The sequence below is a fragment of the Marinobacter sp. W-8 genome, assembly GCF_044342215.1.
Classification (GTDB): Bacteria; Pseudomonadota; Gammaproteobacteria; order Pseudomonadales; family Oleiphilaceae; genus Marinobacter; species Marinobacter nauticus.
In genome coordinates this window covers 1321778-1379448 of sequence record NZ_CP172297.1, presented here as the reverse complement: position 1 = coordinate 1379448, position 57671 = coordinate 1321778, and the positions used below count along the sequence as shown (strand labels likewise).

The 57671-nt window shown below is 57.4% G+C and carries 51 protein-coding genes (2 of these 51 running past the window's edge); 15 read left to right on the top strand and 36 right to left on the bottom strand.

The annotated features are described in order from the left end of the window. Positions 1 to 207, bottom strand: the 5' end (the start) of a protein-coding gene (locus ACF8YQ_RS06305; RefSeq protein ID WP_396622910.1) for an AEC family transporter. 708 nt of this gene lie to the left of the window's left edge; 207 of the gene's 915 nt are visible here — the first part of the coding sequence; the start codon lies at positions 205 to 207; its stop codon lies off the left edge, out of view. Between the two features lie 307 nt (positions 208 to 514). Between ACF8YQ_RS06305 and rnk the strand changes: the two genes are divergently transcribed. After that, positions 515 to 901, top strand: coding sequence for a nucleoside diphosphate kinase regulator (gene rnk, locus ACF8YQ_RS06300; RefSeq protein WP_224848978.1), 387 nt, complete (start codon positions 515 to 517; stop codon positions 899 to 901). Between the two features lie 102 nt (positions 902 to 1003). Next, on the top strand, positions 1004 to 2158 hold the full coding sequence (locus tag ACF8YQ_RS06295) for a cytochrome P450 (RefSeq protein WP_396622909.1): 1155 nt from the start codon (positions 1004 to 1006) through the stop codon (positions 2156 to 2158). Between the two features lie 67 nt (positions 2159 to 2225). On the opposite strand, the gene selD is transcribed toward ACF8YQ_RS06295, so the two are convergent. Further along, positions 2226 to 3263, bottom strand: a complete 1038-nt coding sequence (selD, locus tag ACF8YQ_RS06290) for a selenide, water dikinase SelD (RefSeq protein WP_224848984.1) — start codon at positions 3261 to 3263, stop codon at positions 2226 to 2228. Between the two features lie 101 nt (positions 3264 to 3364). On the opposite strand from selD, the gene ACF8YQ_RS06285 reads away from it, so the two are divergent. After that, positions 3365 to 4525 carry a trans-sulfuration enzyme family protein gene (locus ACF8YQ_RS06285; RefSeq protein ID WP_396622908.1) on the top strand — a complete coding sequence of 387 codons (1161 nt, stop codon included), beginning with the start codon at positions 3365 to 3367 and terminating at the stop codon, positions 4523 to 4525. 18 nt (positions 4526 to 4543) lie between these two features. On the opposite strand, the gene pelG is transcribed toward ACF8YQ_RS06285, so the two are convergent. The 8 genes from pelG to ACF8YQ_RS06245 form a co-directional block, all read right to left on the bottom strand. Continuing rightward, positions 4544 to 5920 carry an exopolysaccharide Pel transporter PelG gene (pelG, locus tag ACF8YQ_RS06280; RefSeq protein ID WP_011785372.1) on the bottom strand — a complete coding sequence of 459 codons (1377 nt, stop codon included), beginning with the start codon at positions 5918 to 5920 and terminating at the stop codon, positions 4544 to 4546. After that, on the bottom strand, positions 5920 to 7458 hold the full coding sequence (gene pelF, locus ACF8YQ_RS06275; RefSeq protein WP_011785373.1) for a GT4 family glycosyltransferase PelF: 1539 nt from the start codon (positions 7456 to 7458) through the stop codon (positions 5920 to 5922). The genes pelG and pelF overlap by 1 nt, the downstream gene beginning before the upstream one ends. After that, the gene (locus ACF8YQ_RS06270) at positions 7455 to 8453 is read right to left on the bottom strand and encodes a lipopolysaccharide assembly protein LapB (protein WP_228223393.1); all 999 of its coding nucleotides are present in this window, start codon (positions 8451 to 8453) and stop codon (positions 7455 to 7457) included. The genes pelF and ACF8YQ_RS06270 overlap by 4 nt, the downstream gene beginning before the upstream one ends. Further along, on the bottom strand, positions 8437 to 9768 hold the full coding sequence (locus ACF8YQ_RS06265; protein WP_396622907.1) for a PelD GGDEF domain-containing protein: 1332 nt from the start codon (positions 9766 to 9768) through the stop codon (positions 8437 to 8439). The genes ACF8YQ_RS06270 and ACF8YQ_RS06265 overlap by 17 nt, the downstream gene beginning before the upstream one ends. 5 nt (positions 9769 to 9773) lie before the next feature. After that, complete coding sequence (locus ACF8YQ_RS06260) at positions 9774 to 10307, bottom strand: hypothetical protein (protein WP_023009908.1); 534 nt, start codon at positions 10305 to 10307, stop codon at positions 9774 to 9776. After that, positions 10304 to 13492, bottom strand: coding sequence for a tetratricopeptide repeat protein (locus tag ACF8YQ_RS06255; RefSeq protein ID WP_396622906.1), 3189 nt, complete (start codon positions 13490 to 13492; stop codon positions 10304 to 10306). Before ACF8YQ_RS06255 ends, ACF8YQ_RS06260 begins: the two co-directional genes overlap by 4 nt. After that, on the bottom strand, positions 13493 to 16246 hold the full coding sequence (locus ACF8YQ_RS06250) for a bifunctional glycoside hydrolase 114/ polysaccharide deacetylase family protein (protein WP_396622905.1): 2754 nt from the start codon (positions 16244 to 16246) through the stop codon (positions 13493 to 13495). 118 nt (positions 16247 to 16364) lie between these two features. Next, on the bottom strand, positions 16365 to 17180 hold the full coding sequence (locus ACF8YQ_RS06245; protein ID WP_396622904.1) for an SDR family oxidoreductase: 816 nt from the start codon (positions 17178 to 17180) through the stop codon (positions 16365 to 16367). Between the two features lie 207 nt (positions 17181 to 17387). On the opposite strand from ACF8YQ_RS06245, the gene ACF8YQ_RS06240 reads away from it, so the two are divergent. The 3 genes from ACF8YQ_RS06240 to ACF8YQ_RS06230 all read left to right on the top strand — a co-directional run bounded on the left by ACF8YQ_RS06240 (position 17388) and on the right by ACF8YQ_RS06230 (position 19735). Beyond that, the gene (locus ACF8YQ_RS06240; protein WP_014421098.1) at positions 17388 to 17828 is read left to right on the top strand and encodes a methylglyoxal synthase; all 441 of its coding nucleotides are present in this window, start codon (positions 17388 to 17390) and stop codon (positions 17826 to 17828) included. Between the two features lie 76 nt (positions 17829 to 17904). Continuing rightward, a complete protein-coding gene (locus tag ACF8YQ_RS06235) occupies positions 17905 to 18648 on the top strand; it encodes a hypothetical protein (RefSeq protein WP_226597782.1) in 744 nt (247 codons plus the stop codon). A gap of 34 nt (positions 18649 to 18682) precedes the next feature. Beyond that, the gene (locus tag ACF8YQ_RS06230; protein WP_396622903.1) at positions 18683 to 19735 is read left to right on the top strand and encodes an NAD(P)H-dependent flavin oxidoreductase; all 1053 of its coding nucleotides are present in this window, start codon (positions 18683 to 18685) and stop codon (positions 19733 to 19735) included. 24 nt (positions 19736 to 19759) lie between these two features. On the opposite strand, the gene ACF8YQ_RS06225 is transcribed toward ACF8YQ_RS06230, so the two are convergent. The 3 genes from ACF8YQ_RS06225 to ACF8YQ_RS06215 all read right to left on the bottom strand — a co-directional run bounded on the left by ACF8YQ_RS06225 (position 19760) and on the right by ACF8YQ_RS06215 (position 25638). Continuing rightward, positions 19760 to 21442 (bottom strand): methyltransferase domain-containing protein, encoded by a 1683-nt coding sequence (locus ACF8YQ_RS06225; RefSeq protein ID WP_396622902.1) that lies wholly within the window; start codon positions 21440 to 21442, stop codon positions 19760 to 19762. Then, entirely contained in the window at positions 21439 to 24570 is a 3132-nt protein-coding gene (locus tag ACF8YQ_RS06220) for a DUF3427 domain-containing protein (protein WP_396622901.1), read from the bottom strand. Before ACF8YQ_RS06220 ends, ACF8YQ_RS06225 begins: the two co-directional genes overlap by 4 nt. 156 nt (positions 24571 to 24726) lie before the next feature. Continuing rightward, entirely contained in the window at positions 24727 to 25638 is a 912-nt protein-coding gene (locus ACF8YQ_RS06215; protein ID WP_396622900.1) for an ROK family protein, read from the bottom strand. Positions 25639 to 25848: 210 nt separating this feature from the next. On the opposite strand from ACF8YQ_RS06215, the gene ACF8YQ_RS06210 reads away from it, so the two are divergent. Beyond that, complete coding sequence (locus ACF8YQ_RS06210; protein ID WP_114433333.1) at positions 25849 to 26481, top strand: HPP family protein; 633 nt, start codon at positions 25849 to 25851, stop codon at positions 26479 to 26481. A gap of 3 nt (positions 26482 to 26484) precedes the next feature. On the opposite strand, the gene ACF8YQ_RS06205 is transcribed toward ACF8YQ_RS06210, so the two are convergent. From ACF8YQ_RS06205 to ACF8YQ_RS06195, 3 genes are read right to left on the bottom strand one after another with little or no spacing between them, the layout of a single operon-like run. Beyond that, positions 26485 to 26829, bottom strand: a complete 345-nt coding sequence (locus tag ACF8YQ_RS06205) for a YdbL family protein (protein ID WP_041656354.1) — start codon at positions 26827 to 26829, stop codon at positions 26485 to 26487. Between the two features lie 41 nt (positions 26830 to 26870). Continuing rightward, positions 26871 to 27086: a YnbE family lipoprotein gene (locus ACF8YQ_RS06200; protein WP_011785390.1), complete on the bottom strand. Its 216-nt coding sequence runs from the start codon at positions 27084 to 27086 to the stop codon at positions 26871 to 26873. Beyond that, positions 27083 to 28615 (bottom strand): YdbH domain-containing protein, encoded by a 1533-nt coding sequence (locus ACF8YQ_RS06195; protein ID WP_396622899.1) that lies wholly within the window; start codon positions 28613 to 28615, stop codon positions 27083 to 27085. Before ACF8YQ_RS06195 ends, ACF8YQ_RS06200 begins: the two co-directional genes overlap by 4 nt. 127 nt (positions 28616 to 28742) lie before the next feature. Between ACF8YQ_RS06195 and dusA the strand changes: the two genes are divergently transcribed. The 5 genes from dusA to ACF8YQ_RS06170 all read left to right on the top strand — a co-directional run bounded on the left by dusA (position 28743) and on the right by ACF8YQ_RS06170 (position 33227). Beyond that, positions 28743 to 29756: a tRNA dihydrouridine(20/20a) synthase DusA gene (gene dusA / locus ACF8YQ_RS06190; RefSeq protein ID WP_396622898.1), complete on the top strand. Its 1014-nt coding sequence runs from the start codon at positions 28743 to 28745 to the stop codon at positions 29754 to 29756. A 117-nt stretch (positions 29757 to 29873) separates the two neighbouring features. Continuing rightward, on the top strand, positions 29874 to 30839 hold the full coding sequence (gene tal, locus ACF8YQ_RS06185) for a transaldolase (RefSeq protein ID WP_396622897.1): 966 nt from the start codon (positions 29874 to 29876) through the stop codon (positions 30837 to 30839). A gap of 26 nt (positions 30840 to 30865) precedes the next feature. Then, on the top strand, positions 30866 to 31315 hold the full coding sequence (locus ACF8YQ_RS06180) for a TerB family tellurite resistance protein (RefSeq protein ID WP_153740423.1): 450 nt from the start codon (positions 30866 to 30868) through the stop codon (positions 31313 to 31315). A gap of 14 nt (positions 31316 to 31329) precedes the next feature. Then, the gene (locus tag ACF8YQ_RS06175; protein ID WP_014421087.1) at positions 31330 to 32457 is read left to right on the top strand and encodes a 3-deoxy-7-phosphoheptulonate synthase; all 1128 of its coding nucleotides are present in this window, start codon (positions 31330 to 31332) and stop codon (positions 32455 to 32457) included. Continuing rightward, positions 32454 to 33227, top strand: a complete 774-nt coding sequence (locus tag ACF8YQ_RS06170; protein WP_396622896.1) for a glycerophosphodiester phosphodiesterase — start codon at positions 32454 to 32456, stop codon at positions 33225 to 33227. The genes ACF8YQ_RS06175 and ACF8YQ_RS06170 overlap by 4 nt, the downstream gene beginning before the upstream one ends. A 28-nt stretch (positions 33228 to 33255) precedes the next feature. On the opposite strand, the gene sthA is transcribed toward ACF8YQ_RS06170, so the two are convergent. The 10 genes from sthA to ACF8YQ_RS06120 all read right to left on the bottom strand — a co-directional run bounded on the left by sthA (position 33256) and on the right by ACF8YQ_RS06120 (position 43656). Further along, positions 33256 to 34647 carry a Si-specific NAD(P)(+) transhydrogenase gene (gene sthA, locus ACF8YQ_RS06165; RefSeq protein ID WP_396622895.1) on the bottom strand — a complete coding sequence of 464 codons (1392 nt, stop codon included), beginning with the start codon at positions 34645 to 34647 and terminating at the stop codon, positions 33256 to 33258. Between the two features lie 72 nt (positions 34648 to 34719). After that, positions 34720 to 34962, bottom strand: coding sequence for a (Na+)-NQR maturation NqrM (gene nqrM, locus ACF8YQ_RS06160; protein WP_011785398.1), 243 nt, complete (start codon positions 34960 to 34962; stop codon positions 34720 to 34722). Positions 34963 to 34974: 12 nt separating this feature from the next. Beyond that, positions 34975 to 36024, bottom strand: coding sequence for an FAD:protein FMN transferase (locus ACF8YQ_RS06155; protein ID WP_396622894.1), 1050 nt, complete (start codon positions 36022 to 36024; stop codon positions 34975 to 34977). Positions 36025 to 36033: 9 nt separating this feature from the next. Continuing rightward, positions 36034 to 37260 carry an NADH:ubiquinone reductase (Na(+)-transporting) subunit F gene (gene nqrF, locus ACF8YQ_RS06150; protein WP_014421084.1) on the bottom strand — a complete coding sequence of 409 codons (1227 nt, stop codon included), beginning with the start codon at positions 37258 to 37260 and terminating at the stop codon, positions 36034 to 36036. Between the two features lie 37 nt (positions 37261 to 37297). Then, a complete protein-coding gene (gene nqrE, locus ACF8YQ_RS06145; protein ID WP_396622893.1) occupies positions 37298 to 37906 on the bottom strand; it encodes an NADH:ubiquinone reductase (Na(+)-transporting) subunit E in 609 nt (202 codons plus the stop codon). Beyond that, a complete protein-coding gene (locus ACF8YQ_RS06140) occupies positions 37906 to 38571 on the bottom strand; it encodes an NADH:ubiquinone reductase (Na(+)-transporting) subunit D (protein ID WP_014421083.1) in 666 nt (221 codons plus the stop codon). The genes nqrE and ACF8YQ_RS06140 overlap by 1 nt, the downstream gene beginning before the upstream one ends. Positions 38572 to 38573: 2 nt before the next feature. After that, complete coding sequence (locus ACF8YQ_RS06135; protein ID WP_022991580.1) at positions 38574 to 39377, bottom strand: Na(+)-translocating NADH-quinone reductase subunit C; 804 nt, start codon at positions 39375 to 39377, stop codon at positions 38574 to 38576. Beyond that, positions 39370 to 40578 carry an NADH:ubiquinone reductase (Na(+)-transporting) subunit B gene (locus ACF8YQ_RS06130; RefSeq protein ID WP_396622892.1) on the bottom strand — a complete coding sequence of 403 codons (1209 nt, stop codon included), beginning with the start codon at positions 40576 to 40578 and terminating at the stop codon, positions 39370 to 39372. The genes ACF8YQ_RS06135 and ACF8YQ_RS06130 overlap by 8 nt, the downstream gene beginning before the upstream one ends. Positions 40579 to 40582: 4 nt before the next feature. Continuing rightward, positions 40583 to 41929, bottom strand: coding sequence for a Na(+)-translocating NADH-quinone reductase subunit A (locus tag ACF8YQ_RS06125; RefSeq protein ID WP_014421081.1), 1347 nt, complete (start codon positions 41927 to 41929; stop codon positions 40583 to 40585). A 323-nt stretch (positions 41930 to 42252) separates the two neighbouring features. Further along, positions 42253 to 43656 carry a glyceraldehyde-3-phosphate dehydrogenase gene (locus ACF8YQ_RS06120; RefSeq protein ID WP_396623279.1) on the bottom strand — a complete coding sequence of 468 codons (1404 nt, stop codon included), beginning with the start codon at positions 43654 to 43656 and terminating at the stop codon, positions 42253 to 42255. Between the two features lie 237 nt (positions 43657 to 43893). Here ACF8YQ_RS06120 and mfd point away from each other — a divergent pair, with 237 nt between their 5' ends. Both mfd and ACF8YQ_RS06110 read left to right on the top strand, forming a co-directional pair. Beyond that, complete coding sequence (gene mfd, locus ACF8YQ_RS06115) at positions 43894 to 47415, top strand: transcription-repair coupling factor (RefSeq protein ID WP_396622891.1); 3522 nt, start codon at positions 43894 to 43896, stop codon at positions 47413 to 47415. 29 nt (positions 47416 to 47444) lie between these two features. Next, entirely contained in the window at positions 47445 to 48239 is a 795-nt protein-coding gene (locus ACF8YQ_RS06110) for a CsiV family protein (RefSeq protein WP_396622890.1), read from the top strand. Here ACF8YQ_RS06110 and ACF8YQ_RS06105 read toward each other — a convergent pair. The 5 genes from ACF8YQ_RS06105 to ACF8YQ_RS06085 are packed head-to-tail and all read right to left on the bottom strand — an operon-like array spanning position 48220 to position 52460. Continuing rightward, positions 48220 to 49008 carry an S-methyl-5'-thioinosine phosphorylase gene (locus ACF8YQ_RS06105; protein ID WP_224849053.1) on the bottom strand — a complete coding sequence of 263 codons (789 nt, stop codon included), beginning with the start codon at positions 49006 to 49008 and terminating at the stop codon, positions 48220 to 48222. The two genes, ACF8YQ_RS06110 and ACF8YQ_RS06105, sit on opposite strands and share 20 nt — an antisense overlap. Then, positions 49005 to 50246 carry a mechanosensitive ion channel family protein gene (locus ACF8YQ_RS06100; protein ID WP_396622889.1) on the bottom strand — a complete coding sequence of 414 codons (1242 nt, stop codon included), beginning with the start codon at positions 50244 to 50246 and terminating at the stop codon, positions 49005 to 49007. The genes ACF8YQ_RS06105 and ACF8YQ_RS06100 overlap by 4 nt, the downstream gene beginning before the upstream one ends. A gap of 23 nt (positions 50247 to 50269) precedes the next feature. Further along, positions 50270 to 50770 carry a L,D-transpeptidase family protein gene (locus ACF8YQ_RS06095; protein ID WP_396622888.1) on the bottom strand — a complete coding sequence of 167 codons (501 nt, stop codon included), beginning with the start codon at positions 50768 to 50770 and terminating at the stop codon, positions 50270 to 50272. A gap of 58 nt (positions 50771 to 50828) precedes the next feature. Then, positions 50829 to 51506 carry a TetR/AcrR family transcriptional regulator gene (locus ACF8YQ_RS06090; RefSeq protein ID WP_396622887.1) on the bottom strand — a complete coding sequence of 226 codons (678 nt, stop codon included), beginning with the start codon at positions 51504 to 51506 and terminating at the stop codon, positions 50829 to 50831. Positions 51507 to 51566: 60 nt separating this feature from the next. Continuing rightward, positions 51567 to 52460: a hypothetical protein gene (locus ACF8YQ_RS06085; RefSeq protein ID WP_396622886.1), complete on the bottom strand. Its 894-nt coding sequence runs from the start codon at positions 52458 to 52460 to the stop codon at positions 51567 to 51569. Positions 52461 to 52617: 157 nt separating this feature from the next. Here ACF8YQ_RS06085 and ACF8YQ_RS06080 point away from each other — a divergent pair, with 157 nt between their 5' ends. Beyond that, positions 52618 to 53235: a riboflavin synthase subunit alpha gene (locus tag ACF8YQ_RS06080; protein WP_396622885.1), complete on the top strand. Its 618-nt coding sequence runs from the start codon at positions 52618 to 52620 to the stop codon at positions 53233 to 53235. A gap of 3 nt (positions 53236 to 53238) precedes the next feature. Here ACF8YQ_RS06080 and ACF8YQ_RS06075 read toward each other — a convergent pair whose 3' ends face one another. The 5 genes from ACF8YQ_RS06075 to ACF8YQ_RS06055 all read right to left on the bottom strand — a co-directional run. Beyond that, positions 53239 to 54378 (bottom strand): class I SAM-dependent methyltransferase, encoded by a 1140-nt coding sequence (locus ACF8YQ_RS06075; protein WP_396622884.1) that lies wholly within the window; start codon positions 54376 to 54378, stop codon positions 53239 to 53241. 195 nt (positions 54379 to 54573) lie between these two features. Beyond that, positions 54574 to 55629 carry a methyltransferase gene (locus ACF8YQ_RS06070; protein ID WP_396622883.1) on the bottom strand — a complete coding sequence of 352 codons (1056 nt, stop codon included), beginning with the start codon at positions 55627 to 55629 and terminating at the stop codon, positions 54574 to 54576. A 133-nt stretch (positions 55630 to 55762) separates the two neighbouring features. Further along, positions 55763 to 55936: a hypothetical protein gene (locus ACF8YQ_RS06065; protein ID WP_014421070.1), complete on the bottom strand. Its 174-nt coding sequence runs from the start codon at positions 55934 to 55936 to the stop codon at positions 55763 to 55765. 126 nt (positions 55937 to 56062) lie between these two features. Then, on the bottom strand, positions 56063 to 56740 hold the full coding sequence (gene can / locus ACF8YQ_RS06060; protein WP_226597049.1) for a carbonate dehydratase: 678 nt from the start codon (positions 56738 to 56740) through the stop codon (positions 56063 to 56065). 68 nt (positions 56741 to 56808) lie between these two features. Further along, positions 56809 to 57671: the final stretch of an NAD-glutamate dehydrogenase gene (locus ACF8YQ_RS06055; protein WP_396622882.1), read on the bottom strand. 4018 nt of this gene lie beyond the right edge of the window; only the last 863 of its 4881 coding nucleotides appear in the window; the start codon falls outside the window, past its right edge; its stop codon occupies positions 56809 to 56811.

Genomic DNA, 57671 nt, shown 5'->3' with positions numbered 1-57671 from the left:
AATCAGCATCGCCGTATCACCGTAGGCGGAAGGAGGCAGCCGGGCCTGCCCAAGCTTGAACACCAGCATGGCAGGAAACAGCACGTAATAGGTGAAGCGCTCCGCACGGGGCCAGAAATCACCTCCGGGAAAGTCCACGCGGCGCAAGCCATGGCCCAGCATGATCAGCACGAAGACAGGAATCAAAGCCTGAACCACCATTGGCATCACCACCTCCCGACAACCAGACACCAGCCCGTTCACAGGTGCAAGACACTAGCACAGATCTTCGGCAAGTTCGCAGTTGCCATTTCCCTCACCCGGGGGTAGATTCAGAGTTTCTTCAACTCTAAAGGCGAAGTGCAATTCCCGTGAACACTCTGCGTTCAGGCAATTACACGATTTCTCTGGCACTGCGGTCCTCCTTCGGGAACACCGGCAGGGCTGCCATCCGCCTCTGATTTCGCTGAATCCTCCTCTTCCCCATCCGGATTCAGCGCCTAACCAACAATCGATTGTTTACCTGGAGATTCCTATGGCTGAATTGCCACCTATCACTGTTTCAGAAGAAGATTACAACCGCCTCAGCACCTTGCTTGAGCGGGTCGCCGGCCAGTCTGACGTGGCCGACGGGCTGGAAGACGAACTCAGCCGTGCCGACATGAAACCGCTGGCCGACATGCCGGAGGGCGTGGTGACCATGAACTCCCGAGTGCGTTTTCTGAACGAAGACACCGGCGAGGAGCACGAAGTGGCGTTGGTATACCCCCATGAGGTAGGCGACGCCGATCACAAAGTCTCGATACTGGCACCGGCCGGTGCCGCCATGCTGGGGCTGAGCATTGGCAGCAGCATCGAATGGCCCATGAAAGGCCGCAAGCCCATCCACCTGAAAGTGATCGGTGTTACCCGAAACCCATAAGTACTTTCCTTTACAAATATCAGGACTTGATATTTCTCCAAAGGCAGAACGGCCTCCGGTGGTAGCATTTCATCAATGCTAACCGACAGACCAGGAGGCCGTATGGCAGAGCAGCACCACGAAGACTGGGACCCCAGATCAGCCGAGGTTCAGACGGACCAGATCCGCGCCTACGATGCCATGCGCAAGGAATGCCCGGTAGCCTGGAGTGATTACCAGCAGTGGACGTTGTTTCGCCATGCCGATGTCATGCGGGCACTGGAGGATCATCACACCTTCAGTAACGCCGTCTCCGCGCACCTGTCCGTACCGAATGGCATGGACCCGCCCGAACACACCCCTTACCGCAAGGCCATCGAACCCTATTTTGCCCCCGAGCCCATGGCACGCTTTGAACCGGTATGCCGGGATGTTGCCCGGGCGCTGGTGCAATCCCTGAACAAAAACAAGCCGCTGGATGTGGTCAACACTCTAAGCCGCCCCTTTGCACTACAGATTCAGTGCGCGTTTATGGGCTGGCCGGATAGCCTGCATCAACCGCTAGCCGAGTGGGTGATGAAAAATCACCGGGCAACCCTCGCCCGCGACCGTGCCGCCATGGCCGACGTTGCTAAAGAGTTTGACGGGTACATCCGCGACCTTCTGAACTCACGGCGCCGGACCCAGGAGCCCGCACCAGATGATGTCACCACCCAATTAATGCGTGAGCAAATCGATGGCCAACCCATGACCGACGAAGAGCTGGTCAGCCTCCTGCGCAACTGGACAGTCGGCGAACTCGCGACCATTTCTGCGAGCATCTCGATACTGACCAACTATCTGGCCCACCACCACGAGTTGCTGAACAACCTTAAGGCCGCGCCAGAGCAGCTCCCCGAAGCCATTGACGAAATCCTGCGCATGGACGCCCCACTCATTTCCAACCGCCGTGTGACCACCCGAGAGGTCGAGATAGGTGGCAGAACCATTCCCGCCGGCGAGAAAATCACCCTTCTCTGGGCATCTGCCAACCGGGACGAAGATACTTTCGGCAACCCGGACCAGTTCTGCCCGCACCAGAACGCCGCGAAGAACCTGCTCTACGGCGCTGGCATTCATATCTGCCCGGGCGCACCGCTGGCGCGAATGGAACTGAGAGTTTTCATGGAAGAGTTGTTGAAGCAGATCGACACTATCGAACCAGTGGCAGGCGAACCGCCTGAGCGGGCGATGTTCCCTACGGGCGGATTCAACGCTCTGCCGCTGGTATTCCGGTAAATGCCACACTGAAAAACAGAAAAGCCGCAGCGGAGTAACTCCGGTGCGGCTTTAAAGTACGCTGGGATCAGTCTTCGATAAACACCAGGCTTTCATCGGAGCCCGCGGCTTCCAGGCGCCCCAGAGGCTGCAGATCCAGCCCATGCTCTCGGGCGATGGCTTCAAAGGCTTCCCTGCTGTTTTCAGCTACGCTGACCATCAAGCCACCGCTTGTTTGCGGGTCGCAGAACAGCAGCTTGTCGGCGTCTGTCATGCCGGAAACAGCCTTACCGAACGCCGCAGCGTTGCGGTGGGTGCCGCCCGGAATGCAGTCGGCATCAATGTACGGCTGCAGGTTTGGCAGCACCGGCACGGCCTTGCGGCTAACCGTGGCCTTCAGCCCGCTACCCCGGCAGATTTCCAACAGATGCCCGGCAAGACCAAAACCAGTGACATCAGTCATGGCATTGACACCATCCACCTCGGCAAACGCTTCGCCAACCTTATTGAGGGTTGCCATGCTCTCCACCGCCACGGCCAGGTCTTCAGGAGTAACCTTACCTTTCTTGGAAGCACTGGTGAGAATGCCAACGCCCAGTGGCTTGGTGAGATACAGCAAATCGCCCGCCTGAGCAGTGTCGTTGCGGATAATACGGTCAACAGCTACCTGGCCAGTCACCGCCAGCCCGAAAATCGGCTCCGGTGAGTCGATGCTGTGGCCACCAGCCAGGGCAATACCCGCCTCGGCACACACTGCGCGCCCACCATCGATCACCTTGGCGGCAATTTCCGGTTCCAGCTCATTGACCGGCCAGCCCAGAATCGCGATGGCCATCACCGGCTTTCCGCCCATGGCATAGACATCGCTGATGGCGTTGGTGGCAGCAATGCGGCCGAAATCGAACGGGTCGTCCACCACCGGCATAAAGAAATCGGTGGTACTGATAATGCCAAGGCCGTTACCCACATCGGCAACCGCAGCATCGTCTCGGCTGCTGTTGCCCACCAGCAGTCGCGGATCATGAAATTCGGGAGCGTCAGTGTGAAGGATGCGGTCCAGAACGTCCGGAGCAATCTTGCAGCCACATCCGGCACCGTGGCTGAACTGGGTCAATTTGATGGACAAAGCGTCTTCCTTCTTTCGGTTGAGCAAGTCGGTTATCGTCAGGATACGCAACAGTCTACAATGCAGCTCACTCTCCGGCCACCAAATGCGTAGGAACCACCATGACCACCCCGAACAACCAAGGCCCCGCGACTCGCATCATCCACAATCGCCGCCATAAGGATGCCTTCGGCAGCCCCTACTCGCCGGTTTACAACACCACCACCTACCGGTTTGAGAATACGGCAGCCCTACTGGATGTGATTGAGGGGCGAAGCGACGGTAACCTGTACACTCGCTGGGGCACCAACCCGAGCATTCAGGAACTGGAGCAGGGACTGGCCGGGCTGGAAAACGCAGAAGTAGCCCTGGGGTTTGCCTCCGGTATGGCGGCAATTTCGGCCACTCTTCTGGCCCATGGCCGTAACGGAATTGTGTGCGTGGGCGATCTGTATGGCGGCACCCAGGAACTGCTGAAGAATCACTGCCAGGCGCTGGGGATTCCAGTGACTTTCCTGTTCCGTGAAGAGCAGAACCAACTGGCGGAAACACTGAACGAACCGGGCAAGCTGGTCTATTTCGAAACCCCGGCCAACCCGAACATGGCGATCCTGGACATTCGCGCCATCGCTGAAACGGCCCATCAGTGCGGCGCGCTGGTGGCGGTGGACAATACGTTCGCCAGCCCCATCAACCAGAAACCGCTGGAACTGGGCGCAGACCTCGTCTTGCACAGCGCCACAAAATACCTGGGTGGCCACAGCGACCTGACCGCCGGTGCCCTGATGACCTCTGCAAGCCTGGCAAAACCCGTGGTCGCCTGGCGCAAGAACCTGGGCCAGCTGATTGCCCCGGAAACCGCCGCCCTGCTCTCCCGCAGCTTGCGCACGCTGCCATTACGAGTGCGCCAACACAACGAGAACGCCATGGCAATCGCTCAAGCGATGGAACAACATCCGAGAATCACCAAAGTACACTACCCGGGCCTGCCTTCCTTCGAAGGCTACGACCTGGCCAAACAGCAGATGACCGGCTTCGGCGGCATGCTCAGTATTGAAGTGGACGGTGGCCAGCAGGCAGCCGAAAAAGTGGCGGACTCCCTGAAAGTCTTCCTGCTCGCCACCAGCCTGGGCGGCGTAGAAAGCCTGGTGAGCCAACCGAGCGCCACCAGCCATCACGGCCTGAGCCGGGAAGAGCGCCTCAAACGGGGCATTGGCGATGGCATGCTGCGTCTGTCAGTCGGGCTCGAGGATGCAGCCGATCTGGATACAGGACCTGAATGATGCCCTTACACAAGGGTGTTAACGCCCCTGTAGCATGAAGGTTTCGTACTCAAGTTCATCGAACTTGCGGGACAGCAGCGCCAGTCCAACCAGAGCTGAGACCAGGGTAGCCGCCGCATAGCCGTATCCGTAAAAGGCGGCGCCCAACTCAATGGTGATCAGTGTGAATACGATATTGGTACCGAGGAACAGGGCGCAAAGAATCAGGTTTATCCCCCGGGCATCGAGATAAAACAGTACATTCTGTATCGCAAGAAGAATCAACTGCATGGCCACCGCAATCAGGAAAATGTGGAACAGTGGAAGGTACAGTGTGGAGATACCCAGGGCAGAGAGAATTTCCTCCCCCCACAGGAACAGAATGATCACCGTCATTCCCTGCACTTTGATGATCTCATAAATGCCGTTTCTGGCGACCAGAACCATGTCATCCCGAAACCGGTTGATTCGCTCCAGGGTATCGCCCTCACGAACGGCGTTATAAAACCGGTCGTATGCTTCGGAAAAATCGGTTTCCATTCGCACCAGAAAAACCGCCATACCGGGGATGATCGAAAGGTAGGCAAGAAAAATGGGAATGTCATAGATAATCGACGCTCTCAAAAGCCCGATAATCGGCTCTGAGGTTTCCGGCACAAACCAGAAGATCAGCTTGTCGGCCCATACCGCAGCATTGAAGAGCAGCCCGGTAAAGATCAGGGTGGGAAAGATCTGGGCACGCCTGGTGAAGTCAAACCGGATGAGCGTGGTACCCGGATACTGGCGGATGATGGTGTAAAAGAAACTGAAAAACAAAAGGCTGTGGCCCAGCAGCAACCCCAGCAAAAACCCTTCAATGCCGAAATCACGCAACTGCACCGAGGCAACGATAGCAACCAGATACCCAAGCGCGAAGACAACAACAATACGACGATAGGACTTCATGCTGGAGAGAAAAATGGTAACCGGCCAGAGGTTACACAGCACCACAAAATTCGCCAGCATCAGGAGCCGGTATAGATAACTGGTGCCCGGCATAAACCAGATAGCAGCAACAACGCCGAGCATGAAAGACGCGGCGGTTGAAACCCAGATAACCCCCATGAGGTTGGGCAGTATCAGGTTACGCTTGGACTCGTAGAGCCTGTCTGCGACCCAGCGCGTGAAAACGTGCTGAAACACCCCGGAGAGAATCAGCGAGAACGCCATCAGATAGGTGACCGACACCAGAAACTGGACCACGAATCCCTGATTTGCCTCGAGCGCAAAACTCAGGACCCCGATGATCATAACCCCGAGTACCGACAGCACCCAGGGCCCCGAGCTGATGATGCCCGCCAGACCATAGGCACCCAGGAGGTTCACAAAGCTTTCCCGCCGGAGTATTCGCCTCAGCTCAAAACCGATACCCGCCACTAACGCTCTCCCCCACTCGCCGGATTCAACGACGCCTCATAGAGGAGGCGGTATTGATCGAACATACTGTCCAAAGTGTAATAGCGTGACACCCGCTCCAACCCCGCGGCCTGGGCTGCCCGCCAGGCCTCACTATCCGTCAGCAGATGAATCGCTTCCCTGGCTGTCGCTTCAGGGTCGGCGATCGGAACGACAGCGCCCGAGGCACCCAAAGCCCGATCCTCATCACTCATTCCCTCAATGAGTTCACGGCAGGCGCCGACATCCGTGGCAAGGCACGGCAGCCCCGCGGCATTGGCCTCAAGTATGACCAACGGCAACGCCTCGGAGATCGAGGTAAGCACCATCAAACCCAGTTGGGGCAAAATCTCGCTGACATTCTGAAAACCCAGGAATTTAACGCGGCCTTCCAATCCCAGGCTGGTCACAAGATTGCGACACTCAGCGACATAGGCGGGGTCTTCATCCTCCGGCCCGACGATCCACCCTTCAGCCTCGGGCACTTGCTCCGAGACGCTTCTCATCGCCCGGATGAAGGTTTTAATGTCCTTGATCGGGACGACGCGGCCAACCAGCCCAAGCACCTTGGGAATGGCCTCCGACCGCTGCTCCCGTGGTTCCCGGAAACGCTCAGGATCGATCCCGTTCGGGATAATGCAGGTTTTTTCCGGCGAAGCCCCGTCCTGGTGCTGGCGAGCCTGGTTACCGGAATACAGCGAGACAATGCTGTCGGCCTTCTGGTAAGCCAGCCTTCCCACCACCTCGAAGAAGCGTATCCAGAGACGCCGGATATAGCCCAACTGGTCGTTAAGTGCCGCACTCACCTGGTCCTCCGGATCGTCAATCCATTGTGCCTGGGATAGATCGATCTTTCGTTCTTTGGTGTAAATGCCATGCTCACTGATCAGGTAAGGTATACGGTATCGGTCGCTCACCATTGCACCGAGGAGACCGGCATACCCGGTTGAGATAGAGTGCACCATCTTTACCCTGGGCATGTTCTTCGCAATCTCTGCCAGCGTAAACAGCGGCGCGTGCATCGTTCGGATAGTCCAGAAATAGTCAACAAAAGAGGGTTCGGTGCAGTAGGCACGGAAACTGTCTTCAATGACCTGCCAGCTCTCCCGGCTGTACAAAAAATCCTTGCGGGTAATCCCCCCGGTCTCACCCAGGTCTCTGAATACCTGCGTGAGCACCTCCTCGGGCACCGCCTCATTGGCCTTGAAACTCTCGTGCAGCCGCCGCTGACTCTGGAAGGCCCGCTTGTTTCCGTCCCTCGGCCTCGGCTTTTCCCGAACCTGGGTGTCCATCAGGTAGTGGCACTCCAGATGGGTGACATTATCCGGCAGGGTGTATTGCTGCTTTCCGTAATGGCTGGGATCGCCCCCCAGAAAAACCAGGGCAAACCGGTATTCCGGAAGTCCCGAGATCATCTGGTGTACCCAGGAAGACACGCCTCCCCGTATAAACGGATAGGTGCCTTCTAACAGCAATGCGATGTCCGCGATATACGGCTGCTTTCGTTTGAACAAACTCATAACCAGGCTTCGAGAAGAGGAGTGATCGCCGGATGATTGTGACCATGGGCGCACCGGGCCAGATAGAACCTGACCCGCTGGTAGTCCTTGGCCAGAAACGCGATTTCAGCAAGATAAGGCAGGATGTGTTCCTGACGGGCGCCATTATCAATAGCGAATTCGAAGGCATCACGTGCTTCTTCGGGCCGCCCCAACGCCAGTTCCACCCGCCCCAGGAGCTGCCAGTCCGAGGGCTCGTCATAGGTGGCAACCAGTTTCACCAGGAGGTCCCGCGACTTTTCCAGGTAGTACTGCCTGAGACTGCCCTGAGCCAATCCAAGATAGGCGGTTTCCCACCAGGTTTGTGCCAGACGGCGATTCATGCGCTCGAGCGCTTTCGGGTCAGCGGCTTCCGTCACCTGGCTCTGCAGGCGCTCAGCCTCCTGCACCAGTGCCTTTTCCTTCTGCTCCAGCATGGAATACGCCAGCAGCCGGACATCATCAACCGGATCCTTGAGTGCCTCCCGGAGAATATCAACTCCCTCCCGGCCTTCCATCTGTCGGCTGGCCAACAAAGCTTTCAGGCGTTTACCCGGATCACTCGCCTCTCTCAGAACCTGGCGCAAACCACCCTCGGTATAGACAACCTGACTGCCCATATCGGTAGGCCGGAAAGGCAACTCAGGGATGGGCACCTGCTGCCACGGGAGTTCCCGGTTCGAGCGCGGGAGATACAGCGCGAGCAGAATACCGACAAACACGCCAAGACTGCCCACCAGGGGAATCGCAAACTGCAGCGAAAACAGAAAGACTGCGGGCCGCCAGCGCTGTTTTCGGTAACGTTGAGGCATGAGGACCAGCAGAGCAAGCGTAAACACCACGCAAGACAAAGCATGGGCAACGACATAACCACCCACTGCCCGAACCGAATCCTCACCGGTAAACAGTGCAACCGCACCACCCAGTTCTGAGACCAGTCCAAACGGTAACAACCAGTAGCTAGTCAATCGCGCCACCCTCACGAGACAGCCACTCTGCGACCTGAGCTTCCGTCTTTACCACCAGTGACTGCTGACTGGCAAAATCCCACAGTGAACGGCCCGCATTTTCCCGGATATCCAGTTCCAGTCGATGCAGATACCCGGCAAGCCCCAATTCATCGGTCAGTGGCATCAACAGGACCACGCTGGGGCTCTCGTTCGCTCGGTTAACGGCAATCACATCAAGCCCCCGCAGCAAGCCGGTCATCCTGTCCGCGAGGGTTGCCAGATCCTGCTCGTTCACCTGCAGCTTAAGCAGCACTGAAGGCAAGCCAAAGGCCTCTGCATCTCTGGCTGCGCGACGCGCCTGGGAACACAGGCTCTGCCATTCATGAGAACCTGCCATCGTCTGATCCCGTTGGCACAGCATATCCGCCATATGCCCGGCAAGAATCGCCATCAAACGAAGCGTCCGGTTCTGGAAACTGAAGAATGGAATGGACTCCACCACACAGAGCGCCACCAGGTCATCGGTAGAACTAATGAGAGGGATCACAACCAGCAGATCGGTATCCAGTTTTTTCAGGTGTTTGCGGAACTCTGTCTGCACCGACACCAGTGTTCTTTCCTGCATGGCATATCGAATCAGCGGATCGGACTCCGAAACCGCCTCATAGTCACCAACCGTTGCCAGCGCCTTCGGTTGAATGTTTCGGTTTCCTTCCACTGCCAGTATGGCGGCCGTCTGGAGCTGGCCGTATCGAGCCAGAACCCGCAGCATCAGGGCCGCGCTTTCTTCATTCAAACCCTCAGAGCGGGTCTGGGACAGTTCGCCATACAGTCGTCTCAGTGCTTCCCGCAGGCTGCCGGAGCTCCCGGCTAACTGTTGCTCGAGACGATCATGGGACACCTTCATCAGGTAGAAGTTGCGAGTAAATTCTTCCAGGCGCTGGAGACTGTATTCATTAACTGCGTTGGCCCGGCGCAACTGGCGTTCCCAGTAGTCCCGAAACTCCCCGGCCAGCAGCCCACATGCCAGCATGCCGGCGGCCCATCCCCATGGGTAGGCCGTGGCAGCGGCCTTGTCATAGTGCCACCCGGCCACAAGCAGCACCAACAGACTCGACATCAACGCCGGGAAAAAGCCGTAGCGCAGGCCGATCAACAAGGGCGCCAGAACCGGCCACGCAAACGTATTGCCAACGTGGAGCGGGTCGTCAGGTCGCAGCCAGAAGCCTGCCGCGAGAAACAGGCCTGTGACCAGAACGACTTCCAGCCATTTCAGCCAGCCATGCACCTCGGTGGCGTGCCCCGGTTGTGCCACTGTCGTAGTTGCCCGGGTGTCCTGCATCAGTATCAGTCTTCGCCGCGAACCAAAGGCATGGCATCAATGAGATCCTGAAGCACCTCACGCCCAACCGTTCCGAGACTCTCCCGCCCCCATCCCGTGCGAGCTGCTGTTCCGGACCAGACGATAGCGTTACTGCCAGAGCGTCTGACAATCATTGTCACGCCAACCGCCGGTTCGCTGTCGAACCCCGCCTTATAACGCCATTCTTCCACCGTTCCCGTGACGATCAGATCAGCCCCGTCCCGATCCGCCATGTCCATCGCTTCAGCCTGACGAGCCTGACTCTCATACATCAGTGGGTTCTGGTCTTCGGGCAAGTACAGCTCTACCCGGCCAGCCCCCTCCGCGCGCAGAATGGCAACCGCGATACTGGCGGCCCGATCACCAGCCTGAGGGGTCTCCGAGAGATTCACAAAAGGCACAACCGCCACTTGCTCCGCCAGGCTGACAGGCGTGTCGCCCGATTCAGTGATCAGGGTAGAACAACCGCTCAGGGCGACAAACAGTAGCCCCAGCAGCAGAGGTCGAAAAAGAATCATCGGTTTTCTCCCGCAGTTTTGAAAAACAAGGTATAGGTAACACGTGCGTCCAGCGAGCTGGCTCCACTCAGACTATCCGACGCATAGCCGGCAGATAGTGCGATCTCGTCATCCCCGAATAGCGACCAGCTTACACCGCCGCCAAGCCCGTACTCGACGGTATCGGTGGAAAGAACATAGCCGGTGTTCACATCCAGGAACCAGCCCGGCTGAGCCTGTTGCTCGAGCAATGAGTGAGGTGAATGCTCTTGCCACCGCATACCGACAGACAGGCGCTCGTAGTGTTCGGTGAGCAATTCACCGGTCTGGAGCGGTCGTTCAAACAGCGATTGCACTGAGCCTTCCAGGCGTTCTAGTCGATTCAGATCCTGCAGCACATACTCCGCGCGCACACTCCAATCCGGATAACGGCGAGCCAAGAGATGACTACCGAATACCTCAAGCCGCTGCCCCTCCGCCACGCTACTTTGCGAACCGACATCAAATGACAGTGATTCTAACCGCGCCCCAACGGTCGTTCGACTGTCTGGCTGGTAAAGGCCCTCAAACGAAGCGCGATCCCTGGAAACCAGCCACCAGGCTTCTGCCGAATCGGTCGAACGCTCCCCCGAATGATACCCCACTGCCATCTGCCACCGGCCCAGTGGTTGGAACCGGGCCTCAAACTTTGTACGCAATTCATCGCCGTCAAGACGCCCCACGTGCCCAAGCCCAGCCGTAAACAGCCAATCTGTGGCGTTATTCTGAAGTTCGATCATGGCCTCCCTGGACGGTTCGGGAGCCTTCCTGAATCTCGTGTCGTCGCTGGCATCAACGCGGGCCGCTCGCCCGGTCAGCCGATAGCGTTCCGAACTGTAGTCCCAAGCGCCGAACCAATGATTCACAGCCATGTCGCTGATGCGCTCCTGCTGCCAGCCCAACTGGGCAGCCCGGTTCTCGGAACCAAACACCGGTTGCACCCTGTATCCGGAGGAAAGCTCATCAGGGCTTCTTTGCCGTGACGGGGTTCTTGGCTCGACGCGTCGAGGAACCTGTCGAGCGGCAAGACGTCTGAGATGAAAAGCACTCGCCTGATCGCCAAGACTCTGGGCGAGACCCGCCTGCTCCTCAAGGGCGCGGGGCTCAACGGCATTCTCCGTTCGCCACTTCTGTAACCAGTACCTGGACCGCTTATCCTGACCAAGTGCCGAGTATCCATACGCAAGCAACGCATACTGTCTCTGCCCGGATTGCGATGACAGTTCTGTCAGAATGGCATTCAGCTTATCGCTCTCGCGCTGAGGTTCTGCCACCAGCAGCCAGCCCCACGCGCTGAGGATGTCCTCGCTTCCAGGATTCAGACGCAGCGCCTGTCGATAGGCCTTCTCTGCGTCATCAGCCTTGCCCCGCTGCTCAAACAGTCGCCCCCGGAATGTCCAGTAAAGGCCATCCTGACGGTGGGCCGGGTCTGACCGCCACTGTGCCAGCGTACGCTCCAACGCCTCCCACTGCCCCGTATTCGCCTGTGCATCGGCAAGAATGGGAATGTAACGGGCATTCCCGGTACGTTGAAACCGGTAACGGGCGAGTTCCGCAACACGCTCATAATCCCCGAACTGCGCGGCCAGGCCGATCAGCCGATCCGCCACACCAGGTCCATGCTGCCGCCAGGAACCAGCCATCAATTGCGAATACTCAGCCCGAATCTTGTCGACATCCCCCAGCATAGTCAGAAGATCCAGCCGCATCAGCTCTGCCTCTGCAGCGAAATCCGGATTCTGGAACGATACCGACAGGGTTTCGAACGCCCGCTCTACGCGCCGGGTTCGCCAATACAGATTGGCCAGAACCAATCGATCTCCCTCACTGAGCACATCCTGCCGCTCAAACAGGGCAATGGCGTCGAGATAACGATTGTTGTTAACGTACAACTGATACAGGCGGTCCTTGAACCCAGCGACGGAGGGATACTTTCGCTGTGCTTCCTCAAGAACCGCAACCGCCTTGTCCAGTTCCACCGCTCTGGTATAGGCATCACCAAGCACAAGGTAACCATCGGCCCCAAGCTCACCTCTTGCCCTCGCCGTCTCGAGAATTTTCACCAGTTCAGGCCAACGAAACAGTTCCTGAGCAAGCGCTGTTGCGCGCTGCATTGCCTCGGGGTGACCGGCAGAAAGATAAAGCGACTGCCAGCGGGCCAGGGCTTTCTCCGGCTGCCCTCGCCACTCCCACACCCTTGCGGCCCAGATTCGATCCTCAACCACGGCCGCCGGCATCCCGGCAACGCGCTCAGCCGTCATTGCCCCCTGGGCCAGATATCCCTGGCCCAACTGCAGGGCTCGCAAACGACGGAGTTCGGTGATATCGGCCGTATACTGTCGCATCAACGACTCTAGCCATTGTCGTTCGAGACCGTCTTTGCCCGCCAATCGGGCCAACTGAATGGCCTCTTGCAGTCCCTCGGCTCCGGGAGACATCAGATTCCGAGCCTGAAAGGTATCCAGCGCGCGGACGGGTTGACCTGAGGCAAGGTATAGTCGCACCAGTTCCCTGGCCGCTTTGTCCTGCTCCTCAGCGGGTAGCTGGTCGATAATCCCGGCAAGGGTTTCCGCAGCGTCTGCCGGGTCCCCGGCAGCGACCTGAGCATGTCCTAGCGACATCACTAACCACAACCGGTCTTGCCCCTCCGATGATGAGATCAACGTCGGCAGCAAACTCAATTGCTCATCCGGCGTGAGCCAGCCTAGCACCGTCTCGACGCTCCTGTGTACGCGGGGATGGGCACCTGCGCCCCCAAGCAGCCGCTCAACCAGAACCAGCAGGTCAGCCTTTCGCTCAGCGCGGGTAGGCTCATCAGTCGCAGCCGCCAGTTTCTGAATGGCCAACGTCAAGGCCAGCTCCACGGCTTTCGGCGACACTGTCGGCTCATGGAGCAAGGGGCTCAACGTTGCCATGGCCTGTTCGGATTCACCAACATCCGATTGCATCTGGGCAAGCCGATAGCGCAACTCTTTATTATCAGAATCAGAATTCAGCAACACGGTGAGGTAAGCCAGGGAGAGCGCATCCGGCTTTTCAAGGCTGCCGATCTGGTCAAAAAACGCCTCCCGCGGGTGTACTACGTACAGCAACGCAATGGCCAGCACGCCCATCACCGCCAACGCCTGAACCCCGAACAGATTGGGACGGGAAGAGCTTCGCCTCACTCAGCTACACTCCACCACAACGTTCGACACCACTTTACCGGACAACCTGAAAGCCACCGGGCTCAGGCGGGTGGCAGGGTGCTCACTTACCACTCGACAGGATTCAGCACCACCAAAACGGAACTCCACCGGCACATGACCATTTGCCGACACAGTAACGCGCGAAGTCGCCCCGGAAGCCTGATCGCGCTCCCAACGGGTCAACCTGGCATTGGCAGACTCCAGATATACACCCTGAGGGGCGACTTCACTCACCGCCAGCGCTGCGCCGGGGCCTGTGAGGTGAACGTAATGCCGCTGACCATGCCTGATGAAGCCGGCAACACCGGTGCTTTTTTTCATATCCGGATACAGAGAATCGGGCAGTGTTACGGTCGTTGGCGTGTACACCCCTTTCCAGCGGTATACGCCATCGTCATCCCTGGTCGTAACGCTGTAATAGCGGGCCTGGACCCGCGTGGCGTATTCGCTCAGGTATAGCGGCGAATTTGGCTTGTCCAGCGCATGCTGATAGACCTCATGAAGCGCCTTGATCGATTCCGGGTAGGTGCCGGAGTAAAAGTGATAATAGATCCCGCTGGGTTTCAACCGGTATGGGGCATCCAGCAGGTCGAAGCTCTCCCGGGCGTTACGATAACCATAGAACGGGCCTGTCCATAGATCAGTGTAGACATTTTCGTTCAGCACGGGCGCATGAACCTGTAGCTCATCCCCCACCAGGCGGGCATCCGGCCAGACCGCCGCGAGGGTAGAATCATATTTCAACGGCCGGGTATTACCACCGTTGACGTTGACCAGCCCCAACTCCCTCACCATTCGCAACGCCGTTTTACCGGGCCGGGCATCACCACTCCACAGAAAGACACGAACCGCTTTATCGGCAGGCGTCAGCTCGTTAACAAAGGCCACCGAACCCGGGATTTCACTTTTTAGATCCGGTTCGTAGCCCGGCACTTCCATGGCATATCCGTAGGCGGCCTGTTCGGCCGTCGGCGCTTCCCCACCTTCCATCATGCGCCAGAAAAACGGGTGACTGAACGTATGAGAAGCCACCTCGACATTCGGCTCCCGGAAGATCTGCCGCGTAGTCTCCAACGCCTCCCGACTCTCTGCCGGATAGACCCCGCGCTCCGAGACTTCCGCTTCGATGACGGAAACCGTATGGGGAATGGGATAGTGGCGGATGATCTTGTCCAGGATCACCTTGATGGCTTGCGGGGTTCCAGGCAGGTTAGCCCGGGAAACCGCTCCATCGCCGTCGATGTGGGCCGTGACGATGCGTCGACCGGCTTCCGTCGTTGCATCCACGCCAGGGTGAATCTCCGGCTTCAATGCATTGGCCATAAACCGTACCGGGTCAAACAGCCAATACGCCGCATTGTCTGGCCCTGGCTCAAACAAAAACGGACTCAGCGCAACGCCCCCTTCCGGGCGAATAAATACCGGGGAGTAGGATCGCGCGTTCTTGTCCTCAATCAGAATCCATGGTTCATAGGTATCCATGGCGGGCGGCATTGCCAGAGGAACCCGCGCCGGCAGACGATTACCTTCAAACCTGCCAACCGTCTCCTGAAGTGCAGAAACCTGCAGCATCCCCTCCGGGACCCGCATGCGCTGGCCAGAAACGAGTCGCTGACAGGCAGGAGCTGCGGGCATTAACCCCATTAAAACCAATGGCAACTGGTCTTGAACACTATTTCCCAGCCACTGGCACAGGCGGCTATGAGCCGTGCCCGCTTCCCACCAGACAACCACGCCGTGATACCGGTCGAGCACGGGTTCGGATAAAGGAGGTTCCAGAGCAGAGCGGTATACCGGTACAAACCCGAGGTATTCCAGAACAACGCCCAAACGGCTGTGGGCCTGACTCTGATCCGCTTGCAGCGGCGGCAGGTCATGCAACACCAGCACTTGTCGGCGTATCGTCTCTGGCGACGTCGGGCCTAATCGATCCAGCGCCTGGTTACTGACCACCGGCAAAAGGCCCCGGTCACGGAGACGATGGGCCGTTTCTTCAGCCAACTGTGGCGTCGCTGTGTAATCAATGGCAATAACGGGCTTTTCGGGATATCGCGCCGACCATTCGGCAATACGAGCATCCAGCCATTCCCGATGCTCCTCAGGAACCGGGCGATAGCGACCCGACTCTGGATCAAAGCCCTCGAAGTAGGACTCGAACGCCAGCGCATCCACCTGATCAAGCGCCCGGGCTGGCAGATGAAAGCCACGGTTAATAACCATGACAGCTTCAGGGTACCTATTTCGGATATCGGCGATCAGATCAGCCTGCGCTTGCGCGAAGCTCAATGCGTCTACCTTGCCGGCCTCCACCATCAGGTGACTATCGAGCGTGTCGAGAAAAACCCCTTCAAAGCCTCGCATCAACGCCGGCACAACGCGCTTATCCACGAGAAACCGCCGGACTTCGGGTTTGCGGATATCCAGAATCACGCTCCCCCAGGCCTTATTGCGACCAACGATCCAGGCTGGATCTACTTGCGGGAAAAGCGCGTGAGATTTGGCAATCTCGTCAACCGCAACGTACGCCAGGGGCGCAGTGCCGCCCCGGGAAAGCAAAGACAGCCGGGCATCTGTGGCCTGATCCGGTTGCAACACCAGCCAGTCGTAGGCAAACAGTGGCCCTATCGGTGACTCGTGGCCATAGTAAAAGCCAACATTTCTCGGGCTCTCGGCGGATAAAACCGGCACATGGAAAAGGAGTGAAAGAACCGTCAGAACTCTGAAAAACGTCATGGAGGCAGCGCAACCAACAAACCAAACAGGCAGCAAAGAAAGAAGGTGCCTAGGGTACCATGGGCTTGACAAAGGTCATACATCAAACGGCCAAAAAATGATCACCCGCATCAACAACCTACGAATGCGACGACCTGCTGACAAGATAGTCGGCCAGCGTTCGCGTCCAGTACCCCGGGAGCAGCTTGTTGGTAAACCAAAGCCCCCTGGCCCGCCAACCCGGAATGATCATAAACCGACGGCGATCGATACCTTTGCGGATCTGCGCCACGGCAACATTCAAAGGCAAGGTGCCGGCCATCAACTTCAGCGCTTCGGTTTGCCTGGGGCGATTCAAGCGCTCCGCCTCTACCATCGGCGTTTCCACTTCCGGAGGGCACACCACAGAGACATCAATGCTCCGCGTTGCCAGCTCGATGCGCAACACCTCAGCTAACCCCACCACTCCGTATTTGGAAGCACAATAAGCCGCGTACCCGTAACAGCCCACCAAGCCGGCCATGGAAGCAACCATCACCAGGTGCGCCCCCGCTTTCATATGGGGCAGCACGCCAGCCACCACATTGCGTGAGCCCACCAGGTTGATGTTGATCACCCGGGCATAGGCATCGTCGTCTATGGCTTCGAAATCGGCCGCAATGGCAATACCCGCGCAATGAATAACCAGGTCTGGCGGTGAAGACTCCGCCGCGGATGCAAAGGCCTCTCTCACTCCACCCGGTTTGGTTACGTCCATGGCGAACGACCGAACGGATGCCGGCTTGGCTATGGCCGCCAAAGCCTGCACTGCGGATTCCGTGGGCTGAATATCAAACAGGGTAACCGCCGTTCCTGAACGCAGGTAAGTCCGCGCCAGTTCCAGGCCGATACCACTGGCACCACCGGTGATGTATACCTGCTTCTCAGAATGCTTGTGTGCCTTACCACCTGTCATACCGCACGCTCCGCAAATCGTTATTATCCCGCCAGCCTACTCCCGGCCACTACAATCCTCCATGCCTTCAATGCCGGCCAATGCCCCGAGTTTGGCTATTGACGCAACGGGGGCCGGTGTGATGCCGCCATCGTCCTATTTCCCGGGCCACGCGTTTATGAAACACTCTACCCCTTTCACGGACTCTCACAGAACAAAGGACGCAACATGGCTGTAAAATCCGTTGCCCTGGTGGCGCACGACAACAAGAAAAAGGAACTGGTGGACTGGGCAAACGAAAACCGCACCCGGCTTGCCCCGCTGCGCTTATATGCCACCGGTACCACCGGCCGGCTACTGAGTGAAAGCCTCGGGCGAACAGACCTCAACTGCCTGCTGAGCGGACCTTTGGGCGGCGACCAACAAATCGGCGCCAAGATTGCCGAGGGCGAAATCGACCTGCTGGTGTTTTTCTGGGACCCTCTCGAGCCTCAGCCCCACGACCCGGACATCAAGGCCCTGCTGCGCATAGCCGCCCTCTGGAACATCCCCGTAGCCTGCAACCGGGCCACCGCAGAGTTCGTGCTGACCTCTGCCTATATGACCGACGACCAGCACCAGCCACAGAAGCCGGACTTCTCGGAATACACCGGTCGCAAAGTTCAGTAACCGAAAAAAACAAGCATCGACAAGAATAGGAACTAGTATGTCGATAGGCCCTTCAATGGAGCAGAGGGGAAATAGCGTGCACCTTAAAAACCTGTTTTGCGCAGGGATTCTGGCCGGACTCAGCCAATTACCCGCTGCGCTCACCGCGAGCGAGCGACCAGACGAAGTGCGCATTGCCGTTATAGACGACGTGCCCAGCACCACCGCCGCGGTCCAGATACTGGAAACCGCTTACCTGCGGCTGGAAATGAACATGACGACCCTGGTCGCCCCTTCTCGCCGGGCGTTGCTGATGGCGGATAGCGGCAAACTGGACGGCGACCTGTTCCGCATAGAAACCGTAGCCGACGGCTATCCGAACCTCGTCAGAGTGGATTTTCCACTACTCAAGGGCAAGCTTCACGTGGTGGTGCGTAACCGGGAAATTCAAGAACTGCCCGAATCCCACGCAGACGACCCACTGAAAGTAGCCGTGCGCCGGGGCATAATAATCGCCGAAAATACCGCCAAAGCGTTGGGCATGGAACCCATTCACGCAGAAAGCTATGAACAGGTGCGAACACTGCTCGAAATGCGACGGGTTGACTTGGCCTTCGTAGCCAGCATCGAAGGCATTACACCCTTGGTAAACTCTGAATGGCATCACCTGCACATATTGCCAGAGCCAGTAGCCAGCTTTACCCTCCACCACTACCTCAATCGTCACCATGTCGAACTTGCCGAAGAACTTGCCGAGGTATTGGCACAACTGGAGCAAGAGGGAGTTAGAGACCAGATACTCAGAACCGTTCGGGGCCAACAAAAGGACGAGGAGTGGTGAGGGGCCTTCACACGAGTTTTGGAGAATACAAAGAATGACATCATCAAATCGCCATTCATTACTGGCAGCACTGGATATCGAAAAACCCATCATCCAGGCCCCCATGGCCGGCGTTCAGGATTATCGCCTGGCAGCGGCAGTTACCAACGCCGGCGGCCTCGGCTCTCTGCCCTGCGCCATGCTCGGCCCCGATGCACTGAAAAAAGAACTTCAGGCACTGAATGAAGCCACCCAGGGTGGCCCCTATAACCTCAATTTTTTCGCCCATACACCGCCCACCCCGAATGACCCGCAGGAGGCCGGATGGAGGCAGGCACTGGCGCCCTATTACCAAGAATTCGAGATAGATCCAGCCACCATCAGCAACGGCCCCGGCCGCATGCCTTTCAACGAAGAATCCGCAGCTATTGTGGAAGCCTCCCGCCCGGCAGTGGTGAGCTTCCATTTCGGGCTACCAGAACCGGCATTGCTGGATAGAGTCCGGCAAGCCGGGGCAAAGATATTCTCTACCGCCACGACTGTGGAGGAAGCCATCTGGCTGGAACAACACGGCGCAGACGCAATTATCGCCCAAGGGCTGGAAGCGGGCGGTCATCGAGGGATTTTTCTTACGAAGGACATGACTACACAAATGGGCACCTTCGCCCTGTTGCCTCAGATTGTGGACGCCGTGAACATTCCCGTTATCGCGGCCGGTGGCATTGCAACTGCAGAGGGAGTACAGGCCGCGTTGAAGCTTGGCGCAGCGGCAGCGCAGATTGGCACGGCGTTTATGCTGTGTCCCGAGGCAACCACCCGCCCCCTGCACCGGCAGGCACTCAAAAGCCCGCAGGCCAGGCACACCGCCCTGACAAACCTGTTTTCCGGCGGCCCCGCCCGGGGCATTGTGAACCGGATAATGCGAGAACTCGGGCCAATATCAGATCTCGCACCGGCATTTCCACTGGCAACCAACGCCATCGCGCCGCTCAGGGCAGCGGCTGAAGCTGCAGGCTCTGGCGATTTTTCTCCATTGTGGAGTGGGCAGAATGCGAGTGGGTGCAGGGAGGTTTCGGCTGGGGAGTTGGTGGAAGCGCTGGCACCATAAGCCAGCCTTGAAGCGCCACAGCAATCACATACCCAACCACTCTGCCAGTTGAAGATTGGTCTTAAGGCGCAAACGTTGCTGCAACATCCCCTCAAACACGCTATCGATCGTGCGGCTCGCCCCGAGAAGTGGCAGTGACGCCTCTGCTTCCGAGAAAAACTGCGGCTCGCGCTCGGTGCCGATGATAACGTGCTCCCACCATTCAATTACTCTGGGGCGGGCCTGTTTCAGTAATGAATCAGCCGGTAGTTTTTCTGACTTTGCCGCATTGGCAGTATGAGAGGCCGGCAACAGGTTCCAGAGATCATTATTGTTCCAGCGAGACCAGGGAAAACAGTGGTCGATATCGTATCGAATATGGGAAAGATTCCTGGCTGTCCACACGCACTCCACCGGTCTAGCAGAAAGCTGTTGCTCTACCAGTTTGCGCACCACAGACGTGTCACGCCGCCCTTCTACCCACTGCAAAGCCTGATGATAGGTCTCCGTTGTATACCTGGCTTCCCAGCTACCCATCAGATTGATCCATTCATTTACGATGGCCGGTTCCACCCAGCAGGCATAGCGGCTAAAGGTATCCCAAAGCGTGGCCGGCACGCGAAAACGCCCGAACCGGGCCAGGGTCTCCTTATCCAGACGGACAGCCTCATTGCGAATCGTCAGCCGGCTGGTTCCACCCTCAAAGATCTGACGGTTGGTGCCCGGCCAGGTGGTGAAGTGGGCGGGATTCTTGAGAATGTTCGAAGCTGCCAGTTTGATTGCCCGCATAACCACGGGAGCAACCTGCGCAGACAGAGACAAGCCGACTCGAAAATCCAACGGCGACAGTTTACCCAGCTCGTAGAAATCGTCGCCGGCAAAACCCAGCCCCCGCGAACCCGGCGCCTGCCGCAAGTGATGCTTTAGCACCAACGGGTGATAAAGCATGATCCAGAACAGCCCCACTGCCCCAAGTGGCAGCTCTACCCAGTCATCCGAGCGGTTAAGCACCAGCCCCGGCGCACTGTCTGCCATGCGCACCAGGGTTCGCAGCAAGCCCAATTTGTACGTGGAGGATTTGTTGTCGTTGATGATGATATGCCGCAGCGTGGGCAATGCTCCCGTACCATCATCCGGCAGACGGTATACCGCGGTTTCCCACCACACATCTTCGCGTTTCAGCTGATCCACACGCGGCATATCCGGCAAAGGCACCGGCATAACCGCCCGGTGGCGGGCAAAACTGTCCAGCTCGGCCTTCGAGACTTCGTAGAACTGGCGCTCACCATCACCAGGCCCATGGCGCAGCGTGATAACCAACATACCGGACGGTGCCAGCAGCTCCGTTAAAATCCGGAACGCCCTCTCCCTGGAAGTTGGAGGAAGATGCATCCACACCGCCGACACCAGAACCAGATCAAAGCGGTAACTGAGTTTGCGGATCTCGCTCAGATCAGGCAGAGCATCATCCACCCACTGGATGCTCCGGTGAGCTGTTGCGGTTTCACCCAGGCGACGCAACTCCGCCGCCGGTTCCACTGCCACCACATCCCAGCCACGTTCGGCCAGGGCAAGTGCATCCCGGCCGCTTCCGGCACCTACGTCCAGCGCCAGGCCGGTTTTCTTGTCCAACTGGGGGAGCCAGTGGCTATGGACCTGTTCGAAGGTCAGGGACTGGTATTGGGTGAAGAATTTTTGGGCGTTCTTGTTGTAGGGACCGTAACTCATGCCACCGCCAGCTTGGCCGCCTGTTGCCACATAAAGTTTGGCATCGGCGTTCGTAGCTTCCAGGTAATACTCATGGGTTGCGAACCGGTATGAGACACGTAATCCACCTCTCCGTAATTCACAAACCCCATGGTGCGGCCAAATTCGTCTTTCGCCTGCTCTCTTACAAACATGAACAAACGCTTGTTGATGGCTTGGTGTTGAATATAGTCCTTCCCTTTGCCACGGTCAGGCCGGGAGCTGTTTTGCGACTGCCAGTGGAATAACTGCTCATTGATGGCGTAGTCGTGGTACATGGTGGTTGGGGAGAACTGCTTTTCGTTTTTGTCCAAGGTGACAAACAGCAGCTCAACATTTTGATCCTGAATGACATATACACCTTCCCTCGATGGTGGCTGGTGCTCGAAGGTCATGGCGCCAAAGCCAACCAGAATCTGCTCTCGGGAATAGCGGGCGTGCAATCGTAACGGTACTTCCTGTAACTCCGGCATGGCCGGCTGTTCGTGCTTGGTTTTCGACAGTTTCCAGTCGAGCACGTCCGCCAGCTCCTGCTCCAGCCCCAGCTTGCTGAGTGCTGCCAGGCTTTGTGCCAGCGAATCAAACTCCAGCTCCGGCCCGGCTTTCTGCCAGAAGTCGTAATGGCACATCAGGGCTTGGCGATTGCAGGCGTCGTCCCAGTTAAACCCGGCCAGGCATAGCTTCTTGAGGAACAGCAGATACTGGTGATCGTCGCAAATCAAAATCCGGTTATAGATGGCCTTCCTGGCTAGTTTGAACGGCGAGTCATCGGCTACGTCTTCGTCTTTCGCTTTACTCACCAGTTCGGCCCAGCTGCCCCGTTTGTAGAGCTCGTTCAAGTCGATATGGGGATGATGGGTTAAAAAGTTCTTCAGTGTGAGTGGCTGAGTGGAGTGCTGTCGGAACTGCCGAACAAGAGATACCAGCCGCTTCATGGTCAGCGTGGCTTGCCGGATGTTGCTCAGCACCATTTCCTGGGTTTTCTTGGTGAGCTCAATTCGGCAACCCAGTGGTGCATGGGGAAAGCCCTGCTTCAGTTCCTCTGTAATTGAGCGTTCTGACTTACCCACCAGTGCTCGGAATTTATTGGCAAAATCATACTCAGGCCGGGAGTTGCCCACGAAATCCAGAACCGTGCAGCAGTCTTTGTCGTCTGCCAAACGCAGTCCACGGCCGAGTTGCTGCAGGAAGATGGTCAGGCTCTCGGTGGGGCGCAGGAACAACAAGGTGTCCACTTCCGGAATATCGACGCCTTCGTTGAAGATGTCGACCACACACAGCACGTTGATTTGCCCGGAACGAATGGCTTGCTGCTTTTGTTGGCGTTCGTGGCTGTTGTCACTGGTGAGCACATCGGCCCTGATGCCGTGAAGCAGAAGTTGCTCCACCATGAAGGTCGCGTGTTCACGGCTTACACAGAAAGCGAGGGCTTTCATGCTGGTAATGTCGGTGACGATTTCCCGCAGGCTGCGCAGGATCTTGTCTACCCGGCTCTGGTTGTGGGTGTAGAGATTGGTTAGCTGAACCACATCGTAACGGCCACGATTCCAAGGAATGGCGCGCAGGTCGGTATCGTCATCTATGCCGAAGTATTGGAAGGGGCAAAGGTGGCGGCGGTTGATGGCTTCCGGCAGCCGGAGTTCGGCGGCAATCACGCCGCCAAAATCACTGAGAATATCGCCACCGTCGTGCCGCTCCGGAGTCGCGGTCAGGCCCAGCAGTATCTCAGGGGAGAAGTGCTCCAGCACCGCCCGGTAACTGGATGCGGCGATGTGGTGCACTTCGTCGATCACGATGTAATCGTAATAGTCTTCGGTCAGTTTCAGCTGGTCCAACTGGTTATTCAGGGTCTGAATCGACACGAACAACTGGCGGTAGTGCTCAGGCAACTGGCCGCCCACCCAAAGTTCACCAAAGGCATTGTTTCTCAGAACGCCACGGTAGGCTTCGCGGGCTTGGCGCAGAATTTCTTCCCGGTGCGCCACAAATAGAAAATGAGCGTTTGGTTTTGCTTTCAGGAAGCGCTGAAAATCAAAAGCCGAGATCAGCGTCTTGCCAGTGCCGGTGGCGGCCACCACAAGGTTACGGAAACGCTGGTGCACGTCCCTTTCCACGTACAGCTGCTCCAGAATGTCTTTCTGGTGGGCGAACGGCGTGATTTCGAAATAGTGGGAGATGCCTGGAGCATCCAAGCCTTTTTGCTGCTTCAGGGCTCTATTGAGTTTTTCGGTACTCTCAGCCTGACCATCGAACCTCTCAAAGTCTTCCGAAGCCCAATAGGTTTCAAAGGTGCTGAGAGATTTGTTGATGATGTGGGGAATTTCCTGAGAGGTGATTTTCAGGTTCCACTCAAGGCCGTTGGTCAGCGCCGATCGGGATAGGTTTGATGAACCAATGTAACCGGTGTGAAAGCCGGTATTCCGGAGAAACAAATAGCTTTTGGCGTGCAGCCTTTCACGCTCTGTGTTGTAGCTCAGCTTCACTTCCGTATTTGGCAGGCTCGCCAGATACTCAACGGCTTTGGCATCCGTTGCCCCCATGTAGGAGGTGGTGATGATTTTCAGCTCTCGGCCACTCGTGGTGAAGGCTTCCAGCTCTTTCCGGAAAATGCGGATGCCGGCCCATTTGATGAACGACACCAGCCAGTAAATCTTGTCTGCCGACAGAATTTCGCGTTTGAGTTCCGATTCCAGCGACAGGCCAGCATTGCTGCCGGAGAACAGCTCGCTTTGGGTTAGACCGGTAAGCGGGAAGATGTCTTCAACGTACTGTTTGAGGTTGGCTGCAACCGGGTTTTCCAACTCGTACAGAGCCGTCAGGATCTTTCCCTGGCTATTGAGCAGGTTCTCTTCCAGAAAGCCTTCGTCTGAAATCTGGCTCTTGAGCCACATCAGTAGCTGGTTGGAGAGTTCGATTTGTTCCTGAAGCCGATCCTCTCCCGACGGCACGGCTTCAATGGCAAATTCCATAATGTTGGAGAGGAATCGTGACAGCCACACCGAGGCTTCGGCGCTGTTGAGCTGGCGTTCACCAACGTAGAACTTGTCTCTATCCAGTCGGCTTTCAATGAGTTTGGTGATTAGCTGCTCGTAGATTCCGGTTTGTTGCATCAGGTACTGTCCATGTTGATGACGCCGATCAGTTCGACACTAAGACCGCCATCATTACTTGGTTGCTAACGAATTCTTGAAGAAACCTTAGCCTCAGGCGTTCCGATATCCAAGGACTTCCGAAAATTTGATTAAATACAACGCCATTACGATCAATCAGACGTTAGCCAACCAAGCCGCCCCTCTAACCCCACTGGAATCCCCATGGAGAGCTCTGGCCACAGGCGTATCACATTCACCACCAAACACATAGCTGGACAGCCTTCCGGGCAGTTCCCGATAGATCTGTTCAGCATTACTCATGCCGCCACCCAGCACGATGATGTCCGGGTCCAGCACGTTGATAACGGCGGCCAGGCCCCGGGCCAGGTGCTCCAGGTATTGCTGCAGGGTGTCGGTGGCTTGCGAGTCGCCATTTCGTGCGTTTTCAACAATGGTGTGAGCGGGCAGTTGCTGTCCGGTGCGCAGTTTGTGGGTGAGTGACAACCCGGTTCCGGAAAGAAAGGTTTCGATGCAGCCATACCGGCCACAAAAGCAGGGGCGCTGTTGCAGTTCAGTTTCCGGTGTCCAGGGTAGCTGGTTATGGCCCCATTCGCCGGCTACACCGTTGGGGCCGGTCAGCAGCTGGCCGTTCACGCTGATGCCGGCGCCGCACCCAGTGCCCAGTATGGCGGCGAATACCGTGTGGTGGTTGCGCCCGGCTCCGTCTGTGGCTTCCGAAAGCGCCAGGCAGTTAGCATCGTTGGTCAGGGTTACCGGCCGTTGCAGGAGTTCACGCAGATGTTGCTGCATGGGCTGGCCGTTCAGCCAGGTGGAGTTGGCGTTTTTAATGCGGCCGGTTTTGCCCGAAACGCTGCCAGGTATGCCTATGCCCACACGTATTCCGCTGGTGCCGGCGTGGGCTTCAGCCTTTTGTACCAGGGCGTGGATGGTTTGCAGGGTGGCTTGATAGTTGCCGACGCTGGTTGGTACCCGTTGGCGGTAATGCTCCTGGCTTTGCCGGTCCATCAGGATGACTTCGGTTTTGGTGCCACCCAGATCAATGCCTATCAGCCAATTGCTTCCCATGCCGCACTCTTTGGTCAACGGTTTCCCAGAAAATACGGTGTTATGAGCGGAAAGGGAACCCGGTATTTTTATGCGCTTTCTTTCTGACAAAAGCTCAGGTTATTCATAAAGCTCTTAACCATTATCGAAAATCCCTGTTTGCTTTGATATTCGTCAGTGCTTATCATCCCGCACCCTTTAACGCACCAATTCAGGGCATGAACAGGCAGTATGGGACGCAGGAACGAACAACTCCGCTGGCAGCTGGCCAAAGGCCTGGTTCAGGCGCTGCACCTGGAGCGCCTGGCGAGCAAGTACAGCCGTACCACGGTGATGGCGGTGTTCAACCTGGTTAATGGCGGGTTCAGTATTGCTTTGGTGTCGTTTGTGGCGCTGGTTACGCAGGAGGCTTTCATTTTCCCCTCCCTCGGTGCCACCGCTTTTATTCTGTTCTATGTGCCCATGGCGCAACCGGCGTCTCCCAGAAATACACTCTGCGGGCACCTGATTGGCGCACTGATGGGCTTGCTGGCTCTGTACATTTTCGGGCTGCAGGGGCAGGCTTCGGCATTCATGACCGGTGTTGATCTGCCCAGGGTGGGTGCGGCGGCGTTGTCGCTGGGGCTTACCAGCTGCCTGATGGTGGTGTTTCGGGTGGCTCACCCTCCGGCCGGTGCCACGGCACTGATCGTTTCCCTGGGCCTGATGCCCAACCCGGCGCAGTTGCCAGTGCTCATGGCGGGGGTGGCGTTGCTGTTGGCCCATGCCTTTGTGATGAACCGGCTGGCAGGTATTCCCTATCCGCTCTGGTCGGCCAGCACGGGTTCCGCTCCCATTCGGCAGCAGGCCCCAGCGGCCGATTGAGACTTACTTCTTCACCCATTTGCCGTTGATCAACACAAACTGGCCTGAGGGCGTTTTTTCAATGGCTTTCTGACCGGCCACGGTTTCAACCTGTGTCACCGGAATGTCGTGTTTTTCAGCAATGCGGGTGTATTCATCCCGGCGGGCCTGGTTAATGGCTTTCACCACAGCCTGGGCATCGCCTTCTGCACGCACTACGTCCAGGTAGCCAGTTGGCGTTTCCCCCACCAGACCCTGCTGTTTAGCCGTGTCCAGTTTCTGTTTCGCTTCTTCCAGTCCCATGGCCAGCGCCGGTATTGCTATGGCGAGCGCCAACACAAAGGCGCCCAGTTGTATCAATCGTTTCATATTCAACCCCTTGGTCAGCCGTTGGCATTGTCCGGCGCTGCTCAGAACAGCCCCTGTTCGCTGAACAGTTCGTCTACTTCTTTGTCCACCTTTACGTAGATCTCGTGCTGAATCTTTACGTTCAGGTTGACGGTAATCGGTTCTTTTGGTGCCGCCATCTGCACAGTGGGTGTGCACGCAAATAGCGCCAGCGGCAACATTAAAACCAGGAATGTTCTGGCCGCCAGTGGCCGGCACCAACGCCATAGGTTTGTCATGGCACTGCCTCCTGCCCGGATTGTTGTAACCGTTCCCGAACCCTTTCGGTCACGGCTTCGTTCACTCTGCCACTCAGCTGAAGGCTGGTTAACAGGGCGGGGATATCCTCTTCAAGATTGATGTTGAGCACAACAGGCTGCCCGCCACGGAGATCCGGATTCTCGCCTTCCAGCCTCAGGCCGAGTGCTAACCTGCCCTCTTCATCGTAGTCTATCGTGCTCTCCAGCACCGAATAGTGAAAGTTTTGCAAAGCTTGCACTACCAGCTCCATGGCATCGCTGCTGCCCAACATGGTCTGCAGTCGCTCGGCCGGCATGATGAGCTTGCCGCCTGGAGATATCGCTTCCAATGCGCCCTGGTCTACTCTCACACCGGCGTCGGTCACCGCGACCGGAATCCTGCCCGTTAACCTGCCGGTGCCGGAGAAGCCCTCTGCCGGATACACCTGCAGCAGTCGCTCCAGCGAAAGATCATAGACATCAATGGGAACATGCCAGGGCCGATTCGAGAGATCCACAGTGCGCGGCGCTACGCGAAGCCGGCCACCCAGAAACTCGGCTGTCGCCTGCTGAACGGCAAGCTGCCCCCTGAGCGGCGCAGCCAGGTTGGCTTCGTAATCCGCCAGGAGCTGAATCGGCCCAATACCGATTCCGGAATCGACTTCGCCTATCCGGATGTCTCGTAGGGCGGCGGTCAATGTGTCCGCTTCCAGGGCAAACATCAGGCGTCCGTTCAGGTTGGTGACCGCCGTGCGGTCTATTACCCCGGAAACGTCAGCAAGGTCTAGCCAGGCATCCACCGCCAGCGGTTCATTGGACTCCACCCCGAGATTTGCCTGAAGTGTTAGTTCACCGCTGTCCAGGGAGAGCAATTCCGGCCAGTTCAAGAGGGTGGCCGCAAGCGCCTCTCCTGCGTTCTGCGCAGCCATGGCCGCGCGGATGTCGGCTGTAAAGTTGCTCTCCGACCCGCTACGCAAGACGAGATTGGCTGTCAGGCCAGAGTTGGCATTCAGCGTCCCTTCAAGCTCCAGATCTGCCAGCGTTCCGCTCGCCTTGCCCTGAAACCACCAGCGTTGGGGCTTCAGGCTCGGGTGGCGGATTTCCGCTACGTCGATGCGCACATTTCCGGAGATGCGGGTGCGTTCCGGCATAGCACCCGGGGCGCCAAGATCAACGGTTACTTCGGTATCCGCGAGATCCAGTTGGACATCAATTAACTCTACGGCGGTGTTTCCGGATTGCCGGGCAATGCGGGCTATTGTCAGCCGGGAACCCGGGCGGAAGGTAACGTCAACCTGCTCATTACTTGCCTCAACGGAATTGACGATATCTGCGTGAATGCCAGTCGCTTTCCAGCCTGCTATTTCGTAATCGGGCAGGGCCAGGTCCATCCGGCCTTGCTGGAGCGAGAACGCCCATGGCGTGGCGTTTGCCTGAGAGAGTGTCAGGGCACCCGCCACCACAGCAACCAAACAGAACCAGAGGGCCCGAAAGAAGCTGGCTGGGGATCTTGGCGAGCGCGGCATCATCCAGTCGTTCCGATAAATTGGATTGCTCCATGCAGGTATAGAGAACCGGACTTAGGATACTACGGAGGCAGGGCTGATCATATTTCGTGTTAGACTCCACTCCGAATTTTTCTGTATCCGGAATACGATGACTTCTGAGCAAGCCACCACAAAGGCCCTGTCCCGTCGCTTCTGCGTCGCCCCCATGATGGACTGGACCACCCCGCACTTTCGTTACCTGGCCCGCATCCTCAGCAAGCGGGCGCTGCTTTATACGGAAATGGTCACCACAGGTGCGCTCATCCATGGCGATACCGAGCGCTTTCTGCGCCACGATGTTTCAGAGTATCCGCTGGCGCTTCAGCTCGGCGGCAGCGACGCTAACGAGTTGGCCCATTGCGCGCGGCTGGCGCAACAGTTCGGATTCAGCGAGGTTAACCTGAACGTGGGTTGCCCCAGCGACCGGGTGCAGAACAACATGATCGGCGCCTGCCTGATGGGTCATCCAGACAAGGTAGCAGAGGGCGTGGCCGCAATGATTGAAGCCACCGACCTTCCGGTTACGGTAAAGCACCGCATTGGTATTAACGGCCGGGAATCCTGGGAGGAGCTGTGCGAGTTTATTGAAACCGTGTCAGCAGCCGGCTGCAAAACGTTCATTGTGCATGCCCGCATCGCCGTTCTTGAAGGCTTGAGCCCGAAGGAGAACCGCGATATTCCACCCCTCAAATACGACTGGGTGTATCGTCTGAAACAGGCCTATCCAGACCTGGAGATTATCATCAATGGCGGCATCAAGACCTTCGAGGACTGCCATGAGCATCTGGCCCACACCGATGGCGTGATGCTGGGGCGAGAGGCCTACCACAATCCCTGGTTGCTGGCCGAGGTAGACACTGAACTATTTGGTGAGCCACCGGCCGTTACCAGCCGCCATGAGGCCCTCCGGGCCATGTTCCCGTTCATTCAGCAGGAACTGGACCGGGGCGTGTACCTCACCCACATTACCCGCCATATCATGGGCCTGTTCCTCGGGCAGCCGGGGGGACGGCAGTTCCGCCGTCACCTGAGTGAGAATGCCAACAAACCCGGCTCCGGGCTGGAAGTGGTCGAACAGGCGCTGGCGAAAGTCAGAGAACCGGAACCCAGTTTGGAAACCTGATTGCCACCATACCTTTTGTTGTCTTGTTACTGTCGTAAGCTGCCGTTATTGTAGGAGTTAAAAGGGCATTGTGGATGAATGCCCGCATAACACCGAACCATCGGGATGACAGGACGAATGAACAGCAAACTCGAACAGCTCAAAACCATGACCACTGTTGTGGCCGACACCGGCGATATCGATGCCATCCGGCATTGGCGCCCGGAAGACGCCACCACCAACCCTTCTCTGTTGCTGAAGGCCGCGGCCTCAGAGGCGTATCGGCCCATGCTGGAAAAGGCCGTGGCCTATGCGGCCAAACACGGTGGCTCGGATGCCGAACAACTTACGGTCGCAACCGACATGTTGGCAGTGCTGGCTGGCAAGGAAATTCTCGGGCTGATTCCGGGCGTGGTCTCCACCGAGGTAGATGCCCGGTTGTCCTTCGACACCTCCGCCACTCTGGAGCGTGCCCGCCGCCTGGTGGACTTTTACGACCGCCAGGGCGTGGACACTAACCGTGTTCTGATCAAGATTGCCTCCACCTGGGAGGGTATCCGTGCAGCAGAGCAGCTTGAGAAGGAAGGCATCCGCTGCAACCTGACGCTGCTTTTCTCTTTTGTGCAAGCAGTGGCGTGTGCCCAGGCCGGCGCCCATCTGATTTCACCGTTCGTGGGCCGTATCCTCGACTGGCACCTGGCCAGCTCCGGGCGCGACAGCTACCCGGCCGAGGAAGATCCTGGCGTACTTTCGGTTTCACGCATCTACAATTACTACAAGGCCAATGGCTTCAACACGGTGGTCATGGGTGCCAGCTTCCGCAACACCGGCGAAATCGAAATGCTGGCCGGGTGCGACCGGCTCACCATCAGTCCGGCACTGCTGCAGGAGCTGAAGGATGATCAGGGCACTCTGGCCAGGAAACTCAACCCGGAGACGGCTTCCTCGCCCGACAAGCCGGGACAGATTAACGAGAAGCAGTTCCGCTGGGAATCCAACGAAGACGCCATGGCCACCGAGAAGCTGGCTGATGGCATTCGCCGTTTTGCGGCAGACCAGATCGAACTGGAGCACCGGGTTCGCCAGCTCGCGCAGGCGGCCTGACATTTGTTGAAACAAAGTAACTGACCATGATCGAACGCCTGAAGAAACTGTTTTCCGTTGCCGAGTCGGAACCGGTCAAGCCGGATGCACACCAGCTGGCCGTGGCGGCCACCGCCCTGATGGTGCAGCTGTCACGGGTGGATAATCAGGAAGATGAGCGGGAACTTAAGACCATTGTGGACTGCGCGGTGAAGGCTCATCAGATTACCCGGGAAGAGGCTGAGGAAATCCTGAACGATGCCCTGGCCCACGCCGAGGACGCCACGTCGTTGTATCAGTTTACCGGGCAGATTAACGATCATCTGGATCAGCAACAGAAGCAGTCCCTGTTGGAGAGCATCTGGCGGGTAGCCTTTGCCGACGGCCGTATCGACAAATACGAGGAACACCTTATTCGCCGAATGGCAGACCTGCTGCATCTTAATCATCGCGAGTTCATGCAGGCCCGTCACCGGGCGGAAGAATCCGCATCCTGATTCAAGGAGATTCCATGTTAGCCATTCTTCACCCCAACACCGCGCTCGATAGTGAAGCCTATCGCCAGACCATGGAATACCTGGAAAACCTTCCGGGCGTCAGCATCCGGGTACACGAAATTCAGGGTGCCAGCCAGCGACTGACCGAAATCTACCTGCTGGGCGACACCAAATCCCTGGAAAAAGCAGAAATTGAAGCCCTGCCGGCGGTGGAACGCGCCATCCGGATTTCTGAGGATTACCGGATTCTTGGCCGCCACAAGGATGACCAACGCCAGAGTGGGTTTACTTATAATGGCGTGGAGTTCAGCCAGAACAACCTGAACATTTTCGCCGGCCTTTGCGCGGTGGACGTACCCGAGCATGTGGAAATGATGCTGCAGGCGCTGGAAGACAACGGTGAGGTATGTACCCGAATGGGTGCCTACAAGCCGCGCACCAACCCTTACTCCTTCCAGGGCCACGGCAAGGGCTGCCTGCCCTGGGTGTTCGAGAAAGCAGGCAAGCATGGCATCAAGGTGATTGCCATGGAAATCACCCATGAAAGCCATATCGAGGAAATCGACACCTGCCTGGAAAAACTCGGGCGGCCAACCGGCGTGATGCTGCAGGTAGGCACCCGCAACACCCAGAACTTCGAACTGCTGAAGGCCATTGGCCGGCAGAGCACCTATCCGGTGCTCCTCAAACGTGGTTTCGGTATCACCCTGAATGAATCCCTGAACGCAGCCGAGTATCTGGCCAGCGAGGGCAACGCCAACGTCATCTTCTGTTTACGCGGTATGAAAACCGAAGCCGGCCTGCCCCACCGCAATATGGTGGATTTTGCCCATGTGCCTGCGGTAAAACGCCTGACCCGCATGCCGGTATGTGTGGATCCGTCCCACTCCGTGGGCAGCCGGGACCAGTCACCGGATGGTATTCTGGATGTAATGCACGCAACTGCACAGGGCGTCATTGCCGGCGCCAACATGGTATTGGTGGACTTCCACCCGAAACCGGAGAAAGCTCTGGTAGACGGCCCGCAGGCGCTTTTGATGAGCGAATTACCGGCCTACCTGGAAGATATTCGCCTGTGCCACGAGACCTGGAAGAAACGCCAGGCCATCTACCAACGCCTCAGGGAAACTACAGCAGAATGATCGTTTATGGTCACCGTGGAGCCAAAGGAGAGGCTCCGGAAAACACCATGCCTGGCTTCATCCATGCCCACCGGCATGGCATCCGGCATTTTGAGCTGGATCTGGTGCTGTCTAAAGACGGCATCCCTGTGCTGGTGCACGACCTGACCGTGGACCGCACCACCGGCCAGAAAGGCAGTGTCGGCAAGTATACCGCCGCCGAACTGGCCGAGATGGATGCGCGCCGCAATACCAGCTCATGGTCCCGGAAAACCGGCATTCCCTCGCTGGAGAATCTGCTCGATCAGTTTGATGACATTGAGCACCTTCAACTGGAAGTGAAAAAGGATGCACGGCACAGGCTGAATATCCTGTGTAATCGCCTGACCGAGATCATCCAGCGCCGGGATTTGTACCAGACGGCGGCCATCACCTCGTCCGACCCCTGGTTTCTGCGAGAAATCCGGCGGCGCGACAAAAACATACGCATCGGCCTGGTAGCCGAGCGCAAGTTTCCCAAGCCACTGAACCTGGCTACCCGGCTGGGCTGCGAATATTTCTGTGTGAACTGGAAAATTCTGACCAAAGGTATGGTCGAGACGGCACATCGGCGGAACATGCATGTGTCTACCTGGACGGTAAACCGTATCCACGACATGTTGCTTCTGGAAGAGATGGGGGTCGACAGTATTATTACCGATTACCCCACCAGCACCCGCATGTTCTTCGATAACCGGGCCAAGGCCGTGTTGAACCTGCCGATACGGGAAACCGCACCAGAGCCCGCCTGAAGCAAGGCTCTGATGGACAACGGCCTGATCAGAAGATCCGGTTCAGGCCGTTCAGGGCAGCTACCCGGTAGGCTTCCGCCATGGTCGGGTAGTTGAAGGTGGTGTTGATGAAATAGTTCAGGGAATTGGCCTCCCCTTCCTGGTTCATGATGGCCTGGCCGATGTGAACGATCTCGGCGGCCTGGTCACCAAAGCAGTGGATACCCAGAATTTCCCGGGTTTCCCGGTGGAACAGAATCTTCAGCATGCCCACGGCTTCACCGGTAATCTGCGCCCGCGCCAGATCCTTGAAGAAGGCCTGGCCAACATCGTACGGCACCTTGGCCTCAGTCAGTTCCCGCTCGGTTTTACCAACAGAGCTGATTTCCGGGATGGTATAAATGCCGGTAGGCACGTCGTCCACAAAGCGGAAATACTCATCCTGAGTAATGTCAGACGAAGCGGCTCGCCCCTGGTCGTAAGCGGCACTGGCCAGGCTCGGCCAGCCAATCACATCGCCGGCGGCATAGATATGCTCGACTTCCGTGCGGTAATGGTCGTCTACCGCCAGCTGGCCCCGGCTGTTCGGTGTCAGGCCCACGTTCTCAAGGCCCAGATTCTCGGTATTGCCGCTGCGGCCGTTACACCACAGGAAGGCATCGGCCCGAATCTTCTTGCCGGATTGCAGCGACAGGACCACCCCGTGATCGTCGCCTTTGACAGATTCATACTGCTCGTTGTGGCGAACCAATACACCGTTGTTACGCAGGTGGTAACTCAGGGCATCGGAGATCTCATCATCCAGGAACGACAGCAAGCGACTGCCCGGGTTGATCAGGTCTACCTTGACACCCAGGCCCGCAAAGATGGATGCATATTCTGACCCGATGACACCGGCACCGTAGATAATCAGGGTCCGCGGGGTGTGGGACAAATTCAGGATGGAGTCTGAGTTGTAGATCCGATGATGACGGAAGTCGACATCGGGCGGCAGGTAGGGGCGGGAACCGGTGGCAATGATGGCCTGTTTGAAATGGATGGTTTCCACCGATTTGTTGCCACGGATTTCCAGCCGGTGCTTGTCGACAAATGCGGCACGGCCGTTGATCAGATCTACCCGGTTACGGGAATAGAACTGGGTGCGCAGCTTCACCTGCTTGCCAATCACCTTCTGGGCATTCTGCAAGACCCGCGGGAACGAGAACCAACGAGGTTCGCCAATGTCCCGGAACATCTGGTTGGTGTTGAAGGTGATTATCTGCTTGACCGAGTGACGCAGTGCCTTGGACGGAATGGTGCCCCAGTGGGTGCAGTTACCGCCAACGGTAGGTTTATCTTCAATGATGGCGACGCGCCTGTTGTGCTTCGCCGCATTCATTGCCGCCCCTTCCCCCGAAGGACCGGCGCCAATAACCACCACGTCGTAATGATGCTCTGCCATGCGCGCACTGACTCCTTATCTACACTCTGAGAGCGTAGCTATAGTTATTAATGTATTGTTGGCCGGGAGCGGTTACTTGTCGGCCTTGGTGGCATCGTATGCCAGGTCTTCCGCTTTTACTGGCTCATCGGAGCCGCTCCGGCTCTCTTCGCATTTCTGGGTATTACCGCCGCAAATCTCACAGGATGTGCTGATCCCGAGGGCACCAATACCACCGCAGGTTCCGCTGATCGGCTTGCGACCGAAAATCACACCGATCGACATACCGGCAATCAGCAGCACCACAATAAACAACACCAAAAGAAAGGTACCCATTACTGCCCTCCTTTACTGGACAAGGTAAGACGAGAACGCCGGTGTTTGATGGGTTTCAAAGCCGTTGTCTCCCCTCACAATAAAAAATGCGGGAATGTTTTCACGGGTTGCCAGGCCCATCGCCTTGTCAAAACCCATTACATTAAAGCCGGTTGCCAGAGCATCTGCCGTCATACAGTCTTCTGCAATAACCGTAACCGAGGCCAGTCGATGACCAATAGGCTTTCCCGTCTCAGGGTCTATTGTATGGGAGTACCGCTGGCCGTTCGATTCGTAATAGTTACGATAATCGCCGGACGTCGCCATGGCCTGAGCATCCAGCGCCACCACACTATTTACTGCCCGGCCCTGCTCTATCGGTTGCTCAATAGCCAGACGCCAGGCGGTACCGTCCGGCTTGCGTCCATTGGTACGCACTTCGCCGCCCACTTCCACAAGGTAAGCGCCAACACCTTCACTGTCGAGGTAACGGGCCACCGCATCCACGCCATAGCCCTTGGCAATACCCGACAAATCAATGTACTGGGGCTTATCGCTGCGAATGGCACTGGCCGATTCATCGAACTCCAGGTGCTCCCAGCCGGTGCCGCCGAGTACGGCATTCAGTTCATCATCGGAGGGAATCTGTTCAGGCCTCGCCTTGGGGCCAAACCCCCAGAGATTCACTACCGGGCCAATGGTCACATCAAAGGCGCCGTCAGTCAGTTCAGCGATCTCTACTGACCGCCGGATAACCTCGAACAATGCCGGCGAAAGCTCAATCCACTCCGATTGGTCCTGCAGACTGTTCAGCTGAGACAGCTCGGAATCCGGCTTCCAGGTCGACATGGTATTGTCCACCTGATCCAGCGTACTCTCGATGCCCTTGGCCAGAGTCTGAAGCCGTTGCTCATCTTCTGGCAATACGACGTTAATGTGATAGGTCGTCCCGAAAATCCCACCAGAGATCTCCCAGACTTTTTCCTCTTCCTGAAACGAGCAACCCGCCAGGGTGGCCAGAGCCAGCGCCATAAAGACGCTGACCACGGCTACCCTGGCGGGTCGGAACATGCGGGATGTCATGCGGTCTGATTAACCTCCGAAGTCATCCAGCATGATGTTCTCGTCCTCTACACCAAGATCTTTCAACATCTTGATCACAGACGCGTTCATGATTGGGGGTCCACACATGTAGAACTCACAGTCTTCCGGAGCAGGATGGTCCTTCAGATAGTTTTCGTACAACACGTTGTGGATAAAGCCCGTAGGGCCGTTCCAGTCATCGGTTGGCAGGGGGTCTGAAAGCGCCACGTGCCACTCGAAGTTGTCGTTCTCTGCAGCCAGACCGTCGAAGTCTTCCACATAGAACATTTCGCGTACGCTACGCGCACCGTACCAGAAGCTGATCTTGCGCTTGGAGTTCAGGCGCTTGAGCTGGTCGAAGATGTGAGAACGCATCGGCGCCATACCGGCACCACCACCGATGAATACCATTTCCGCATCGGTATCCTTGGCGAAGAACTCACCAAACGGTCCCATCACGGTAACCTTGTCGCCCGGCTTCAGGTTGAACACGTAAGTGGACATGATACCCGGCGGATGGTCGGTACCAGGAGGTGGCGTGGCAATACGGATGTTGAACTTGAGAAGACCTTTTTCTTCCGGGTAGTTCGCCATGGAGTAGGCCCGGATGGTTTCTTCCTTGTTCACGCCCTTGTAGCGCCAGATATCGTGCTTGTCCCAGTCTTCGTGGAACTCTTCCTCGATGTTGAAATCCTTGAACGGAATTTCATACGGAGGACACTCCAGCTGCACGTAACCGCCGGCGCGGAAGTCCACTTCCTCGCCTTCCGGCAGCTTCAGTACCAGTTCCTTGATGAAGGTGGCCACGTTGTGGTTGGAGATAACCTCACATTCCCACTTCTTCACACCGAAGAACTCTTCAGGCACTTCGATCTTCATGTCCTGCTTCACAGGAACCTGGCAGGACAGACGCCAGCCTTCTTTTTCTTCGCGGTTGGTGAAGTGTGTCTTTTCCGTGGGCAGCATGGCGCCACCGCCGTCCAGAACCTTGCACTTGCACTGGGCACAGGTACCGCCACCGCCACAAGCAGAGGACAGGTAGATGCCGCTATTGGCCAGAGTACCCAGCAGCTTGCCGCCCGCGGCGGTCTTGAGCGTGTGCTCGGGGTCGTCGTTGATCTCAATGGTCACGTCACCGGTGCTTACCAGCTTGGAGCGGGCTGCGAGGATAACCGCAACCAGCGCCAGAACGATAACGGTGAACATGACCACGCCGAGAATAATTTCTGTATTCATGGTCTCGCCTTTTCGTTAAACCGAATCACCGGGTGAATTACAGTGAGATGCCTGAGAACGACATGAAACCCAGTGACATCAGACCAACGGTAATGAAGGTGATGCCAAGGCCACGCAGTCCGTTCGGAACATCGCTGTACTTGAGCTTTTCACGGATACCCGCCAGAGCAATGATGGCCAGAGCCCAGCCAACGCCAGCGCCGAAGCCATACACCACACTTTCCCCAAAGGTGTAGTCACGCTCTACCATGAACAGTGACGCACCCATGATGGCGCAGTTAACCGTAATCAGCGGCAGGAACACACCCAGCGCCGCGTACAGGGCCGGAATGTATTTATCCAGCACCATTTCCATGATCTGTACGATCGCGGCGATAACACCGATGTATGTCAGCAGGCCCAGGAAGCTCAGGTCCACATTCGGCAGACCGGCCCAGTCCAGAGCACCTTCACGCAGGATGGTGTTATAAAGCAGGTTATTCACCGGTACGGTGACCGTCAGTACCACCACAACGGCGATACCCAGACCAGTCGCCGCTTCGATCTTCTTGGAGATGGCCAGGAAGGTACACATCCCCAGGAAGAACGCCAACGCCATGTTTTCAACAAAGATCGCCTTAAGCAGGAGGCTCAGATAGTGTTCCATCAGAAGGCCTCCTTGACGGTATGGCGAGACAGCTTGTAGTCAGGCTCTTCTACTTGCTCCGGCTTCCAGGTACGCAGGCCCCAGATTGCCAGGCCGATGATGAAGAACGCACTCGGCGGCAGCAGCAGCAGGCCATTCGGTACGTACCAGCCGCCTTCGTTAACGACAGGCATCAGGCTTACACCGAACAGCGAACCGGCACCCAGCAGCTCACGGAAGAACGCCACGAACAGCAGAATAACCGAATAACCCAGACCGTTACCGATACCATCCAGGAAGCTCATCAGCGGCGGATTGGTCATGGCGAAACCTTCCGCGCGGCCCATAACGATACAGTTGGTGATGATCAGACCAACGAATACCGACAGCTGTTTGGAGATTTCATAGGCATAGGCCTTGAGGATCTGGTCTACCACGATGACCAGGGAAGCAATGATGGTCATCTGCACGATGATCCGGATGCTTCCCGGAATCTGGGTTCTTACCAGAGAGACCGCCAGGTTGGAAAACGCGGTAACGGCTGTAACCGCCAGACACATGACGATACTCACGCTCATGCTGGTGGTTACCGCCAGCGCCGAACAGATACCAAGGATCTGAAGGGCGATCGGGTTGTTACTGAAGATTGGTTCGAAGAGAACCTGTTTGGCTGTTGAGCCTGCCATGATCAGACCTCCCCTTCACGAAGTTTTTTCAGGAACGGGGCGAAGCCGCGCTCACCCATCCAGTAGTTCACGAGCTGCTCGACACCACGACTGGTCAGTGTGGCACCAGAGAGCGCGTCAATCTTGTGTTCCTTGTCCTTGGCATCGGCGCTGACCCCACCTTTCACCAGACGGATCTGGGGTTCGGTCGGATCGTCACTGTAGAGTTCCTTGCCTACCCACTGCTGTTTCCAGCGCGGGTTATCAACTTCACCACCCAGGCCCGGCGTTTCCGCGTGGGCGTAGAAACCCAAACCTTCAATAGTGTTGAGGTCACCTTCAAGGGAAACGAAGCCGTACAGGGTAGACCACAGACCGTAGCCGTGAATCGGAAGCACCACACGAACCAGCTCGCCGTTCTCGCTCAGGGTGTAGACCTTGGCAACGTTCGGACGACGCTTGATGCCAGCTTTGTCTTCAGACGACGGGATGTTGGTCGACATCTCCGGATCGGAAGCAGCCTTGTACATGTCGTACTTCATGGGATCCTGAACACCCACAGCAGACGGCTCTACAAAATCGCCCTTGTCCAGGTCGACCAGGCGGACATCGAAGCGTGCAAACGTCTCTTCAATGTCCTGCGCGGTTGAGCCTGGCTCAAGCATGCCGGCGGCAGAAAGGATGTTGGTTTTGATGTCCAGATTCTGGTTCTGGATCTGCGCGGGACGGAGCATGACCGCAGCCGTGGAAACCACAACCGAGAACACAATACTCAGTACCAACGCCACCATCAGGGTTCTGGAGACGGTATCTTTTGCTTTAGCCACGAGCAAGCCTCCGTTTGATGTTGGCCTGAACCACGTAGTGGTCCATCAGCGGCGCAAACAGGTTAGCGAACAGGATCGCCAGCATGATGCCTTCCGGGAAGGCCGGGTTGATCACACGGATCAGCACCGTCATCACGCCCACCAGGATGCCGAAGCACCAGCGACCGGTGTTGGTCATGGCGGCAGATACCGGATCCGTTGCCATGAACATCATACCGAAGGCAAAGCCGCCCATAACCAGGTGCCAGTGTGCCGGTACGCCGAACATCGGATTGGTTTCTGAACCGATAAGATTCAGCAGCAGCGACATACCGATCATGCCGATCAGCACACCACCGACAATCCGGTAGGAGGCGATCTTCATGGCCAGCAGGATCAGACCACCAATCAGAATGGCGATAGTGGAAGTTTCACCCATGGAGCCCTGAATGGTGCCCACAAAAGCGTTCATCCAACCAATCTGGGCTTCCAGTGCTTCGAGGCCACCAGAGGCAGCCCAGCTCAGGGCCGTAGCGCCACTGAAGCCGTCTACCGCCGTCCAGACGGTATCGCCAGAGATCTGCGCCGGATAAGCGAAGTACAGGAAAGCACGGCCGGTCAGTGCCGGGTTCAGGAAGTTCTTGCCGGTACCGCCGAACACTTCCTTACCGATAACCACACCGAAGGTGATACCCAGCGCCACCTGCCAGAGCGGGATGGTCGGCGGGCAGATCAGCGCGAACAGAACGGAAGTGACGAAGAAACCTTCGTTCACCTCGTGCTTGCGCACGGTCGCGAACAGGACTTCCCAGAAGCCACCTACAATAAAGGTAACCGCGTAAATGGGCACGAAATAAGCCATGCCATAGACGAAGTTATCCCACAAGCCAGCGCCAGCTCCGGTTACCGCCAGTGCGGTAATGAATGCCTCACGCAGTCCACCGTCGGCAATCATCGCATCCGAGTTGGAAGCCAGGAAGTTGTTGGCCTGGAAGCCAATGTTCCACATGCCGAAGAACATGGCCGGGAACGTACACAGCCACACCGTGATCATGATGCGCTTGAGGTCTATGCCGTCACGCACATGAGCGGTGGTTTTGGTCACGCTCGCAGGCGAATAGAAAATGGTATCAACGGCTTCGTACAGTGCGTACCAGCGCTCGTACTTGCCGCCTTTTTCAAAGTGGTGCTCGATTCCATCGAGAAACTGTCGGATTGCCATCGTATTAGCCCTCGATCTCGATTCGGGTCAGGTTCTCACGGAGAATCGGACCGTATTCATATTTGCCGGGGCACACGAAGGTGCACAGCGCCAGATCTTCTTCGTCCAGCTCCAGGGCACCCAGTTTCTGTGCCATTTCAGTGTCGCCCACAATCAGAGAGCGCAGCAGCTGCGTTGGCAGAATATCCAGAGGCATCACCTGTTCATAGGCACCCACCGGCACCATCGCACGCTCACTACCGTTGGTCGTGGTCGTGAAGTTGAACAGCTTGCCGGGATTGAGCTTGGACAGGTAGATGTTCAGCACGGAGAACTTGTTGGGACCCGGCGACAACCAGCCCATGAACTCGCGTTTGCTGTGTTCTTCCAGAACAGTAATCTGGTTAGCGAACCGCCCCAGGTAAGCACAGGGGCCATCACCACGACGGCCACCGAACACGGAACCGGAGATGGCACGGACTTCACAGTCTGTGGCAACCTCCCCGTCAAGAAGTTCCGGCAGGCTGGCACCCAGACGGGTACGGACCAGGCGCGGCTTCACAGCCTTGGGTCCACCAATAGCAACAATGCGCTCGACCGGCACTTCACCGGTTTCGAACAGCTTGGCGATATCGATCACATCCTGGTAGTTGATAGACCAGACAGTCTTGCTGGCCGACACCGGATCCAGGTGATGGATATGGGTACCGACATTGCCTGCCGGATGCACGCCATCGAACTGGTGCACTTCAATATTGTCAGCCTTGGGCACGGCAACGTTAGAGCCGGGCTTGCCAGTCACAAACACTTTGCCGTTGGTGAGGCGGGAGATAATAGTCAGGCCCTTTTCAAAAGCCTTGCTATTTTCGCCAATGATAACGGTGGGGTCTGCCGCCAGCGGATTGGTGTCCATAACAGACACAAAAATCGAATTCGGCGCAGAGTCGATTTCAGGAACCTTGCTGTAGGGGCGCGTACGGAAAGCTGTCCACAGGCCAGACTCTACCAGGTTATCAACTACCTGCTGGCGTTCCAGGCCGGCGAGGTCGGAATCGCTGTAGCGGGCATAGGTTTCCGCATCGTCGCCATCAATTTCGATCACGACAGACTGGAAAACGCGACGCTCACCGCGATTGATTTCTTTCACCACGCCTGCAGCGGGGGAAGTATAACGAACGCCTTCGGTCTTCTTGTCCGTGAACAGCAGCGTACCGCGCTTGACACGGTCTCCCTCTTTCACAGCCATCGTCGGCTTCATGCCGTGATAGTCAAAACCGATGAGCGCCACGTGGCGAACCGGCTTGCCGTCAGTAATGGTCTGTTCGGGAGCGCCGCTGATGGGAAGATCCAGGCCTTTTTTGATCTTGATCATTAGCCTCATCCAATCATCAGAAACTATTCTGTGGATTTGTAACGCCCGGCCCCTGCGGCCCTGGTTTCCTGTCCGGATTGCGCCGAACGGCTGCACCTTGAGGTTCAAATGCCATAGCAGTTGCTGCTGTTTGCCATTTGACGCAGGAAAAGATGAGAAACGGGGTGCCAGACATACCCAAAATCGCGCCAATTATAGAGATTAAGGAAACCTATTTCCACCGGTAACAAAAATGGTTTTGTACGGCCAAAGTAACAAAAAACCCCGGCAGCTGGCGCTACCGGGGCTTTCTGCCAATCAACTGCCGAGACCGGCCTACGACTTTAGTCGCGGGCGCGCTTCGGGAAGATCGGATAGGTTATGCCGGCCATCTGGTTCACACAACGCACAACCTGGGCGCTGTAGCCGAATTCGTTGTCGTACCAAACGTACAGGATCAAACGCTTGCCATTGGCGATGGTAGCCTGGGCATCGACGATACCGGCATGACGGGAGCCCACGAAATCGGTGGAAACCACTTCCGGAGAGTTCACAAAGTCGATCTGCTTCTGCAGCTCGGAGTGAAGCGCCATATCGCGCAGATATTCGTTTACCTGCTCGGCATCCACATCGCTTTTCAGGTTCAGATTCAGGATCGCCATGGACACGTTCGGTGTCGGCACCCGGATAGCATTACCGCTCAGCTTGCCTTTCAGCTCCGGCAGTGCTTTGGCAACGGCTTTGGCCGCGCCGGTTTCGGTAATAACCATGTTCAACGGGGCGCTGCGGCCACGACGACTACCCTTGTGGTAGTTGTCGATCAGGTTCTGGTCGTTGGTGTAGGAGTGAACGGTTTCAACGTGGCCATCCTCAATACCGTACTCGTCATTGATGGCCTTCAGTACCGGAGTGATGGCGTTGGTGGTACAGGAAGCAGCAGACAGGATCTTGTCTTCGTCGGTGATCCAGTCGTTGTTGATGCCATAAACGATGTTCTTGATGTCGCCCTTGCCCGGCGCAGTCAGAATCACTCGACTGACACCCTTGGACTTCAGATGCAGGCCAAGGCCCGCTTCATCGCGCCACTTACCGGTGTTGTCGACCACGATGGCGTTGTTGATGCCGTACTCGGTGTAGTCCACCTTGTCCGGGCCATCAGAATAGATCACCTTGATAAAGTTGCCGTTGGCGATCAGCGCAGAGTTCTCGGCATCAACCGTGATGGTGCCATCGAAAGGACCATGCACGGAGTCACGTCGCAGCAGGCTGGCACGCTTTTCCAGATCGTTGTCAGCACCACCCTGGCGAACAACGATCGCACGCAGGCGCAGGTTGTTGCCGCCACCGGCTTTTTCAACCAGGATACGCGCCAGCAGTCGGCCGATCCGGCCAAAGCCGTAAAGCACCACATCCTTCGTTTCTTCCTTGGCATCCTTGGCCGCCTCTTCGGCGTACTTGCCAACCACCGGGCCGATTTCCTTTTTCAGGAACTCGGTGAGGTCACCGCCCTCTGCCTTGAATTTGACCGCCAGCTTGCCAATATCCACGTGAGCGCGGCCAAGCTCCAGCTTGTCCATCGCCTCGAGAATGGGCAGCGTATCGTGAACAGACAGCTCGCTGTCCTCAACCTGACGCACAAAACGATGGGCGCGGATGATATCGATAACAGACTGGTTGATGATCGCACGGCCGTATACGGACGTAACAACGTTGTTTTTACGGTACAGGCGGCCGATCAACGGGATCATCGCTTCTGCGGTAGACTCCCGGTCAGTCCAGTTGGACAGGTGCTGGTTGATCTGTTCGTGACTCACGGTTGGAACCTCGTATAGCACTGGAAATAATTTGGGGCGCACATTATCCAACTTAAAAGGCGATACGGCAAATAGCCGTTTGTCTGCCCCGACCATGACACTGTCACAACCGGGCGATAGAATAGCGCCGCCCCGGCAAATGATGCATTTATTCAGGAGAACGCTTGCCCCATGACCAAAGGCCAGGCCCACGCCCCGCTTATCGCCCCCGCTGCCCCTGAAAAGGCTGCCGACCACAGAAAATGGGGGCAACTGAATGGCTGTGCCGACGCCCTGGCCATCTGCGAGAGCGCCCGCGCCCACAAAGGTCTGACACTGGTCATCACTCAAAGTACCAGCGAAGCCATCCAGCTGGAGCAATCCATCCGGTTTTTCCTGGGGCTGCCCACGGATGAAGACGGCGCCATCATTACCTCCGATGGCATTGAGCTATTGTCGCTTCCGGACTGGGAAACACTGCCCTACGATCTGTTTTCGCCACACCAGGACATTACCTCGAGGCGGATTCGCTCCCTGCACCGGTTACCCGGCACACGCCACGGCATTCTGGTAGTACCGGCGCGCACCCTGATGCACCGGCTTGCCCCCCCAAGCTATCTGCAGGGCAACACCCTGCTGCTGGAAGTGGGCCAGACCCTGGATATCGACAGCTGGCGAATGCAACTGGAGGCAGCCGGTTATCATCATACCGACAACGTGTATGAACACGGCGAGTATGCGGTACGAGGGGCCATCCTCGACATTTACCCCATGGGCTCTAACCTGCCCTACCGCATTGATCTGTTCGATGACGAAATCGAAACCCTCCGGACCTTTGACCCGGAAACCCAGAGATCCATCGATAAAACCGAACGCATCGAACTTCTGCCGGCCAACGAATTTCCCTGGCACAAGGAAGCCCGCTCAGGCTTTCGCAATCGCTGGTTTGAATATTTCCCCAATGCCGACAAAGACGCGCCGGTTTACCAGGATGTTACCCACGGCATCACACCGCCTGGCATTGAGTACTATCTTCCACTGTTTTTCGATGCAACCGCCACGTTATTTGATTATCTGCCGGGCAACACTCTGGTGTTTACTGCCAACGGCCTCAATGATGCCGTCAATGCCTTTGATGCGGAAACCCGGGCCCGTTACGAAGACCGCCGCCACGATCGACTGCGCCCTATTCTGCCCCCCACCGAGCTGTTTCTGCAGCCGGATGAAGTGTTCGGGCAACTCAAACACTACCCGCGCATTACCTGCAGCAGTCAACCCGAAGACGGCGCGGGCGCCAGCAACTGCGGTACCGAATCTCTCCCGGATGTCGCCATGGACGGGCGCGCCGCTGATCCGGCAGGGCGCCTCAAACGGTTTATTCAGGAGTTCCACGGGCGCATCCTGATCTGCGCTGAATCGTCCGGGCGCCGGGAGGCGCTGATCGACAACCTGGCCGATCACAAGCTCAAGCTGGCAACCGTGCAGAGCTGGTCGGAATTCCTCGAAAACGAGAGCACCACTCTGGCCATCACCATTGCCCCACTGGAACAGGGCATGGTATTGCCCGACCAGAATCTGGCACTGATTACCGAAACGGCGTTGTTTGGCGAGCGGGTGCTGCAGCGTCGCCGGCGCCAGAAACCAACCGAAACAGACGATGCCGGCTACCGGGACCTGTCTGAACTGAGAATTGGCGCACCGGTCGTGCATATCGACCATGGCGTGGGGCGCTACAAGGGGCTGGAGACACTCACCGCCGGCGGCCAATCCGACGAATTTCTGACCCTGGAATACGCCGGCGGCTCCAAACTCTATGTACCGGTGTCCAGCCTGCACCTGATTTCCCGTTACGCCGGCACCGATGAGGAACACGCACCGCTCCACAAGCTCGGAACGGAGCGCTGGAGCAACGCCAAGCAAAAAGCGCTGGAAAAGATCCGCGACACCGCAGCAGAACTGCTGGATGTTTACGCCCGCCGGGAAGCCCGAAAAGGCTTCCAGTTTGAAGATCCGAAAGAGGCCTATCGGGCCTTTGCCGCCGGCTTTCCGTTTGAGGAAACGCCGGACCAGCAGGTAGCCATCGAATCGGTATTCGAGGATATGACCAGTGAGCGCCCCATGGACCGGCTGGTGTGCGGCGATGTCGGCTTCGGTAAAACCGAAGTGGCCATGCGCGCAGCTTTTCTGGCCACCTGGTCTGGCAAACAGGTGGCCGTGCTGGTGCCCACTACCCTTCTCGCCCAGCAACATTACGAGTCTTTCCGCGACCGGTTCTCGGACACGCCAGTAACGGTAGAGCTGCTAAGCCGCTTCCGTAGCGGCAGCCAGACCACCAAGGCCATCACCGCCATCGAAGAAGGCAAAGCAGATATCGTCATTGGCACCCACAAGCTTCTGCAAGGCGATATCAACTTCAAGAATCTGGGGCTGGTGATTATCGACGAAGAACACCGGTTTGGCGTTCAGCAGAAGGAAAAACTGAAATCCCTGCGGGCCGAGGTGGATATGCTGACCCTCACCGCCACACCGATTCCCAGAACCCTGAACATGGCCATGGGCCATCTGCGCGACCTGTCCATTATCGCCACTCCCCCGGCCCGCCGGCTGTCGGTGAAAACGTTTGTGCGCCAGCGCGACGACGCCATGGTGAAAGAAGCCATTCTCCGGGAGATTCTGCGGGGCGGTCAGGTCTATTTCCTGCACAATGATGTCGCCACCATCGAGAAAACCGCGGAAGATCTTCGCAAACTGATTCCCGAGGCGCGGGTGGGTGTGGCACACGGCCAGATGCGCGAGCGCCAGCTGGAACAGATCATGTCGGATTTCTACCACAAGCGTTTCAACGTACTGGTGTGCACCACTATTGTGGAAACCGGCATCGACATCCCCAGCGCCAACACCATTATTATTGAACGAGCAGACAAATTTGGCCTGGCGCAGCTGCACCAGCTTCGGGGTCGCGTGGGAAGGTCTCACCATCAGGCGTACGCCTATCTGCTGACACCACCGCCAAAGGCCATTTCCACCGATGCCAGGAAGCGGCTGGATGCGATTTCCGAATCCCAGGACCTGGGCGCAGGCTTCATGCTGGCCACCCACGACCTGGAAATCCGGGGCGCTGGCGAGCTGCTGGGTGAAGAACAGAGCGGTCAGATCGAAAGCATCGGCTTTACCCTCTACATGCAGCTGCTGGACGAAGCCGTAAAAGCGATTCGCGACGGCCGCACGCCCAACGCCGAGCTGCCTCTCAGCCATGGCACCGAAATGAACCTGCGCATTCCGGCCCTGATTCCCGACGACTACCTGCCAGATGTCCACAACCGCCTGATGCTGTACAAGCGTATTGCCAGCGTGAAGGATCGTGAGGCATTAAAAGAACTTCAGGTTGAGATGATTGACCGCTTCGGATTATTACCGCCCCCGGCCAAGAACCTCATGCGCCAGGCACAGCTACGCTTGCAGGCAGAGACTCTGGGCATCGTGAAAGTGGATGCCGGCAAGGAATGGGTGCGGCTTGAGTTCGGGGCAACGACACCGGTCGACCCTCTCGAACTGGTTAAAAAAGTGCAATCCGCTCCGGATCGATACCGGCTCGAAGGCGCCAACAGCTTTCGCTTCCGGCTGAATGATGACTCAACCGATGGTAAACTCGACGCCATCGCAGCGATGCTCGAAGAACTGGCGCCCGACAAGGCCCCGGCAAAGGCATCATGACAAAAAAGGATTCAGGTGGAGTAACGCCCTTGCAAGCTCACATTTTATGCTCCCGGCAAACCCTGGCCAGTGCCGCGCTGTTCGCCTCAGTTGCATTCACACCGGCAACCCTGTGGGCCCAGGGCGCTTCAGGCAATGTCCCGAACGACTACTACCGGGCAGAGCTGGTGATTTTACAGCGCCTGGTGGACCCGGCCGGCATTGAAGAGCAGATGACGAACAAGTCGGTGGAACCTGTCGAAGCGGCCGGCAAAACCCTTTGGGTGGAGCAGGAATCCGGGGAGCGGGTAACCGAACTCAACCTGGTACCCCGCAACCAACTGCACCTGGGCGAGGCGGCCAACCGGCTCGAGCGAAGCGGTAACTACCGGGTATTGGCGAGTGCCGGCTGGTATGAAGCCTTTCCGCCCGACTACGAGGGCGAACCTCTGCGTGTCGCAATCGGTGACTGGCTGGCCGAGTCCGGCCAGCGAGCGGTGGAAGGCCAGATCACCATTGACCGCCAGCGCTACCTGCACGTCAATGTGCAGCTTAACCACTGGGCCGTCAGCGACGATCCCGAGGCTGTGCCAGCAGAGCCTGAAACACCGCCTCAGACCGAAGCGGTTGCAGAATTTTCCGATCAGGACTCGGGCAATACACTTGATAGCGAAACCGGTGGTTCAGCATCAGAAGGCACCGGTACCGCTTATCAACTTCGCCCGGCACCGGTAGAACTGGTGACCTGGATTCGTGAAACGCGGCGGATGCGCAGTGAGGAAATCCACTTCATCGACTCCCCCACCGTCGGCGTCCTGGTTTTCTTCAAGAAGATCGAGGGGTAAGCGCAAGCTGCCCCAGACTTGCCATGGAACGCTCCAGAATCTGACGAACGCCGGACATGCCCTGGGCAATCGCTTCTTCAATCTCGGCCATGGTAATAATGTGGTCGGTTTTACCCGCAGCCCAGTTCACCACCAGCCCGAGGCTGACGTACCGCAAACCCAGCTCTGCCGCCAGCACGGCCTCAGGCATGCCGGTCATACCAACGATGTCACAGCCATCCCGCTCCATCCTGCGGATTTCCGCTGCCGTCTCCAGCCTCGGCCCCTGAGTCGCGCCGTAGACCCCAAAACCGGAAAATGACAGCGCCGCCGTCCGAGCGGAGTCAATCAACACCTGCCGGGCATCCTGATCGTAGGGCCAGGTGAAATCAATGTGGGTGACCTCGTCCAGCTCGCCCTCGAAGAAGGTGCTGGATCGCCCCCAGGTGTAGTCAATCAACTGATCGGGAATGACAATGTGGGCCGGCCCCATGTTGGCGTGTATCCCACCAACCGCATTGACGCCCACCAGCACCCGGGCGCCGGCATCGTGCAGCGCCTGAATATTGGCCCGGTAATTGACCTGATGAGGTGGAATCCGGTGCGGGTTGCCATGGCGCGCCAGAAAGATCACAGGCTGATCGCCCAGTTGACCACGCACCAGCGCAGAGGAAGGCTCTCCCCACGCAGTTGTGACCGTCTCCTCTCCGGTGATCTGGAGATTGCTCAGGCTGGTCAGGCCCGTGCCACCGATAATGCCTACCGGCACTTTGCCATTGGTTTCTGTCATTCCCCGTCTCCGGATTCTGAATCGGCTTCGCCATAACCGCCGTCATGATCGACATTTTTTCCGGATTTTCCGGAATCGGCGTCCTTGTCGGCAGATTTATCGTTTGAATCCTCACGTTTCGAGGAATCGCGCCCGTCGACCCGCACACCATCCGGCAGATGCAGCGTGCGTGTCGGGAAGGCCACCTCGGCGCCATGGTTTTCGATGATGTCACTGATTTTCAGTAACACATCTTCCTTCACCTCATGGAAACGCACCCACTGGGTGGTTTTGGTAAAGGTGTACACCATGATATCCAGTGACGATGAATTAAACGCCAGAAAATTAACGATTAAGGTCTCGTTGGCATCAATCTCTTCATGATTCTTCAGCATCTCCCGGATTTCGTCCACGATGGTTTTCATGGAATGCACATCGGCATAGCGAATGCCGATGGTCTCGTAGATCCGGCGATTGGTCATACGTGATGGGTTTTCCACTGCAATAGTGGTAAACGCCGCATTGGGGACATAAAGCGGGCGCTTGTCGAAGGTGCGAATGGTGGTCAGTCGCCATCCGATATGCTCAACCGTACCCTCAATGCTCCGATCCGGGGATCGAACCCAATCCCCCACCTTGAACGGACGGTCCAAATGGATAATGAACCCACCGAAAAAGTTCGCCAGGAGATCTTTCGCGGCAAAACCAACCGCGATGCCCCCGACACCACCAAACGCCAGCACGCCTGAAATACTGAAGCCCAGGGTTTGCAGGGCGGTCAGCGCGGCGGTAATAATCACGACCGCTCGCGACAGCTTGCTGATGGCATTGACCGTGGTGTAATCCATCGGCTTGCGCATCTTGATCGGAGAGGTGAGGATGTTCTCGAACTGTTTGATCAGCCGGATAAAAAACCAGACCACCACCCAGACAAAACCGATCTGAAGCAACGTTCCGTTGGCCTTGAAGACCTCAGCCTCGGAAAAATGGTGTGCCACTTCGGCAGCCCAATACACCCCCTGGAGCCATACGAAAGCCACGACAGGCCGACGGACCGCGTGCAGAATAGCATCGTCCCACAGGTTATGAGTGCTGGCGAATTTGCGCTCCAGCGCAGAAATCACATGACTGGCAATGTAGGCAACCGCCGCCGTACCCAGCACGAGCAGGAAGACGAGCACACCGGCCCGCCAACCCTCAGACAGCAACCCGAACTGCTCTATCCAGCCATTCAGTACACCCAAAACTTCGCCAATCATCCTGTCCCTCTGAATTATGCGGGTTAATAGATACTGACCGGGGTTCCCGCTGGAACCCGGTCAAAAAGCTCAACAATATCGGTATTGCGCATCCGGATGCAGCCATGGGATCTGGCAACCCCCATAGGTTCACTGTCCGGCGTGCCGTGGATATAGATAAAACGACGAAAAGTGTCTACCCCCGGCCCACGGTTTCGCCCCCATTCACAGCCACAAAGCCAGAGTATACGGGTAAGAATCCAGTCGCGCCCCGGATTCGCCGATGCCAGACTCTGGCTGTAGATCTCGCCAGTGGGACGGCGCCCGCGATACACCGTATTTAATGGCTGCCCTGCCCCGATTCGGGCGCGGACATAATGCTTGCCAACAGGGGTACAGCCACTGCCGTCGGCCTGGCCGGGGCCATTCAGGCCAGTGGATACCGGGTAGCGGGCAATGATATCACCCGATTGAGTAGCCAGTTTCAGGAACTGATTGGCGATATCAATGGACAGGGTAACCCCGGGGGGCTTGTTATCGGGCATTGGTAGCGACTTCCCTCCGGCTGCGAACCAGAGGGAAGACTACCCGAGGCGGGGGAGTTCAGGCAACCGAAACGCCTGAAGCGGTAGGCGGCACCAGCATTTTGTCTGTCGCCTTCATGCCTGCGGCCAGGAACGGCACCAGGCGTGCGGCAATTTCCTGAACCGTGGTTTCAACGCCCAACTTGTTTTCGAGAATATCAATCAGGGCATCACTGCTGGACATGGTGAAGGCCGTCGCCCCAAGCATGAACTGAATGCGCCAGTAGCGATCGACCGAGGACAATTCTGGGGTCGCCTCTTTCAGCAACCGCATGAAGCGACCGAACGGCTCACTGTACTCCTGTTCGAGAAACTTGCGTAGGTGGCCCTGGGACTGGGTGTAGGCCAACCCCAGCAGGCGCATGAAGATGGAAATGCCTTTCTCGTTGCGCTGAGGCATACGTACGGCGCTTTCAGTGAGCGCCCAGAGGGTCTGGTTCAGCGTGGGCGGCTGGCCATCACAACGCTCTTCGAGTTCATCAAAGGCGGCTTCCAGGGTGGCCGAAAACGGCGTCAGGAACCGGGCGAACACGGCGTGGATCAGAGCATTCTTCGACCCAAAGTGATAATTGACAGCGGCCAGATTTACCTTAGCCTTACCGGTAATCATACGAAGCGATGTTTCCGAGAACCCACGCTCGGCAAACAACTCTTCGGCAGCGTCAAGAATGCGGTCAACGGTATCAGACTGCGCCATTTTGTTGTCAGAGCCTCTAGCAAACGTCTGTTTGAAACATACGTTTGAAGGTCTGTCATGTCAAGCTCGGTGTTCAGGAACCGCCGCCACTGCCTGCCAACCGCGGTCTATCGCGTCCTGATTGCCGTCGAAAAACGCTTGCTGGACTTTGCCGTAGGCTTTTTCCGCCTCAAGCAGGTATATAAGGTACAGACGAACATGTTCTCGTCGGGCGAGGTAACGCGGCAGCACCCGCTGCTCCGAGAGCCTGAGCAATTCACTGAAACGGGTATGGCGCAGTGCCGGGTTGTACTCTGCCATCCGCGCGCACTGCCAGATCAGCCCTTCCTTGCCCTCGAGGTGAGCCGCATGTTTACGCGCATCCCGAAGCATGCGCTGCCGCCGTATGATCAAATCCATATAGGAGGGCCTGGACGTGTAGATCCGGCGAATGAACGGCACACCCAGCAAAAGAATAATCACGAAGGCACCAAAGCCGCCACCGGCCACCCAGGCCGGCACAAAGCCGGTCAAACCGCTGAGGAAAAACGTCGCGGCCACAAGGGCACTGAAAATCCACAGATCCCGGCTGCGTCGCGCAGCAGCCATCGCATAGTTATCCGGCCAGTCCGACATGGCCAGCAGGTTAAAGTCCATCAGCAGGACCCGGTCACACTGCCGTAGCATAAGACGCAGCTTGCGCTGTCGCGACTCCGCCAGCGCCTGCTCGATATCCGGGTTCTCCGACCCGGTCTCGGCCGTCCGATCCTGCGATTCCTGCGCCTCGGGCTGCTCGCTGCCGGATTCAGTATTCTGGCCCTGGTCATCATCAGCCTGCAGGGCAGCGGTTCTTTGCGCCGCATTGAGGGCTGATTCCGGTGTTGCCGGCACCGGATCAGCGGCCCGGCCGGGGCGAAGCACCGCTCCGGATGCGTTGGCCGGATCTGTCTTGTCTACTGCTGTATTTTCCGCCATTGAGGTCACTGTTCTTCAGGTTCTTTATGCAAGTATCGACCTTTACGAATAATTCTTGAATGTCGGCTTTGCCGGCATACGCGGCTTGCAGGCTTCTTGGCAACACTGACAGGCACCGGTATGCTTGCGCCAATCAACGGGTTTCAGGAGATTATGTATGTTTACCGGTATCGTTCAGGGCATTGCACGGGTCGAAAACGTGATCGCGGCACCGGGCCTGAACACCTTCGTGATCGAGTTCCCGGAGGAGCGGGTTCAGGGCGTGACCATCGGGGCCTCGGTTGCCATCAACGGTACCTGCCTGACGGTCACCCGCCAGGAAGGCCACCGGTTGTATTTCGACGCCATGCAGGAAACCCTGCGACTGACCACCCTGGGCGACCTGAAACCCGGCGACGAAATCAACTTCGAGCGCGCTGCCCGAATCGGCGATGAAATCGGCGGCCATCTGCTCAGTGGCCATATCCACACTACCGCAACCATCGTCGATATTCTGCGGCCGGAAAACAACGTGACCCTCTGGTTCGAACTACCGGAAACCTGGGCGAAGTACATCTTCCCCAAAGGCTACATTGCCATCAATGGCGCCAGCCTGACCATTGGCGAGGTGGAAGGTAACCGCTTCAACGTCCACCTTATCCCGGAGACCCTGCGTGCCACCACATTCGGAAAGGCCACTAAGGGGCAAAAGGTCAACATCGAGATTGATAGTCAAACCCAGACCATCGTGGATACCCTCGCGCGCCTCGGCTACGATCGCCCGGCGACGGCCTGAGACTCACACCGCGCTATTCCGGGCTTCGAACACCACGAATTTCGGGCTTGCAGCTCTCTGTTCAACGCTGCTGAAGTATTGTTTCAGGGAACGGTGATACCCCAGGTGGCGATTACCCACCATCAATACGCGACCGCCCGGCGCCAGATGCCGGGCGGCATCCCTGAACAGTCTCAGTGCGATGTGATCGCCTACCACGCCACCCTCATGGAAGGGTGGGTTCAGTAGAATAAGCTGATAGTCAGGCAAATCATCTGCGATGCCGTCCTGATGCCATAAGTGCACGCAATCGCCGCCCTCATACCGGCTCAGGTTATGCTCAACACTGGCAATGGCCTGGCTGGATACGTCACTGAAATGCACTTCGGCGCCCGGCCTGCCGGCAAGCGCAGATAACCCGAGCACGCCATTTCCACACGCCAGATCCAGAATCCGCCCGGCCGGGGGCACTCGACTAACCGCCTGAGGAATCAGCGGTAACAACTCCCGCGTGCCAATATCCAGCTTATCTCTGGCAAATACTGCGGGCAGCGCCTCGACCGGCCCGGGCAATCCTGCCACCGGGTAGCCACGCCATTGCTCCTGCCATTCCGTCAATGTGGCCGAGCCACCGCGGCACACCACTACCCGCGACTTTTTACGGGCAGGCAACACCTGTTCGGTGACCACCGCACTGGCGAACACATCAACACTACGATCGGGCAGATGCTTGATCATACCGCCCGCCAGTATGCGCCCGTCTTCCGCCAGCACGCTGTTGAGCCACCGCAACAACCAGGCCAGATAACCGGCCTGGCGGGGAATACGGAGCAGCACCAGATCAAAGGGCCCTGAGGGTGGCCGACGCCAGTTCAAAACCGCGGGGCAGTCGGGCAACGCCGGATTGAGCGAAGCGTTCGTCAACAGGGAGTGGGCGAGCGTCGCGCTGTCGGCAACTGTCTGCGGCTGATAGCAGGCAAGCCCGAGGGTCAGCGCACCAAACTGGTCGTCCACCACCAGCACGCGCAAACCGTCTGCCAGATAAGGCTCCGCAGCCGACAACAACAACTCGTCGGCAGCGTCCCAGGCGCGCAGCCCAGCCGTTCCGCCAGGCCGGATCAGGCGGAGTTCACCGGCAGGTGTCTGGAGTCTGGCAGTTGTCATTTTGGGCTTCCGTTGGCAGCTTTCGGGAGAATAAACACTTTTAGGCTGTTTATTCTAGAAATTAAACCTAAGTTAGGGGTGTTCACGCCGAACACCCTTTCCGGTCATGCCCCAGCCCTGACCCGGCTGGCCGGCCGCATTTTTCCGGACAAGATCTTTTGCCCCTTACCCCAGGGGCTTTTTTCTGTCTGTTTTTCAGCCCGACTTTTTCCGAAATGCCCGGTAAACGGTAAACCGCCGGTCCTGCGCAAGTTTCTCAACCGGGCCGATGTGTTGTCGAATCAGGGCTTCATACGGCAGAAAACTGTTGGCCACCAGCCTCAGCTCGCCGCCGTGCGCGAGATGCGCGGCCACCTGGGCCAGGAACTGCTCGGTCATGGAGGTATCGGTTTTTACACCGGTGTGGAAAGGCGGGTTGCTGATCACGGCCGGCCATTTGCCTTGAACGGCTGCCAGGCCATCGGCGGCAAAAATCTCACCGTTTACTCCTGCCTTACGGTAACTTTCCCGGGCACAGAACACGGCCTGCGCCTGAACATCGGTCCCATCTACTCGAATCGGCTTCTTCCCCGCCAACTGATGAAAACCATGCAACCAGGATCCGATAACGCCTGCACCGCAAGCGAAATCGAGCACGCGATCGACACCCAGGGGTGACTCAGCGAGGGTTTCCAACAACATCTGGGTGCCATCGTCCAGTCGACCCAGGCTGAAAACGCCTGGCAAGCCGGCAACAGAGAGCGCCACGCCAGCGCAGGAAAGCTCCGTCCAGCTGAGCCAGTCAGTCAACCGGAATTTGGTCAGGGGTTGGGTATTTCTGCCGCACCAGACCTGGCAATGGCGGGCGCTGCCAACCTTTACAACCTCCCCGGCAACGACAGAAAACTGCTTTATGGCACCAGCAATGCCTTCCTTCTTCTCGCCAATAACCACCAGTGCCGCACCTGGTTTGCCGAGGTAACGGGCCAAAGCCAGCCGGAGCTCACACTCAGCCCGGGCTTTAGGCAAAAATACCACCACGGTATCGCAAGAGCCCTGCTGCTGCCGATCTGGCTCGTAACCAAAACAGCCAGCCCAGTCAGTGTCATGGAACAGGATTTGCCAAAGACCGGCGTGCTCGGTCATCGCGATACCGGGAACCGGGCATCGGGGCAAAAGCGATGCATCCGAGACGCCTAACAGCGCTGGGCGTCCATTCAACAGATGCGCATTGCGGAGCAGAACTTCGTGGGTATTGGGCAGTGCAGACATGGGTAGCGGACCATTGCCAGAATCATGAGCCGCGTATGCTAACCGGAAAAAAGCCCCGAGTCTGCCCTGTGGCATCAGTCGGGGCTGTCGCTATCGGGGTCGGCCTCTGGGGCCGCCCGGGAAGTGCCAGGTATTATTTGTAACGTGCAACCGTACCCACACGCAGGGCGTCTTCAGGTGACATTCCCCAATCTTCCGGGGTGCGTGCTTCGGTGCGCTTGGCCTCAGCCCTTGCGCTATCCATGGCAGAACTTTCGTTTCTGCGGGTTCCCAGTGCCTGCAGGGCTTTCTGCATCAGTTCTTTCATGGTTTACCTCCCTTACTGCTTACAGTCGCCACTGTAACAGACGCGGAAGGTCACTACTGTGATGACGCCACGGGTCAGGAAGTGACGAGCATCACGATTTTTTGACAGATTTTGACATTCTTTGCGTTATATTTTTTGACGCCCGGAGCGAACCGGTCGTTCGATGAGCTCATCCAGGCTGGACTGACGAATCCTTTCCCGGTCGGCCTCGCTGGCGATCGACAGCCCCATGTCCCTCAACAGACCGTCGGCCACGTCGTAAACGAAACCGTGCACAGTCAGTGGCTGTCCGCGACGCCAGGCTTCCTGAACAATGTTGTTCTGGCACACATGCCCCACCTGCTCCACCACGTTCAGCTCACACAGGCGGTCAACCCGGTCCTGTACGTTCGGAATGGCATCCAGTACCGACTGGTGCCGGTCACGCACGTCCTGAACATGGCGCAGCCAATTTGAAATCAGGCCAAAGCCTTCGTTCAGCAATGCCGCGCGCACGCCACCACAACCGTAATGCCCCACTACCAATACGTGTTTGACCTTCAACACTTCGATGGCGAACTGGAGCACCGACAGGCAGTTGAAATCTGTATGCACAACCACGTTGGCCACGTTTCTGTGCACGAAAAGCTCACCGGGGAGCAAGTCCACAATCTGGTTCGCAGGTACCCGACTGTCGGCACAGCCGATCCACAGGTACTCCGGTGCCTGCTGGTTCGAGAGCCGGTCAAAGAACTTCGGGTCCACCGACTTGATGCCATTGGCCCAGGCCCGGTTCTTGTCCAGTAGATGTTTCAGTGGTGCCATTATCTTGTTGCTCCTGCCATTGATTCCCGCTGCGGGATTGAACGGGAATCAACGGCATAACGCAATAGTCAGTTGGTCGTTACGTCTTCCGGGCTCTGATGCATGGTGCTTTGCGCCAGGTCCAGCAGCTCCCGCAGTGCGACCGAGAACATGGCGTATTCTGGCTCCCTTACGCCTTTGAGTTCCGCCAGCATCGCGTTCCAGCGATCAATCATGTGCTGGTTGCGCTGCTCCCAGGCGTTCACACTATCGGTGACTTTCTCGGGGCTTTCAGCGCTTTTCAGCACACCGGTGGTCAGGGCCCGTTGCTGCCAGTCCAGATCCTCGCGGAAGCTTTCCCGCGCCAGGGCCTGCCAATGGGAACTTGGCGTCAGCGCTGCGATGGCGTTAGCGAACCAGGTCAGGTCGAGACGATCACCCAGATCGTAGTACAGGTTGGCCACGGTCTTCAGCGGCATGCCTGTGGCTTCCTGTGCCTCGATAATGCCAAGGGAAGAATACAGATAGCCGGTACCTGCCAGTACTGAAGCCAACTCCTTCGGCAAGCCGGCAGCCACCAGCTCGTCATTGCGTTTTTCCCAGTTGGCACGAGCCTGGTCACCCAGATATTCCGGCAGGCCGGAGGTAATGGCCCAGACGCTGTCGGCAAACCGCTCCATGTGACTCTGGATATTGAGCTCTGCCCGGCGATTACGAAGCAACCAGCGCACAGCCCGACGCATCAGACGCATCAGATCCTGCATCAGCTCCATCTGCAGATCCGCGGAAACGTGGAAATCCAGCGCTTCAATCTTGTCCCACCAGCTGTCGATGCGGAACACATCCCGGGCAATAATCCAGGCCAGGGCAATGGAGGCCGCGTCCGCCCCGGTAGACTGGTTCAGGCGCTCCACAAAGGTAATGCCCATGTGGTTAACCATGTCGTTGGCGA

Coding starts and splice junctions, on each gene's coding strand:
- nqrE (WP_396622893.1), bottom strand. CDS start 37,906: ATGGAACACTATCTGAGCCTCCTGCTTAAGGCGATCTTTGTTGAAAAC.
- sthA (WP_396622895.1), bottom strand. CDS start 34,647: ATGGCAGAGCATCATTACGACGTGGTGGTTATTGGCGCCGGTCCTTCG.
- ACF8YQ_RS06225 (WP_396622902.1), bottom strand. CDS start 21,442: ATGAGTTACGGTCCCTACAACAAGAACGCCCAAAAATTCTTCACCCAA.
- ACF8YQ_RS06170 (WP_396622896.1), top strand. CDS start 32,454: ATGATCGTTTATGGTCACCGTGGAGCCAAAGGAGAGGCTCCGGAAAAC.
- ACF8YQ_RS06105 (WP_224849053.1), bottom strand. CDS start 49,008: ATGACAGAAACCAATGGCAAAGTGCCGGTAGGCATTATCGGTGGCACG.
- ACF8YQ_RS06155 (WP_396622894.1), bottom strand. CDS start 36,024: ATGACATCCCGCATGTTCCGACCCGCCAGGGTAGCCGTGGTCAGCGTC.
- ACF8YQ_RS06240 (WP_014421098.1), top strand. CDS start 17,388: ATGGCTGTAAAATCCGTTGCCCTGGTGGCGCACGACAACAAGAAAAAG.
- ACF8YQ_RS06090 (WP_396622887.1), bottom strand. CDS start 51,506: ATGGCGCAGTCTGATACCGTTGACCGCATTCTTGACGCTGCCGAAGAG.
- ACF8YQ_RS06210 (WP_114433333.1), top strand. CDS start 25,849: ATGGGACGCAGGAACGAACAACTCCGCTGGCAGCTGGCCAAAGGCCTG.
- ACF8YQ_RS06140 (WP_014421083.1), bottom strand. CDS start 38,571: ATGGCAGGCTCAACAGCCAAACAGGTTCTCTTCGAACCAATCTTCAGT.
- ACF8YQ_RS06070 (WP_396622883.1), bottom strand. CDS start 55,629: ATGTCTGCACTGCCCAATACCCACGAAGTTCTGCTCCGCAATGCGCAT.
- pelF (WP_011785373.1), bottom strand. CDS start 7,458: ATGAGTTTGTTCAAACGAAAGCAGCCGTATATCGCGGACATCGCATTG.
- ACF8YQ_RS06085 (WP_396622886.1), bottom strand. CDS start 52,460: ATGGCGGAAAATACAGCAGTAGACAAGACAGATCCGGCCAACGCATCC.
- ACF8YQ_RS06180 (WP_153740423.1), top strand. CDS start 30,866: ATGATCGAACGCCTGAAGAAACTGTTTTCCGTTGCCGAGTCGGAACCG.
- ACF8YQ_RS06260 (WP_023009908.1), bottom strand. CDS start 10,307: ATGATTCTTTTTCGACCTCTGCTGCTGGGGCTACTGTTTGTCGCCCTG.
- ACF8YQ_RS06080 (WP_396622885.1), top strand. CDS start 52,618: ATGTTTACCGGTATCGTTCAGGGCATTGCACGGGTCGAAAACGTGATC.
- ACF8YQ_RS06245 (WP_396622904.1), bottom strand. CDS start 17,180: ATGACAGGTGGTAAGGCACACAAGCATTCTGAGAAGCAGGTATACATC.
- ACF8YQ_RS06130 (WP_396622892.1), bottom strand. CDS start 40,578: ATGGCAATCCGACAGTTTCTCGATGGAATCGAGCACCACTTTGAAAAA.
- ACF8YQ_RS06295 (WP_396622909.1), top strand. CDS start 1,004: ATGGCAGAGCAGCACCACGAAGACTGGGACCCCAGATCAGCCGAGGTT.
- nqrM (WP_011785398.1), bottom strand. CDS start 34,962: ATGGGTACCTTTCTTTTGGTGTTGTTTATTGTGGTGCTGCTGATTGCC.
- ACF8YQ_RS06100 (WP_396622889.1), bottom strand. CDS start 50,246: ATGATTGGCGAAGTTTTGGGTGTACTGAATGGCTGGATAGAGCAGTTC.
- ACF8YQ_RS06265 (WP_396622907.1), bottom strand. CDS start 9,768: ATGCAGGACACCCGGGCAACTACGACAGTGGCACAACCGGGGCACGCC.
- ACF8YQ_RS06215 (WP_396622900.1), bottom strand. CDS start 25,638: ATGGGAAGCAATTGGCTGATAGGCATTGATCTGGGTGGCACCAAAACC.
- can (WP_226597049.1), bottom strand. CDS start 56,740: ATGGCACCACTGAAACATCTACTGGACAAGAACCGGGCCTGGGCCAAT.
- tal (WP_396622897.1), top strand. CDS start 29,874: ATGAACAGCAAACTCGAACAGCTCAAAACCATGACCACTGTTGTGGCC.
- nqrF (WP_014421084.1), bottom strand. CDS start 37,260: ATGAATACAGAAATTATTCTCGGCGTGGTCATGTTCACCGTTATCGTT.
- ACF8YQ_RS06075 (WP_396622884.1), bottom strand. CDS start 54,378: ATGACAACTGCCAGACTCCAGACACCTGCCGGTGAACTCCGCCTGATC.
- ACF8YQ_RS06230 (WP_396622903.1), top strand. CDS start 18,683: ATGACATCATCAAATCGCCATTCATTACTGGCAGCACTGGATATCGAA.
- rnk (WP_224848978.1), top strand. CDS start 515: ATGGCTGAATTGCCACCTATCACTGTTTCAGAAGAAGATTACAACCGC.
- mfd (WP_396622891.1), top strand. CDS start 43,894: ATGACCAAAGGCCAGGCCCACGCCCCGCTTATCGCCCCCGCTGCCCCT.
- ACF8YQ_RS06095 (WP_396622888.1), bottom strand. CDS start 50,770: ATGCCCGATAACAAGCCCCCCGGGGTTACCCTGTCCATTGATATCGCC.
- ACF8YQ_RS06220 (WP_396622901.1), bottom strand. CDS start 24,570: ATGCAACAAACCGGAATCTACGAGCAGCTAATCACCAAACTCATTGAA.
- ACF8YQ_RS06195 (WP_396622899.1), bottom strand. CDS start 28,615: ATGATGCCGCGCTCGCCAAGATCCCCAGCCAGCTTCTTTCGGGCCCTC.
- ACF8YQ_RS06175 (WP_014421087.1), top strand. CDS start 31,330: ATGTTAGCCATTCTTCACCCCAACACCGCGCTCGATAGTGAAGCCTAT.
- dusA (WP_396622898.1), top strand. CDS start 28,743: ATGACTTCTGAGCAAGCCACCACAAAGGCCCTGTCCCGTCGCTTCTGC.
- ACF8YQ_RS06065 (WP_014421070.1), bottom strand. CDS start 55,936: ATGAAAGAACTGATGCAGAAAGCCCTGCAGGCACTGGGAACCCGCAGA.
- ACF8YQ_RS06250 (WP_396622905.1), bottom strand. CDS start 16,246: ATGACGTTTTTCAGAGTTCTGACGGTTCTTTCACTCCTTTTCCATGTG.
- ACF8YQ_RS06125 (WP_014421081.1), bottom strand. CDS start 41,929: ATGATCAAGATCAAAAAAGGCCTGGATCTTCCCATCAGCGGCGCTCCC.
- ACF8YQ_RS06200 (WP_011785390.1), bottom strand. CDS start 27,086: ATGACAAACCTATGGCGTTGGTGCCGGCCACTGGCGGCCAGAACATTC.
- ACF8YQ_RS06285 (WP_396622908.1), top strand. CDS start 3,365: ATGACCACCCCGAACAACCAAGGCCCCGCGACTCGCATCATCCACAAT.
- ACF8YQ_RS06205 (WP_041656354.1), bottom strand. CDS start 26,829: ATGAAACGATTGATACAACTGGGCGCCTTTGTGTTGGCGCTCGCCATA.
- ACF8YQ_RS06120 (WP_396623279.1), bottom strand. CDS start 43,656: ATGATCCCGTTGATCGGCCGCCTGTACCGTAAAAACAACGTTGTTACG.